This is a genomic window from Streptosporangium sp. NPDC053982, assembly GCF_055585205.1.
Genome location: NZ_JBVJKQ010000002.1, coordinates 199913 through 255076 on the forward strand (window position 1 = coordinate 199913; position 55164 = coordinate 255076).

Genomic DNA, 55164 nt, shown 5'->3' on the forward strand with positions numbered 1-55164 from the left:
CAGGTGATCGGCCCTGATCCGCAGGGCCGTACGGCGCTCTCCGGTGGGAGTGTGGACGACCCGCTCGGTCCCGGACAACCGCTCGTCCACCAGGACGGGAAGGGTCTCCGGGAGCAGCAGCGGGCACACCAGCCCGGCGGCGTAGTCGGTGACGGAGTTCACAGTGAAATCCGTCGCCGGGCGGACCCGGCGGGCCCCCACGATGCCGCCGACGACGCCGGAGGCCGGCGGGGTGCCCACGGCGGAGACGACCGCCACCGGCTCGCGGCCGATGCGGGTCGTGACCTCGAAGACGGTGACCTCCACGCAGGTCTCCGGGCTCACCGACAGCAGGTCCGGAAGTTCCCGGACGGACGTCATCGCCCGGGGAAGGCGTACGATCTCATGGTGGACCTGGTGTGCGAGGAGCCAGCGGTGGATCGCGAGGGCGTCCTTCATGTGTGTGCTCCTTGCCTCGACTGTCTCGACGCACGGCCCCCGACGGTCTCTTACCGACCGTAACCTGGTGATCGCTTCAGGTGTATCCCCGCAGGGAACATGTTCCGTAACCGAAGGACCTACCCGGCTTGTCCCTTTCAAATCTGACCGAGAGCCAGCGGAGCGGCGTGACCGCGTTGTTCCGGAAGATCGCCCCCGTGGCCGACGAACTCGGCGAGCTCTTCGCGGCCGAGGGACACCAGATCGCCCTCGTGGGCGGCTCCGTCCGCGACGTCTTCCTGGACAGGATCGGCAACGACCTCGACTTCACCACGGACGCGCGCCCGGAGACGGTCCTGGCGCTGGTGCGCGACTGGGCCGACTCCGTCTGGACGGTCGGCATCGACTTCGGCACCGTGGGCGTGCGCAAGAACGGCTGGCTGCTGGAGATCACGACCTATCGCAGCGAGTCCTACGACCCCGCCTCCCGCAAGCCCGAGGTGTCCTACGGCGACACGCTGGAGGGTGATCTCGCCCGCCGGGACTTCGCGATCAACGCGATGGCGCTGCGGCTGCCCTCCCGGGAGTTCGTCGATCCGTACGGCGGCCTGGACGACCTGCACGCCCGGGTGCTGCGCACCCCGGGGCCGCCCGAGCGGTCCTTCGACGACGACCCGCTGCGGATGCTGCGGGCCGCCCGGTTCGCCAGCCAGCTCGGCTTCACCGTGGACGACGCGGCGCTCGCCGCGATGCGCGAGATGGCCGGGCGCATCGACATCGTCTCCGCCGAGCGGATCCGCGAGGAGCTCAACAAGCTGATCTGCGGCGACGACCCCCGCCGCGGCCTGGCGATCCTGGTCGACACGGGGCTCGCCGAGCACGTCCTGCCCGAGCTGCCCCGGCTCCGCCTGGAGATCGACGAGCACCATCGGCACAAGGACGTCTACGATCACACGCTGATCGTGCTGGAGCAGGCGATCGACCTGGAGGAGGACGGTCCCGACCGGATCCTGCGCTGGGCCGCGCTGCTGCACGACGTGGGCAAGCCCAAGACCCGCCGCCACGAGCCGGGCGGCCGGGTCTCCTTCCACCACCACGAGGTGGTGGGCGCCCAGCTCGCCAAGCGGCGGATGACCGAGCTGAAGTTCCCCAAGGACGTGGTGGCCGACGTGTCCCGCCTGGTGGAGCTGCACCTGCGCTTCCACGGTTACGGCACCGGCGAGTGGACCGACTCGGCCGTGCGCCGCTACGTCCGCGACGCCGGGCACCTGCTCGACCGCCTGCACAAGCTGACCCGCGCCGACTGCACCACCCGCAACCGCCGCAAGGCCCAGGCCCTGTCGCGGACCTACGACCAGTTGGAGGAGCGCATCGCCCGGCTGGCCGAGGAGGAGGAGCTCGGCAAGATCCGCCCGGAGCTCGACGGCAACGAGATCCAGTCCGTCCTCGGCGTCCCCCCGGGCCCGGTCGTCGGCCGCGCGTACAGGTTCCTCCTGGAGATGCGGCTGGAGTCGGGCGTGGTGGGCAGGGAGGCCGCCACCGAGGCCCTGCTCGCGTGGGCCCGGGAGAACGGGCTGACGCCCCCCGCGGAGTGACCGGTCCCGCCCGCCGCCCCGCGACCGGCGGGACCGGTTCCCCCGCCGTACGGCGGGCCGCCCGGGGTGGATCACACCGGCGGCGGCTCCCCGGGACCGGCCGCGACGGGCGGCCCCGGGGGGGTCACGACGACGACGGCAGCGGCTCGCGCGGGCGGTCCGGCGCGACGACCCGGTAGACCAGCGCGCCCGCCAGGTACCCGGCGCAGATGACCGAGAGCACGACCAGCGACTTCCCGTTGGGCGGCAGCATCACCGCGGCCAGGGCGGCGGCGAGCACGTACGTGCCGTTGAAGAGCATGTCGTAGATCGAGAACGCCCGTCCGAGGTAGAGGTCCTCGACGTCGCGCTGGACGCTCGTGTCCGCGCAGATCTTGATGCTCTGGCCGGTGATGCCCAGCACGAAGCCGCCGACGGCGAAGGCCCACTGGTGGAACGACGCGCAGAGCGCGAACGTCAGCACCCCCGCGGTGGCGAGCATGACCGGCACCCAGGTCTCGATGCCGAAGCGCGCGGTCGCCCACGGCGTGACCAGGATGGCGAGGAAGTAACCCACCCCCGAGGTGGCCAGCACCAGGGTGACCGCGTTCAGCGCGCTCTCGGCGCTCTCGGCGAAGTAGTAGCGCGACAGCAGCACCAGCATCGCCGTGCACATGCCGTACATGAACCGGTGGGTCGCCATCGCCCCCAGGGCGGCGCTCGCGGCGCGGCGGTGGGCGATGTGCCGGACGCCGTCGGCCAGTCCGCGGACGACGTTGCGCACCGCCTCGCGGGCCTGCGGCCGCTCGGGGTCGTCGGCCGGGCCGAGCAGTCCGCGGTCCATGGTCCTGGCGACCAGGCCGCTGACGCAGAAGACGACCGCGGAGAAGGCCAGCAGCACCGCCGTGCCCCGGTCGTCGCCCCCGACGGCCAGCCGCAGTGTGTAGCCCAGGCCCACGCCGAGGAAGGTCACCACCGTTCCGGAGGTGGGGGTGACGGCGTTGGCCACCATCAGCCGGTCGGGCGGGACGACGTGCGGCAGCGCGGCCCCGAGCGCGGCCAGGAAGAACCGGTTGACGCCGAGGACGGCGAGCGCGGCGGCGTAGAAGACCGGCTCGGGAGCGTCCGAGACGACGATGGCCGCGGTCACCAGCAGCAGCGCGCCGCGCACCAGCGGCGAGACCACCAGGATCCGCTGCCGGGACCACCGGTCGATGAACACGCCCACGAAGGGCCCCAGGATCGAGTACGGCAGGAACAGCACGGCCAGACCGGCGGCGACGGCGGCGGCGCTCGTGTTCTTCTCCGGGCTGAAGAAGGCGAATCCGGTCACCGCGAACTGGAAGACCCCGTCGGAGAACTGCGAGACCAGGCGGGTCGCGTACAGCCGCCGGAAGTCCCGGCCTTCCAGGACGACGCGGAGATCGGAGAGGAACGACACGCGATCAGCGTACGCGGGGCCGCCGACGGCGGCATCGGGGAAATCCCTGAGAAGCCTCTCAGCCGCGGGCGGGTCTTCGTGAACCGGTGTTAACCGCGTTACACGGACCTTTCATGAACTAATGCTCATCGGACCCGGCGGACCTGCCCGGTCACGTACCCTCGGTCGGGTGACACGTGATGAACACGTCGTGCTCGTCGACACCGACGGCAACGCGATCGGCACGGCTCCCAAGGCGACGGTGCACGGCTCCGACACCCCGCTGCATCTGGCCTTCTCCAGCTACGTGTTCGACGACCAGGGCCGGGTGCTGCTCACCCGCCGGGCGTCACACAAGATCACATGGCCGGACGCCTGGACCAACAGCTGCTGCGGCCACCCGCTGCCCGGGGAGCCGCTCCCCGCCGCGGTGATCCGCCGGCTCTCCTACGAGCTCGGGCTGGAGGTGGAGCGGGTGGATCTGATCCTGCCCCGCTTCTCCTACCGCGCGGTCATGGACAACGGGATCGTCGAGCGCGAGCTCTGCCCGGTCTACCGCGCCGTCGTCGCCCGCGACGCCGCGCCCAACCCCGAGGAGGTGGGCGAGGTCCGCTGGATGCCGTGGAAGGAGTTCGCGGCCGGGGTGCTCGACGGCAGTCTGGAGATCTCCCCGTGGTGCCGGGAGCAGATCCCCCACCTCGACCGCCTCGGCGCCGACCCGCTGACCTGGCCGGCCGCTGACCCGGCGGAGCTGCCGCCCGCCGCCCGCTGAGCGGTCACGGGAAGAGCCCGGCGCGCTGAGCGGTCACAGGGGGCCCGGCGCGGAAGAAGCCCCCCGCCCCGGTGGGCGGAGGGCTTCGTCATCGGCGGGGCGTCAGCGCTCGACCTCGCCGCGGATGAACTTCTCGACGTACTCGCGAGCCTCGTCGTCGGAGTACTGCTCCGGCGGGGACTTCATGAAGTAGGACGAGGCCGACAGGATCGGGCCGGCGATGCCGCGGTCCATGGCGATCTTGGCGGCCCGTACGGCGTCGATGATGATGCCGGCGGAGTTCGGGGAGTCCCAGACCTCCAGCTTGTACTCCAGGTTCAGCGGGGTGTCGCCGAAGGAGCGGCCCTCCAGCCGGACGTAGGCCCACTTGCGGTCGTCCAGCCACGGCACGTGGTCCGACGGGCCGATGTGCACGTCGGCCTTGCCCATCTCGTGCGGGATCTGCGAGGTGACGGACTGCGTCTTGGAGATCTTCTTGGACTGGAGGCGCTTGCGCTCCAGCATGTTCATGAAGTCCATGTTGCCGCCGAAGTTCAGCTGGTAGGTGCGGAGCAGCTCCACCCCGCGGTCCTCGAACAGCTTGGCCATGACGCGGTGCGTGATGGTGGCGCCGACCTGCGACTTGATGTCGTCGCCGACGATCGGCACGCCCGCCTCGGTGAACTTCCGCGCCCACTCGGGGTCGGAGGCGATGAACACCGGCAGCGCGTTGACGAACGCCACCTTGGCGTCGATGGCGCACTGGGCGTAGAAGCGGTCGGCCTCCTCCGAGCCCACCGGCAGGTAGGAGACGAGGACGTCGACCCGGTTCTCCTTGAGGACCCGCACGACGTCGACCGGGGCCTCGTCGGACTCCTCGATCATCTCGCTGTAGTACTCGCCCAGACCGTCGAAGGTGTGGCCGCGCTGCACGGTCACGCCGAGCGGCGGCACGTCGCAGATCTTGATGGTGTTGTTCTCCGACGCCACGATCGCCTCGGACAGGTCGCGCCCGACCTTCTTGGCGTCGACGTCGAACGCCGCGACGAACTCGACGTCGCCGACGTGGTAGTCGCCGAACTTGACGTGCATCAGGCCCGGCACCCGGGTGCCGGGATCGGCGTCCCTGTAGTAGTGCACGCCCTGCACGAGCGACGAGGCACAGTTGCCAACACCGACAATGGCTACGCGCACCGAACCCATGGCACTCGCTCCCCTTGGTCGTTAGTTCGTCATTTGCCGTCCGGGGCGGAACGCCGTCCCCGGTTATCAGATCCGGGCGCGGGCGCCCGGGGTGTTTCCTCTTGTGGAGCGTCCTCGGCCGAACGCAGGGCCTCCGCCGCCGACGACTCGCGCCGCTCGGTGGCGATCAGCTCGTTCAGCCAGCGCACCTCGCGCTCCACCGACTCCAGCCCGTGACGCTGCAGTTCGAGGGTGTAGCTGTCGAGCCGCTCCCTCGTCCGGGCCAGGGCCGTGCGGACGCCGTCGAGCCGCTCCTCGAGCCGGCTGCGACGGCCCTCGAGGATACGCAGACGCACCTCGGCCTCCGTGTGCCTGAAGAAGGCGAAATGGATGCCGAAGCTCTCATCTTCCCAGGCAGACGGACCGGCCTGGGTCAGCAGCTCCTGGAGCCGCTCCTTGCCCTCTGCGGTCAGCCGGTAGACGATCTTCGATCGCCGTCCGGTGAGCGTTATGGAGCCCTCCGCCGGGGCAGAGGCATCCTCCGCCCCGTCGTCCTCGACGATGAGGCCGTCCGCCAGCAGCTGACGGAGGCAGGGGTACAGCGAGCCGTAGGAGAACGCCCGGAACATCCCGAGCAGGGAGTTCAGGCGTTTGCGCAGCTCGTAGCCGTGGAGTGGAGTCTCGTGCAACGACCCGAGCACGGCGAGCTCCAGCACGCCGCTACGTCCGCTGGCCACCGGGGAACACCACCTCTCGCGTCGATGTATCGCTCCGATACATCAGGAGGATACGTCGGCGCGTCATATCTCCGCAATTAACGACTTTCTCAAGAGGTTGGGAGGAAAGCGTAAAAAGCCGTAGTCTGGCGGCTATGTGGTCACGGCTGATCGTGTCGGGAGACGGGTCCCGCATGGCCTGGACCGCCCGTCGATACGGGAAATCCCGGCCTGTCGCGGCCGAGGTCTGCCAAGGTTGTTCTGGGAGTCACCGGAAGACCTCGATCGTCCTCGGCAACGGAGATCCACCCGAACGGGCCGGCCAGTTGTGGGCCAAGGCGACGAGATCATCCGCCTGCGGGAGGTAACCTCGCCGCGCCTGTACGCCGCCGTAGACCTTGACGACCGAACGAGGACGCGTGAGTTACAGCAGCAGCAATGACCCGGAGCCGGGCGGAGACCGGCGAGGTCCGGACCCTTCGGCTCGCCAGGGGCGGCGCCGCCGCTCCGGCGCGGGGGCCGCTTCTCCTCCGGTTCCCCCGGCTCAACCGTCTCAAACCGGCGACATGGCCGTGAACCGCGGGCCGTCCCAGGCACAGCCGGGGCGGCCTCCGTACGGCTCGGGCCGCAACGACACGGTACGGCTGCCACAGGGCGCGGGGCCCGACCCCCGCGCGCCGTACGGCCCGGCCACCGGCCGCCGCCAGGAGGCGGCCTTCGAGGACACCCAGGCGATGCTCGCCGCGGCGCGGGGCGCCGCCCACACCGGCGGCGTTCCGGGAGCCGAAGGCCGTGACGCGGCTCAGGAGACCCGGGTGCGGGCCGCCGGCCCGGGGAACCGTTCCCTGGACGCCAACGAGACCCAGGTGGCCGGCCGCTTCGCGGCCGAGGGCACGCCGGGCCCCAGGCGCAGGCGGGCACGCGGGCGCGGGGTGTCCGGACCGGGCGGTCCCGAGGGCCCCGGCGGCGGGCACGGTGACGACGGATCCGGCGACGACGGGCCCGGCGACGGCCGGCGTAAGGGCTGGAAGCGGTTCCTGCCGAGCTGGAAGATCCTGGTGGCCGGCTTCGTGGTCGTCGCCGCCGGCGTCTTCGGCATGATCGCGGTCGGCTACGCCAACACGCCCGTCCCGTCGGACGCGGACGCCAAGGCCAGCGTGAACGACCGGGGCAGCGTCTTCTACTACGCCGACGGCAAGACCGTCATCGCCCGCATGGGCGTCAAGCGCACCCCGGTGACGATCGAGAAGATCCCCCTGCACGTCCAGGACGCGGTGATCGCCCTGGAGAACAGGACCTTCCGCACCGACAGCGGCATCGACATCAAGGGCATGGCCCGTTCGCTGTGGAGCACGACGTCCGGCACCCAGCTCCAGGGCGCCTCGACCATCACCCAGCAGATGGCCCGCGGCTACTACGACGGCCTCAGCCAGGAGGTGTCGATCAAGCGGAAGATCAAGGAGATCTTCGTCGCCGTCAAGATCAGCAAGACGCTCGAGAAGGACGAGATCCTCACCCGCTACCTGAACACGATCTACTTCGGCCGCGGCGCCAACGGCATCGAGGCCGCCGCCAAGGCGTTCTTCGGCAGGCACGTCTGGCAGCTCACCCCGCCGCAGGCCGCCTACCTCGCGGGCCGCATCCAGAACCCGAGCCGTTTCGACGTGCTGGAGCAGGAAGGCAACTTCGCCGCCACCAAGGAGCGCTACACCGTCGCGCTGCGGAACATGGCCGAGATGGACCCGGCCAAGTACGGCAAGTACGCCGACGCCCCCTTCGAGAAGCTCAAGTTCGTCAAGGTCAAGACCACCGACATCTACAAGGGCATCCGCGGTTTCATGCTCGACATCGCGCGCCAGGAGCTCGCCCGGCGCGGCATCACCAAGGAGATGCTGGAGACCCAGGGGCTGAAGGTCTACACGACCTTCGACAAGCAGAAGATGGAGGACGCCCAGAAGGTGGTCAAGGCCCGCACCGCCGGGCTCGACCCCACCATCCACGCCAGCATCGCCTCGGTGGACCCCAGGAACGGCCGGGTGGTCGCCTTCTACAGCGGCGACGACTACCTCAAGGTGTACGGCAACCGCGCGTTCACCTCGCCCAAGCAGGCGGCGTCGGCGTTCAAGCCGTACGTCCTCGCGGCGTGGCTGGAGAAGGGCTACTCCCTCGACAGTTATGTTGACGGCGTGTCGAAGATCAAGATGCCGGGCACCACGGAGATCGGCAACTCCCACGCCGCGCCGTACGGGCCGATCAACATGGTCAAGGCCATGGCCGACTCGGTGAACACCGTCTTCGCGCAGATGGGCGAGGAGGTCGGCCTGGATGCCGTCGCCCAGATCGCCAAGGACGCCGGGGTCGGTGAGGAGGCCAAGAAGAACCCGGCCTACCGCGGCCTGAACGCGGTCGACTACGCGATCGAGGAGCAGAAGTACCAGACCACGATCGGTGTCGCCTCGGTCACCCCGGTCGAGCAGGCCGCCGGCTACTCGATCTTCGCCAACGGCGGCAAGCACGCCGACTGGCACACCGTCATCAAGGTGACCGACCTCGACGGGGGGGTGGTGCTGCCCGAGCTGGCCAACCCCCGCGAGGTCATCACCCCCGAGACCGCGGCCGACGTGACCGTCGCGCTGCAGGCCGTCGTCAAGAGCGGCACCGGCACCGCGGCGAACCTCGGCACCCGTCCGGTGGCCGGCAAGACCGGCACGAACAACGCCTACAAGGACGCCTGGTTCGTCGGCTTCACCCCGCGGCTGGTCACCGCGGTCGGCATGTCCAAGGACGTGCCGTACAACAAGCCGATCGGCGCGGCCGGCCGACGCCCGCTCAAGGTCGACAAGTACGGCCAGCCGGTCAGCAAGAAGGCCAAGCCGTCCTGGGCCGAGGAGCCGATGCCGCCGTTCATCGGCGGCGGCGGCACCCCGACCCAGATCTGGCACGACTACATGGCCCTGGCCACCGCCAAGGACCCGGTCGAGCAGTTCCCGACGCGGGTCGACGCCGGTCAGCCGCACAACCTGGTCGACCCCAAGCCGACCCCGACGCCGACGGCGGAGTCGGAGCAGCCAGACGACCCGTTCGACCAGAGCTGGCCGAACGACGGCGACCCGGACAACCCGTCCGTCGACGACGGGGGCTGCCAGCCCGGTGACCTGTCCTGTGACACGCCGCAGGACAGCACCGACGACGCGCCCCTCCCCGACGACGGCGGGGGCGGCGACATCGGCAACGGTCCCGGCAACGGCGGCGGAAACGGCCCCGGCAACGGCAACGGTCCCGGCAACGGGAACGGGAGCGGCGACGTCGGCACCACGAGCCCCGGAGCGGCGATCATGCCGAGTCCCGAGCCGTCCCGCCGGCGGCCCTGATGAAGGCGAACCGGCCCGGGTGGCTCACCACGTCCCGTGAGAGCGGAGAGATCCCGTACCTCCCCCTGACCCTGCTCGCGGGGCTGGGGGCGGCGCTCGCCTACCTGTGGAAGTGGCCGTGCCGCTTCGGCGGGGCATGGAACGACGGCACCCTCCAGTTCACCAACTTCTGTTACACGGACATCTATCCGCTGTGGTGGAACGAGAAGCTCAACGAGGGCAAGGTCCCCTACTTCGACCACCCCGTCGAGTACCCCGTCGGCATCGGCGGGATCATGGAGTTCTTCCGCAGGCTCGTCGGGCCGACGAGTGATCCCCCGACGGCGTTCTACGACCTGACCACGGTCCTGATGGCCGTCTGCCTGATCGGGGGCGTGCTGCTGACGGCGGCGCTCGCCGGGCCGGCCCGGCGCTGGGACGCCGCGTGGTACGCGCTCGCCCCGGCCCTGATCCTCACCGCCTACATCAACTGGGACCTGGCCGCGGGGGTGCTCGCGCTCGGCGGGCTGCTGGCCTGGTCGAAGCGGCGGCACGTGCTCGCCGGAGTCCTGCTCGGGCTGGCCGTCGCCACGAAGTTCTACCCGCTGATGTTCCTCGGTCCGCTGTTCCTGCTGACCTGGCGCACCGGCCGGTGGAAGGAGTTCGCCCAGACCGCCGCCGGCGCGGCCGGAATCTGGCTCGTCGTCAACGTGCCGATCATGCTCCTGGCCTTCGACGGCTGGAAGCGGTTCTACGTCTTCAGCCAGGAGCGCCCCGCCGACTGGGGATCGATCTGGTTCTTCTTCTCCCAGAAGCAGTGGCCGCTGCTGGGCGACCCCGAGCGGGTCGACAGCCTCGGCATCGTCACGCTGGGCCTGCTCTGCCTGGGCATCGCGCTGCTCGCCCTGGCCGCGCCGACCAGGCCCCGGCTGATGCAGCTCTGCTTCCTGGCGCTGGCCGCGTTCATGCTGACCAACAAGGTGTGGTCGCCGCAGTACGTGCTCTGGCTGATCCCCTTCGCGGTGCTGGCCCGGCCGAACTGGAAGCCGCTCGCGCTGTGGATGGCCGCCGAGTGCTGGTACTTCTTCGCGATCTGGCTCTATCTCGTCGCCCTCCAGCCGGGCAACGCCGACCTCGGCATCTCCGGTGACACCTATTTCACCGCGGTGTGGGGTCGGGCGATCACCATCGTGGTCATGATGGCCTTCGTGGTCCGCGACATCCTGCGGCCGGAGAAGGACGTGGTCCGCCGGAGCGGCGTCGACGACCCGTCCGGAGGCGTCTTCGACGAGGCGCCCGACCGTTTCCGCCTCGGCGGCTCCCCCGGCTTCGTGCTCCCGGACAATGACCCCGCGCGCGCCTGAGCCCGGCCCGGAGCCGGTGCCGACCGGCGGCGACGGCGGACCCGAGGAGACCTCCGACGCCGGCGGGCCCGGTGCCGGCGGTCCGGTCGAGACCGCCGTCGCGCGGAGGACCGCGCCGCCGTCGGCGCCGCCCGCGCCGCGCGACGCCCGCACGGAGGCGATGCTGCTCTGGCTGAGCTCCCGGCTGGGAGTCGTCGTCCTCTCCCTCGCCGCGGGGGCCGGGGCCGTGTCGCAGGTGGCGTCCATGCCGTTCCTGGACCGCTGGCGGCACTGGGACGCCCAGCTGCTCATCATCATCGCCGAGCACGGGTACGGCGGCGACCCCGCGGCCAAGCCCGACGCGGGGCTGCCCGCGTTCTTCCCGGGAATGCCGCTGGCGCTGCGGGTGGTACGGCCCCTGGTCGGCGACTGGACGCTCGCGGGGCTGCTGATCTCCCTGGTCGCGGGGGCCGTCGCCGTGGTGGCGCTGGCCCGGCTGGCGGAGTTCGAGGGGCCGCCGGGGACCGGGTGGCGCGCCGTGCTGACGCTGCTGCTGTGGCCGATGTCGGTCTTCCTGTTCGTCGGCTACAGCGAGGCGCTGTTCCTGGCCTTCGCGCTCCCGGCCTGGCTGGCGGCGCGTCAGGGCCGCTGGCCGCTGGCCGCCGCCCTCGCCGCCGGCGCCTCCTGCGTGCGGATCACCGGCCTGTTCCTGGCGCTCGCGCTGGTGGTGGAGTTCTTCACCCACCGCCGGCCGGTACGGCAGGCGGCCTGGCTCGCGGTGCCGTTCGTCCCGCTGGGGCTGTACTCGGCCTACCACTACACCCGCACCGGCGACTGGCTGGCCTGGAAACACGCGCAGGAGGCCGGCTGGGGCCGCCAGCTGGTGTGGCCCTGGCAGTCGCTGTCCACGACGTGGACCTCCGCGATGGGCGACGGGCAGTTCGCGTGGGCGTTCCGGATGGAGATCGCCGGGGCGTTCGTCGGGGTCGGGCTGGTGCTGGTCCTGCTGTACCTGCGCCGATGGAGCGAGTTCGTCTACGTGGGGCTCCAGGTGGGCGCCCTGATCTGCTCCGCCTTCTACCTGTCGATCCCGCGGTCCGCGCTGCTGTGGTGGCCGCTCTTCCTGCTCCTCGCGCGGGTGAGCGCCACGGGGCCGCCCTGGCGACGGTGGACCATCGCCGTATACGCGCTGGTGGCGGGCCCGCTCATGGCGCTCAACACGCTGAGCTTCATGCAGGGCGCCTGGGTGGGCTGAATACCTTTACCCGATTTCGGCGGTGAATAATCCAGAAAAGTTATCCACAGGCTGTGGATTGAATCCGCCGGAGGCCCCGGGGCCGGCGCGGGGCCCTTCGCGGGCCGTTTCCGGGCCCTCCTCCCGCGGCCGCTCCGCGGATCCGCGCCGTGGCGGGGACCCGCGGAGCGGGCCCTAGAGCCTCTTCCTGAGCAGGGCGATGTCCTCGGCCTGGCCGGCGGACGGGGTCTCCACGATGATCGGCGCGTCCGCGCTCCGGCACACCTGGAGGATGAGCTCGGTGTCGATCTGGCCCGCGCCGAGGTTGGCGTGCCGGTCGGCGCCCGACCCGGCGGCGTCCCGCGAGTCGTTGCAGTGGACCAGGTCGATCCGGCCGGTGATCGCCCTGATCCGGTCGACCACGTCGGCCAGGTCCTCCCCGGCGGCGTGGGCGTGACAGGTGTCCAGGCAGAAGCCCACGTCGAAGCCGTCGAGGGCCTCCCAGAGCCGGGCGATGCGGTCCAGCCGCCGCGCCATCGCGTTGCCGCCGCCCGCGGTGTTCTCGATGAGCACGGGGACCTCGTGCTCCTCCAGACGCTCGAACACCTTGCGCCAGTTGTCGAAGCCCTTCTGCGGGTCGTCGCCGGCCGTCACGTGCCCGCCGTGGACGATCAGGCCCTTGGCCCCCAGCTCCGCGGCGGCCGCGAGATGGGCGCTCAGCAGCTTGCGGCTGGGGATGCGGACGCGGTTGTTCACCGTGGCCACATTGATCACGTAGGGGGCGTGGACGTAGACGTCGACCCCCGAGTCCCTGATCTCGCGGGTCTTCTCCTCGACGACCGGGCCCTTCCAGCCCTGCGGGTCACCGAGGAAGAACTGCACGGCCTCGGCGTCGCACGCCCTGGCGTGGGCGAGCGGGTCGTCCGAGGAGACATGGGCTCCGATACGCGGCATGTGTTCGAGCCTAACCGTTTCAGGGCCCCGCGCACGGGCAGTCGGACGGCGCGCCCCACGCGCTCCCGGCGTACCCCCCACACCGGCCCCCGGCGGGCCGACGCAAGGAGTCGAGATGGCTTACCGCAGCAGAGGAATCAGCCTGATCGGGCTGATCTACATCATCATCGGCGTCTACGTGGCCTGGGTCCACGACTACATCACCCCGGCGCTGCTGAAGGACGTCGCCAGGGCACTGCTGGCGATCTTCCTGTGGTTCCTCGTCCTGCTGGGCGTGGACCTGCGGTTCTAGGTTCTGTTCTGTGGACACGGGCCCGCGCGGGTGCGAGCCCGCGCGGGCACGGGCTCGCCACCGTACGGACCGGTGGGCCGGGCGGCCCGTGGGCCCATGAGTCCACGGAGTCACCGGATCACGGGTAGAAGCCGCCGTGGTAGACGCCGAAGGCCAGGCCGACGAACGAGGCGACGATGCCGACGATGTTCAGCGAGCGCTCCGCCGTGGTCGCCGAGATGTACTGGGAGTAGAGCCCGCCGACGAACCCCAGCACGCCCAGCCACGCCGCGAACACGTGGGCTCCGGGGTTGAACCCGCAGGCGAAGGCCACCAGGCCGAAGACCAGCGTGACGACGCTCAGGAGGTTCTCCAGCGGGTGCCGCCGTCCGTCGCTGTTCATCCTCAGCCGGAACCTCTGGCCGCGCACGGGGCGAGACGTCTGCGACATGACCCACCACTTTCCCTGTGTTCTCCCTGTGTTCTTCCTGGTGGGGGGCTTGTGCTTCCTTCTGGTAGGGGGTGCCCGGCGAGGTGGCGGCCCAACCCTTGACACCCTGGTAGGCTTGCACGGCTGCGTCGCGCGGGTGTGTTTCCGCCCGCCCGCCGCCTCCGCCGCCGAAATGGGCGCCGGGGCGAAGACGTCAGCGTCCTCCTGTCACGGCACGGTGTCGTGACCGCGAAAGTCCAGAGGAGGTTGGAAGCCAGCATGCGTCGTTACGAAGTGATGGTCATTCTCGACCCGTCGCTCGATGAGCGCACGGTGGCCCCTTCCCTCGACCAGTTCCTCACTGTCGTCCGCAATGACGGCGGCACGGTGGAGAAGGTCGACGTGTGGGGTCGCCGGCGGCTGTCCTACGACATCGCCAAGAAGCCCGAGGGCATCTACGCCGTGATCGATCTGACCGCGACTCCCGCCACGGTCAAGGAGCTCGACCGGCAGATGAACCTCAACGAGGGCATCCTCCGCACGAAGGTCCTGCGCCCGGACGTGCACTAATCCCCGGCTTTTGTCGGGTGGCAGCCGTACTCTGAGCCGATAACAGCTAAGGCCGCAGGAAAGGCATCGCTAGCCATGGCAGCAGGCGACACTCAGATCACCATCGTCGGCAACCTCGTCGACGACCCGGAGCTGCGCTTCACCCCCACGGGGCAAGCCGTGGCCCGGTTCCGCATCGCGTCCACTCCGCGGTTCCTCGACAGGCAGACCAACGAGTGGAAGGACGGCGAAGGGCTGTTCCTGACCTGCAACGTCTGGCGGCAGGCGGCGGAGAACGTCGCCGAGAGCCTTCAGCGCGGCATGCGGGTCATCGTCCAGGGACGGCTGCGCCAGCGGTCTTACGAGACCAAGGAAGGCGAGAAGCGCACGGTCTACGAGGTCGAGGTCGACGAGGTCGGCCCCTCCCTCCGCAACGCGACCGCCAAGGTCAACAAGACCACCCGGCAGGGTGGTGGCGGTGGCGGCGGCGGTGGCTTCGGCGGCGGTCCGGCCAATGACCCGTGGGCCTCCGCCACGCCGACCGCGCCTCAGGGAGGCGGCGGTGGTTACGGCGGCGGCGGTGGCGGCGGCTTCGGCGGCGGCCAGCAGCAGGGCGGCGGCGGCTTCGGCGGCAACGACTTCAGCGACGAACCGCCTTTCTAGGACCTGCTCCGCGGGTCCCCGCCGCGGCGGGGGTCCACCGGGCAGTTCCACGGCGCCGCCCTCCGGGGCGGCCGGGGACCGCGTCCCACAACCCAGTCCATATCCGCAGCGACCATTCCCGCCTCGCGGCGGGGCTCTGAAAGGAGCACCACGATGGCCAAGCCGGCACTGCGCAAGCCCAAGAAGAAGGTTTGCCTGTTCTGCCACGACAAGATCTCCTACGTCGACTACAAGGACACGGCGCTGCTTCGGAAGTTCATCTCCGACCGCGGCAAGATCCGTGCTCGCCGGGTGACGGGCAACTGCACCCAGCACCAGCGTGACGTGGCGACCGCTATCAAGAACGCTCGTGAGATGGCGCTCCTGCCGTACATGAGCACCGCGCGCTAAGGAGGTCCGGACAGATGAAGCTCATTCTCACCAGTGAGGTCTCGGGCCTCGGCGCCCCCGGCGACATCGTCGAGGTCAAGGGCGGCTACGGCCGCAACTTCCTGCTCCCCCGCGGCTACGCGATCCTGTGGACGCGCGGCGGCGAGAAGCAGATCGCCTCGATCAAGAAGGCTCGCGACGCCCGCGAGATCCGTGACCTGGGCACCGCCCAGGAGGTCGCCGGCCAGCTCAAGGCTCTGCGCGTGGTCCTGACCACGAAGGCCGGTGAGTCGGGTCGCCTGTTCGGCTCGATCACCACCGCCGACGTGGCCGAGGCCGTCAAGGCCGCCGGCGGCCCCCTGCTCGACCGCCGCCGGATCGAGATCGCCCCGGCGATCAAGAGCCTCGGCTCGCACCGGGTCACCGTCAAGCTGCACCCGGAGGTCACCGCCGCCGTCGACGTCGAGGTCGTCGCGGCCTGACCGGTCATGCCTGACCAGGACCCCCTTCCGTCTTCTCGGGAGGGGGTCGCGAAGGGGTCTCTCTCGTCTTCTCGGGAGGGGCCCCTCTCCGTATGTATCCGTATGCCGAGACGGGGACATCGGTGACGCGGAAAATTCATACAATTTCGAAGCTGTTGCTTCGTTCATGGAGGTTTGTCGTGGTCCGTCCCTCGATCCTGTTCGCGCTCGGCGCCCTCGCGGTGGCCGTGACGGCCTGCGCCCCGGCCTCGGACACGACCCAGGCGGCCCCGTCCGGTACGGCGGGCACCCCGGCGGCGGACGCCTGCGCCAAGGAAGGGCTCGCCCTGAAGACTCCGGGCACCCTGACCATCGGCACCGACAAGCCGGCCTACGAGCCGTGGTTCAAGGACGACGCCCCGGCCAACGGCAAGGGCTTCGAGAGCGCGGTGGCCCACGCCATCGCCAAGCGGCTCGGCTTCGAGGGCGGCCAGGTGAAGTGGACGACGGTGAAGTTCGACGCCGCCTTCGCCCCCGGCGCCAAGAAGTTCGACTTCGACGTCAACCAGGTCTCCGTGACCCCCGCCCGTGCCAAGGTCGTCGATTTCAGCAAGGGCTACTACACCGTCAAGCAGGCCGTGGTCGCGCTGGAGGGCTCCCCCATCGCCTCCGCGACGGATCTCGCCGGGCTGCGGGACGCCAAGATCGGCGTTCAGATCGGCACCACCTCGCTGCAGGCGGTCAAGGACGTCATCCGGCCCGCCAAGGAGCCGAACGTCTACAACGAGCAGATCGACGCGGTGAACGCGCTGAAGAACAAGCAGGTCGACGCCGTGGTGGTGGACCTGCCCACCGCGTTCTACGTGACCGCGGCCCAGGTCGAGAACTCCAAGATCGTCGGCCAGTTCGGCTCCGTCTCCGGTACGCCCGAGGTCTTCGGCGCGGTCTTCGAGAAGGGCAGCCCGCTGGTGGGCTGCGTCAACGAGGCCATCGACGACCTCACCGCCTCCGGCGAGCTGGCGAAGATCGAGAGCGAGTGGCTCGGGTCGGCCGCGGGCGCGCCGGAGCTGAAGTGACGGGAAGCGGCGACCGGGACCGAGCGACCCCGGCGGACGGCGGCGCGCGGGTCCGGGGTGACGGCGCCGGACCCCCGGCCGCCGGCGCGCGGACCTCGGGTGACGGGGTGGCCTCCCCGTCCGGTGGCGCCGCGGTCCCGGCCGACGACGGCGCGCAGGCTCCGGCCGGGACCGCGGCGGTCGCGCCGGACTGGGTGAAGAGCGCGCGGCAGGTGGAGCGCGAGCGCCTGCGCAGGCGGCGGACGGCCCGCTCGGGCTCGATCGCGACGGCCTCGACGGTGCTGGTGATCGTCCTGCTGCTGTGGGTCCTCACCGCCTCGCCCGGCTGGCCCAGGGTCCGGGAGACGTTCTTCGACCCCGAGCAGTTCGTCTCGGCGCTGCCGGACGTCCTGAGCGGGTTCCTGCTCAACATCAAGATCTTCCTGATCGCCGAGCCGCTGATCCTGGTGGTGGGGCTGCTGGTCGCGCTGGTCCGCAGCCTCAGGGCGCCGGTCTTCTTCCCTCTGCGGGCCCTGGCGGTCGCCTACACCGACGTGTTCCGCGGCGTGCCCACGATCCTGGTCATCTATCTCGTCGGCTTCGGCCTGCCCGCCCTCGGCCTGCAGGGCACCCCGACGGACCTGGCGACGCTGGGCGTCGTCGCGCTGACCCTGTCGTACGGCGCCTACGTCGCAGAGGTGTTCCGGGCGGGCATCGACTCGGTGCACCCCAGCCAGGTGGCCGCCGCCCGGTCCCTGGGGCTGAGCCACGGCAAGGCGATGCGGTACGTGGTGGTGCCGCAGGCCGTACGACGCGTGGTGCCGCCGCTGCTCAACGACTTCGTCTCGCTGCAGAAGGACACCGCGCTGGTGGCCACGATCGGCCCGCTGGAGGCGCTGCGCCAGGCGCAGATCCACGTCGCGAGCACGTTCAACTACACGCCCTACCTGGCCGCCGCGCTGCTGTTCATCGTGCTGACCATCCCCATGGCCCGCTTCACCGACTATCTGGCGGCCCGCTCGCAGCGGCGGCGGGGCCAGTGAGCGGGCGGCGCGCGGCTCCCGGCCGCCGGACGGACCGTCCGCGGCCCGGCCCGCGGGATGAGGGCCCACCGTACGGCGAGCCGCCGCGCGGAGGGGACGGCCGCCCGCGACCCGCCCGGCGGACGGGGAAGGAGACCTCATGAGCCTGCTGACCATCGACGGCGTCTGGAAGAACTACCACGGCCACAGCGTGCTGCGCGGAATCGACCTGTCGGTCGGGGCGCACGAGGTGGTCTGCCTGATCGGCGCCTCCGGGTCGGGCAAGTCCACGCTGCTGCGCTGCGTGAACCTCCTGGAGACCGTGGACGACGGCACGATCCACCTGGACGGCCAGGAGATCACCGACGTCCGGGCCGACGCCGACGACGTGCGCAGGAGGATCGGCATCGTCTTTCAGGCGTTCAACCTCTTCCCGCACATGACCGTGCTGGACAACATCACCCTGGCCCCGCGCAAGGTGCACGGGACCGGCCGGGAGCAGGCCGAGGAGCAGGCCCGAGAGCTGCTGGGCAGGTTCGGGCTGGCGGACAAGGCCCTGGCCTACCCCGACCGGCTCTCCGGCGGCCAGCAGCAGCGCGTCGCCATCATCCGGGCCCTGGCCACCAGGCCCCGCCTGATGCTGCTGGACGAGGTGACCTCGGCGCTCGACCCGGAGCTGGTCACCGAGGTGCTCGGGATCATCCGGGAGCTCAAGGACACCGGAATGACCATGATCCTGACCACCCACGAGATGGGCTTCTGCCGGGAGATCGCCGACACCGTCTGCTTCCTCGACGGCGGCGTGCTCCTGGAACGCGGCACCCCCGAGCAGGTCTTCACCGACCCCCGGCAGCCCCGCACCCGGGAGTTCCTGCGGAGCGTGCTCGACGCCCGGCGGCTCTGAGTCCCGGCCGGCCCGCCGGGTTCGCTGACCCCGGCGATCGCCGGTCCTCCGGGGCCGCCGGGCCTGTCGGGCCCGGTGGGTCACGCGCCGGTCACCAGCCAGCGGGAGCCGTATGCCCGCGTCCCCAGGGTGACGAGCCGGGCCGCCATCCACACCCCCAGCGCCAGCCACAGCGCCACCAGGCCGCCGCCGGACTCCGCCACCAGCACGGCGGCGGGGAGGTAGGCGAGCGTCGTCAGCACCCCCGCCCAGGCGAGGTAGCGCTGGTCGCCGGCGCCGATCAGCACCCCGTCGAGCACGAACACCACCCCGGCGATCGGCTGCAGGGCCGCCACCACCCACAGGACGGCGAGCAGCTCCCGGGCCGCCTCCGGCGACGCGTCGAACAGCGCGGGCGTGAACGGCCGCAGCGCGGCCACGACGAGGAGGAGGACCACCCCGGAACCCACCCCCCACACCACCATCCGCCAGGTGGCCGCCCGGGTCCCGGCGACGTCCCCGGCGCCCAGCGTGCGGCCGGTGATGGCCTGTCCGGCGATGGCGATCGCGTCCAGGGCGAACGCCAGCAGCGTCCAGATCCTGGAGGCGATCGTGTGGGCGTCGATCTGCGCCTCTCCCATCCGGGTGGCCAGCGCGGTGGCCACGATCAGCACCGCCTGCAGGCACACCGTACGGACGACCAGGGCGACCCCGGCGGAGCCCGCCGACCTGATGCCCGCCAGGTCGGGACGGAACGGCGCCCGGTGCCGTACGAACAGCAGGGCGAGGTACACCGCGGCGGCGAGCGACTGCGCCAGCACCGTGCCCCAGGCCGATCCGGCGATCCCCCAGCCCAGGACCAGGACGAAGACGGCGTTGAGCACCGCGTTGAGCGCGAAGGACCCCACCGACACCAGCAGCGGGGTGACGGTGTCCTGCATGCCGCGCAGCACGCCGGTCCCGGCCAGCACGAGCAGCATGGACGGGACCCCCAGCAGGCTGATCCGCAGGTAGGTCAGGGCCAGCCGGGCCAGCTCGCCCTCGGCGCCGAGCAGGTGGACGAGCCAGGGGGCGAGCGGCCACACCACCGCGATGATCACCAGCCCGGTCCCGGCGGCCAGCCACAGGCCGTCCACCCCCTGCCGGAGCGCCCGCCGGGTGTCGCCCGCCCCGATCTGCCGGGCCACCGACGCCGTCGTGCCGTACGCGAGGAACACGCACAGGCCCACGACGGCGCTCAGCACCGTGCTCGCCACCCCCAGCGCGCCGAGCGCCGGACCGGGCAGGCGGCCGACGACGACCGTGTCGGTCAGCAGGAACAGCGGCTCGGCGACGAGGGCGCCGAACGCCGGTACGGCCAACCGGAGGATCTGCCGGTCGTGCTCGCGGCTCGCGGGGCGGGTAAGAGGCACCCAATCATTGTGCCTCTTACCCATCGATGGTTTCCCGGTCCGCCGGGCCCCAGGTGAGGAGCGTCACGGCGTGTCGCGCCGACTTTCTTTCCTCCACAGGCGGTGGATGAAGTTTTCCCTGGTAGAAGCGGTGTTGTGGATTTCGAGGGAGAGTTATCCACAGCGCTGTCCCCAGGCTGCCCACATGTCTGGGGACGAAGTGCACACCTTATCCACACCTCTGTCGACAGGCCGCGTTGCGATGCGGCGTGGGAAGCGGCGAGACTGTCAGACCGGCCGGGTAACAATAGAGGTGCCGTAAATTTGTTCGAAAGAGGGGGTGCCCGGTGAGCATCGCGGAGCCGCCGGTCTTCGAGTCCGGATTCGAACGCACCCCTCCGAACAACATCGAGGCCGAGCAGTCCGTCCTGGGCGGCATGCTGCTGTCCAAGGACGCCATCGCCGACGTGGTCGAGGTCGTGCGGGCCGACGACTTCTACCGCCCCGCCCACCAGATCATCTACGACATCATCACCGAGCTCTACGGCCGGGGCGACCCCGCCGACGCGGTCACCGTATTCGGTGAGCTGCAGAAACGCGGCGAGGTGGCCCGCGTCGGTGGCGGCGCCTACCTCCACACCCTCACCGCCGTCGTGCCCACCGCCGCGAACGCCGGCTACTACGCCCGGATCGTCCGCGAGCAGGCCATCCTCCGGCGGCTGATCGAGGCCGGCACCCGCATCGTCTCCTTCGGCTACGGCGGGCAGGACGAAGAGGTCGACGAGATCGTCGACCGCGCCCAGGCCGAGATCTACAAGGTCACCGAGCGGCGCACCTCCGAGGACTACGTCCCGCTGGCCGAGATCATGCCGGGCGCCCTCGACGAGCTGGAGGCCATCGGCGGCCGGAACGGCCAGATGGTCGGCGTGCCCACGGGCTTCCAGGACCTCGACGCCCTCACCAACGGCCTGCACCCCGGCCAGATGATCGTGGTCGCCGCCCGGCCCGCGATCGGCAAGTCCACTTTGGGGCTGGATTTCGCCAGATCTGCCGCTATCAAGCACGGTATGACGACTGTCGTCTTTTCTCTGGAAATGTCCAGAAATGAGATTACGATGCGTCTGCTGTCCGCCGAGGCCCGGGTGGCGCTGCACAACATGCGGTCCGGCACGATGACCGACGACGACTGGGCCAAGCTGGCCCGGCGGATGGGTGAGGTGGCCGAGGCGCCGCTGTTCATCGACGACTCGCCCAACATGTCGATGATGGAGATCCGGGCCAAGTGCCGCCGCCTCAAGCAGCGCAACGACCTGCGGTTCGTCATCATCGACTACCTCCAGCTGATGTCCTCGCCGAAGAAGACCGAGAGCCGCCAGAACGAGGTCTCGGAGATCTCCCGGGCGATCAAGCTCCTGGCCAAGGAGCTGGAGGTGCCGGTCATCGCCATCTCGCAGCTCAACCGAGGCCCGGAGCAGAGAACCGACAAGCGGCCGATGGTGAGCGACCTGCGCGAATCCGGAAGTATCGAGCAAGATGCGGACATGGTCATCCTGCTGCACCGGGAGGACGCCTACGAGCGTGAGTCGCCCCGGGCGGGCGAGGCCGACCTGATCGTGGCCAAGCACCGTAACGGCCCCACCGCGACGGTCACCGTGGCGTTCCAGGGCCACTACAGCCGCTTCGTCGACATGGCCCCGCACTGATCCACACGATGCCGTAGGGGCCTGGCCGCCACGGCGACCACGACGCCGGTCGCGCCTCGGCGGCACCCGTGCGGCGGTGCCGGGCTCCCGAGGTCAGGCCCGACGGTCCTGCTCAACGCCGGCCGGACGTGTCGCCGGACTGCCGTGGGACGGCGGCGAGAAGGGCGTCGAGCGCTTGCTGGGACGACCGGAGCCGGGTGATCGCATCCGAGATGCGGCGACGCTCCTGCCGCAGGCTGGTGACCACCCCGGGGCAGGCGGACGGTATGAGCCGTTCGCCTTCGTCGTGAACGCAGTGCAGCAGGCGGGCGATGACCGCGGTGGGCAGGCCGGCGGACAGAAGGACGCGTATACGGCGCACCGTGGCGACGTCCGATTCGGAGTACTCACGGTATCCGTTCGCGAGGCGTAGCGGCCGGAGCAGCCCTTGCTCCTCGTAGTAGCGCAGCAGCCTCCGGCTGGCCCCCGTCCTGTCCGCCAGGGTGCCGATCCGCATGTGACTCCCCCGGGGGTTGACCTTCACATCGATGTGACACCTTAACGTTCCGGTCGTCGGCAATCATCCAGGGAAAGCGGAGGAGCCAACGATGCCGGGAGCAGTGATCATCGGAGCGGGTCCGGGGATCGGCCGTTCGGTCGCATGCCGGTTCGCGCGGGAGGGACTGCCGATCGCCCTCATCGCGCGGACCACCGGAACGCTCACCCATGTGACCGAGGCGGTTTCCTCCTTCGGCGTGCCGACCGTCTCGCTGACCGCCGACAGCACCGACGAGACGGCGTTGCGCGCCGCTCTCGACACGGCGGCCGAGGAGTTCGGCATCCCTGACGTGGTGGTCTACAACGCGGCGATCATCCAGCCGGACCGGGCCGGGGATCTGAGCGGCCGCGACCACCTGGACGCCTGGGCGGTCAACGTGGTCGGAGCAATCACCGCCGCCGCCCACGTCGCACCGGCGATGGCCCGGCGCGGAAGCGGTTCGTTCATCATCACCGGCGGAATGCCCGAGCCGAAGCCGCAGTATGTCAGCCTCTCACTGGGCAAGGCGGGGGTGCGAACCCTGGTGGTCCTGCTCGACCAGGAATACGGACGCTCCGGCGTCCACGTCGCCGGCGTCACCGTGGACGGTCCCGTGGCCCCGGGTACGGCCTTCGACCCCGACGACATCGCCGAGCACTACTGGAGGCTGCACACCCAGCCGCGACACCGATGGCAACGGGAGGTCCTCCACAGCGATCCCGGCGTCATCGGGGACGAAGCCATCGCGGACGGCCCCGCTCCGCTCTCCCGGTGATCGATGCCGGCGGGCATCGCGGTATCGGGGCCCGATCACGGGCCGGGAACGGGTCCGGCGGGTCATGCGCGGCCGGGGCGAGATCCTGCTTTCGCCGGGATGCGGGCCGTACAGCGGGCGCGCACAGCGGTGTCCGTGCGTCAGCGGGCCGCGGCCTCGGCGGCGGGTGACCAGTGCGCCGGATGGGTGAGCGCCGGCGGCAGCTTCGTGGTGGCGTCGCCCCGGGCCGCGTCGAGCTGCGACTGGATGAGGAAGATGCTCCCGGTGAGGTCCGCGCCGCGCAGGTCGGCGCCGCGCAGGTCCGCGCCGATGAGGTCGGCCCCGCGCAGGTCGCCGCCGCGCAGGTCCGCGCCGATGAGGTAGGCGCCCCTGAGACTGGCCCCGCGCAGGTCCGCCCCCCTGAGTCTGGCGCCGATGAGGTCCGCCCCGCGGAGGTCCTTCCCCGGGCCCTTGCCCGCGCCCCTGCCCTGGCTCTTGCCCCGGCCCTTGCTCCGGCTCTTTCCGGCTCCGCCGTCCCGCGCCGGGGCGTCCGCACGGGCCAGTTCGCTCGCGCGCAGCAGCAGGGCGTTGACGTCCCGCCGGTGGGCCTCCAGGTCCAGCTCCAGCAGCGCCTCCGGATCGGTGTGGGTGAGGCGCTCGGTCTCGTCGAGCGCGCGGCCGAGCTCGGCGTGGATCGGGCGGGCAGGGCGCAGGGCGAGCGCCTCCGTGAGGTACCACAGCAGCTCGTGGAGCTGCCGCATGACCGGGAACACCTCGAACATCCGGCCGGCCGTCTCCGGGAACCGCCGCCAGTCGCGTCCGCCGAAGGTGACCTGGGAGATCTTCTGGCCGGCTCCGAAGCAGTCGAAGACGGTGCAGCCGGTGAACCCCCGCTTCCTGAGGTCGCGGTGGATGCCGCAGCGGAAGTCGTCCCGGAGGTTGGGGCAGGCCTTCCCGGCGGGTTTGTCGATGGCGAAGTCGGAGGAGGCGGCGAAGGCCGGGGCGACGCAGCACAGCGCGAAGCACCGCTCGCAGTCGGCGCGCAGGTCCCGGCGGCCGGGCCGGCCCACAGGCGCCGGAGCGCCCGGGCCGCCGGGAGCGTCAGAAGCAGCCGGAGCCCCCGGAGTACCCGGGATGCCCGGGATGCCCGGGGCGGCCTGGACGTCGGGTCGGGGCTCGGCGTGTTCGCGCTGCTCGGACAACGTGGGTGATCTCCTGCCGGGCCGGACGGCCCACCGCGGCGTGCTCGGGTCGGGCCCGGCATCCCGTCCGGGGCGGACGGTGTCCTCGCGGACGGCGGACCCGCGAAAAGGGCGGCCGGTTCCACCGGGCTCACCGGCTGAAGGGTACCCCCGGAGACCGCGCGGCCGTTCATCCGGCCTCCCCGCCCCAGGGCTCCGTCCCGCCTCCCGGTGTGTGCGCCGGGAGGCGGGACGGGACCGGGCGGCGGGACGGCGGGTCAGAGCGCTCACTCACCGGCGGCTACAGGCACCGAGTCCGCCCGAACAGCCGACCCGGCGGCTCCCGTCAGTCGAGCGGCACCAGGCCGGCGTAGCCGGGCGACCAGAGGTCCTCGACGCCGTCGGGCAGCAGCAGGACCCGGTCGGGTTCGAGCGCCTCGACCGCTCCCTCGTCATGGGTGACGAGCACGATGGCCCCGCGGTAGCCGCGGATCGCGCCGAGGATCTCCTGCCGTGAGGCCGGGTCGAGGTTGTTGGTGGGTTCGTCGAGCAGCAGCACGTTGGCGCTGGAGCAGACCAGAGTGGCCAGGGCGAGCCGGGTCCTCTCCCCGCCGGACAGCACTCCCGCCGGCTTGCCGGCGTCGTCGCCGGAGAACAGGAACGAACCGAGGATCCGCCGGGCCTCGCCGTCGGTGAGGTGCGGCGCGGTGCCCGCCAGGTTCTCCCGGACCGAACGCGTGAGGTCCAGCGTTTCGTGCTCCTGGGCGTAGTAGCCCAGGCGGAGCCCGTGCCCGTGGACGACCGCGCCGATGTCGGGCCGCTCGCGTCCCGCCAGGATCCGCAGCAGGGTCGTCTTGCCCGCGCCGTTCAGGCCCAGGACGACCACCCGGCTGCCGCGGTCCACGGCCAGGTCGACGCCGGTGAAGACCTCCAGCGAGCCGTAGGACTTGGACAGGCCGGTCGCGGTGAGGGGGGTCCTGCCGCAGGAGGCCGGTTCGGGCAGCCGGATCCGGGCGACCTTGGCGGCGCGCCGTTCGGGTTCGAGGTCGGAGAGCATGCGGTGGGCCCGGCGGGCCATGTTCTTCGCCGCGCTCGCCGTACCGACGCTGGCGCGCATCCTGTCCGCCTGGGCGAGGAGGGAGCCGGCCTTGCGTTCGGCGTTCACCCGTTCGCGCCTGCGCCGCCGCTCGTCGGTCTCGCGCTGGGTGAGGTACGCGCGCCAGCCGACGTTGTGGACGTCGATGACGGCGCGGTCGGCGTCCAGGTGGAAGACCCGGTTGACGGTCGCCTCCAGCAGTCCGGTGTCATGGCTGATCATGATCAGCCCGCCCCGGTAGGAGGCGAGGAAGTCGCGCAGCCACCCGATCGAGTCGGCGTCGAGGTGGTTGGTGGGTTCGTCGAGGAGCAGCGTGTCGTGGCCGGCGAACAGGACGCGGGCCAGCTCGACCCTTCTGCGCTGCCCGCCGGACAGGGTGCCCAGCGGCTGGGCGAGCACCCGGCCGGGCAGTCCGAGGCCGGACGCCGCCTGGGCGGCCTCGGCCTCCGCGGCGTACCCGCCGCGGGCGAGGAACTCCTCCTCGGCACGGACGTAGGCCCGCATCGCCCTCTCCCGGGCCGTCCGGTCGTCAGAGGCCATCGCGAGCTCGGCGGCGCGCAGCGAGCGGACGACCTCGTCGAGGCCGCGGGCGGACAGGATGCGGTCCCGCGCGGTGACGCCCAGGTCACCCGTCCGGGGGTCCTGGGGGAGGTGCCCGACGGAACCGACGACGGTCACGGCGCCGGTGGCGGGCTGTTCCTCACCGGCGAGGATCCTCGTCAGCGTGGTCTTGCCGGCACCGTTCCGGCCGACCAGGCCGATCCTGTCGCCGGGGGAGACGCGGAAGGAGGCGCCGGAGAGCAGGGTGCGGGCGCCGACGCGGACATGGACATCGCTTACGGTAAGCATGGAGATACGCTCCGGATTCGCTCAAGGACACAGGAAGGACGCGGAACCTGTGTCCGAGCTAGGAGATCCGGGGCGAAGCCATGCCGGTCATCTTAGGAAGGGGCCGGCCGCGGCGTCGAAGGGTTTTCCGTCGCCGGGCGTTCTCCCGGCGCCGTTCCCCGAGGCGGCGCGCCCGCCGGGCCTCCGGCATCCCGCCGTGCGGCCCCTTCCCGCTTCGCCCGGACGGTCTGCGCGATGCCCCGCGTGACCCGATCCGGGCGGCCCCCGTGCGCTCCGCCCCTACGCCCCTACGCCCGGGGCGGCCGACGCCCCGTGGACCACCAGGGCCCAGGCGAGGCAGCCGAAGGCCGCCGTCGACGCCGCCGCACGGACGACGTTCCAGCGCACCCACGCCGCCTCGAACTGCTCGCGCGCCGCCGCGAGGTCACCGGTTCCGGCCGCGGCGAGCCGGTCGTTGAGCGGCACGCTGACCGCGAAGGTGACGGCCAGGACGAGGCCGTACAGCAGGAGGGCGGCCACGATCCAGGGCAGCACGCCCCGGCCGTCCCCGCGCAGGTGCAGCGCCGCCGCCAGCAGGGTCAGCACCAGCGCGCCGCCGAAGGCGAGGGCGAACCAGCCGTTGAGGATGGCCACGTTGATCTGACGCATGGCCTCGACGAAGGTACGGTCGCCGCCGCGGCCCAGGCCGGGCATGACCGCGTAGGCGAAGGCGGCGAACAGGCCGGCCGTGAGGCCCATGGCGAGGGTGGACGCGACCAGGGCGGCGCTTCTGAACAACTCGAACATCACTTTCTCCGTAAGACCGACTGCCTCCAGTGAAGCCGTTCCGGGTGAGACTCTCCATGCTCGGGAAGCGCAGTTCCATATTCACTCGTCTAGCGTGGAGGCATGGACGCACTCGCCGGGCTGCTGGACGGGCCGCGGGCCCACCGGGCCTTCCTGCTGCGCTCGATCCTGGATCCCCCGTGGTCCCTGCGGATCCAGGATGAGGCGCCGCTCACCCTGGTCACCGTGACGCGGGGCCGGGCGTGGATGATCCCCGACGATGGTGAGGCCGTACGGCTGGACGCGGGGGACGTCGCGATAGCGCGCGGGCCCGAGCCCTACACGGTCGCCGACGACCCGGCCACCCCCTGGCAGGTGGTGATCCATCCGGGCCAGCGCTGCACCACCCTGGGCGGCGAGCCGCTGGAGGAGGAGATGGGCCTCGGCGTGCGCACCTGGGGCAACGGCCCCGGCGGATCGACGGTGCTGCTCACCGGCACCTACCAGCTGCGAGGGGAGGTCAGCGGGCGTCTGCTCGCGGCGCTGCCGCCGATGCTGGTCCTCCCGGGGGAGGCCCGCGACCATCCCCTGACCGCGCTGCTCGACCGGGAGATCGCCAAAGACGACCCGGGCCAGGAGGCCGTCCTCGACCGGCTGCTCGACCTGCTCCTCATCACCGTGCTGCGGACGTGGTTCTCCCGGCCCGAGGCGGAGGCCCCGGCCTGGTACCGGGCGCACGCCGACCCGGTGGTCGGCCGCGCGCTGCGGATGATCCACAACGACCCGGCCCACCCCTGGACCGTGGCCGGGCTGGCCGCCGGGACCGGAGTGTCCCGGGCGTCGCTGGCACGCCGCTTCACCGAGCTGGTCGGCGAGCCGCCCATGACGTTCCTCACCGGCTGGCGGCTGGCCCTGGCCGCCGACCTGCTGCGCGAGACCGACGCCACCGTCGGCGCGGTGGCCCGGCAGGTCGGTTACGGCGGTCCGTTCGCTCTCAGTGCCGCCTTCAAGCGCGTGCTCGGCGTCAGCCCGCAGCGGTACCGCGAGGCGGGAGCCCCCGGGACCGGAGAGACCGGAGCCGCGACCGCGGCCGGGCGGCCGGGTGCGTGACGAACCGGGCGGCCGGGTGCGTGACGATCCGACGGCCGGGCGTGTGACGACCGGACGCGTGCGGGCGGGACGGCCGTCCGTGAGGGCGTGAACGGAGAGCCGCCGGAGGTCTCCGGGGAGGGCCGGGCCGCTCAGGGGATCGGGGCCGTCAGGGGATCGTGGCCGTTGGAGGGCCGGGGCCGTCAAGTCGTGGGCCGAGAGTCACATCGCGCAGGTGTGCGCCGCCCGCGAGTCCCACGACCGCGGATCCGAGGTGCCCCAGGAGCGTCAGGGCCGGTCGCCGCGGGGGTCGAGGGGGCGCTCGAAGAAGGTCTCCAGCACCACCACGGTCCGGGTGCCGGTGACGCCGGGCACCTCGTGCAGGTGTCTCAGCACGGCCTGCAGGTCCTCGGTGCTGGAGGTGCGCACCTTCACGAGCAGCGAGGCGGATCCGGCGACGACGTGGGCCTCCTCGATCCAGGGGAGCGCGGCCAGCGCCTCCGCCGTCTCCGTGCCGCCCACCCACGCGTTGGCGTCGATCATCACGAACGCGGCCACGCCCTTGCCCACCGCCGCCGGGTCGACCTCCACCGAGGTCCGTCTGATCACTCCGCGCCGGCGGAGCTTGCGCACGCGCTCGTGGGTGGCGCCGCTGGACAGCCCGACGGCCTCGCCGAGCGCCGCGTAGGACCGGGTGGCGTCGGCCTGGAGCAGGGCGAGGAGTTCGCGGTCGATGTCGTCCACGATGACATCGTAGCGCCGAACCAAAGTCTGTATTTCGTAACTTGACCGAATGGTGTCCTGTGAGATTAGGTTCGCACAGGATGCCATTCGGAGGGTGTGACATGGAAGTGATCGAGGCGCGGTTCGAGGTCCTGGACGACCGGTTCCGGGCGTGCCGGGGCGACGACCGCATCGAGCGGCTCGCCACGGGCTGCCGCTGGGCCGAGGGCCCGGTCTACTTCCCCGCGGGCCGGTACCTGCTCTGGAGCGACATCCCCAACGACCGGATGCTCCGCTGGGACGAGACGACCGGCGCGGTCGGCACGTTCCGGCAGCCCGCCGGTCACGCCAACGGCCACACCGTCGACCGCGAGGGCCGGCTGGTCTCCTGCGAGCAGGGGAACCGCCGGGTCACCAGGACCGAGCACGACGGCTCCGTCACGGTCATCGCCGACCGGTGGCGGGGGCGGAGGCTGAACAGCCCCAACGACGTGGTGGTGCGGTCGGACGGCTCGGTCTGGTTCACCGATCCGTCCTACGGCATCGACAGCGACTACGAGGGGCACCGGGCGGAGAGCGAGATCGGCGCCTGCCACGTCTACCGGGTGGACCCGGTCACAGGGGAGGCCGCGATCGTGGCCGGCGACTTCGTCCGCCCCAACGGCCTGGCGTTCTCCCCCGACGAGTCGGTGCTCTACGTCGTCGACACCAGGGCCGGTCACCTGCGGGCGTTCGAGGTGGGCGAGGACGGCGCGCTCACGGGCGGCGCGGTGCTCGCCACCTGCTCCTCCGGGGTCTTCGACGGCCTCCGCGTGGACACCGGCGGGCGGATCTGGGCCGCGGCCGGGGACGGTGTGCACTGCTTCGACCCGGACGGCACGCTGATCGGGAAGATCCGCTTCCCCGAGGCGGTGTCCAACCTGTGCTTCGGCGGCGCCAAGCGCAACCTGCTGTTCGTCACCGCCACCACCTCGCTCTACTCGATCATGCTGACCGTCAACGGCGCCACCCGGCCCGCGGCCCCGGGTCGCCGCGACCAGGCCGGCGCCGTCCCGGTGCCGTGACCGGGGCGGCACGATCCGGGAGGGCGGCGTGACCGGGGTGGCGACGCCGGTGCCCGCCCGCGTCACTCCCACCGGAACAGCCGTGCCGCCACCGCGCCCGTGACCAGTACGGTCACCGCCATCACCGCCAGGTGCAGCGGCTGCGGCGCGTGACCCGCCCAGGTGTCGCGGATCGCCTGGCCGAACGGAGCCATCGGCAGGAAGTCGCCGATCCGCCGGAGCAGGTCCGGCATCAGCTCGCGGGGGATCCACATGCCCGCCATGAACAGGAGCGGGAACATCAGCAGCGAGCCGATCCCGGGCGCGACCTTCGCGTTGGGCGCGACCGCGGCGATCAGCAGGCCGAGGCCGAACACCGAGGCGGTGCCGAGCACGAACACGACCGCGAACGCCGGGAGGTTCCCGGGCACGGCCACGCCGAGGAACAGGTGACCCAGCGTGATCAGCAGGGCGGTGGCGACGACCGCCACCGCGAGGTTGTTCACCACCTGGGCGACCAGCAGCCGGACCGGGCTGACCGGGGTGGTGGACATGCGGCGCAGCACGCCCCTCTCCCGGTAGGCGACCAGCGTGCCCGGCAGCACCGACAGCGCCATCGTGGCCACCGACAGGATCACCATCATGCCGGGGAGCTGGGTGTCGATGACCCGCTGGCCGCCCATCGCCGGGTCCGGCTCGCCGAAGCCGGGGATGCTGCCCAGCCCCAGCAGGAGCGCCAGCGGGAGCAGGATGGCGAAGATCGGCCCGGCCGGATCGCGGAGGAAGAGCTTGGCCTCGGTGATGATCATCTTGTTCATGCGGAGATCTTCTTTCCGGTCAGTGCGAGGAAGGCGTCGTCGAGGCCGGCCTGATCGACCCGCAGGTCGGCGGGCGTGACACCGGCGGCGGACAGGGCGGAGACGACCGCTGGGAGGAGGTCGCCGGTGCCGGAGACCTCGATCCGGCCTCCCTCGTGCCGAACCCCGGTCACCTCCGGAAGGGCGCGGAGCGCCGCGTCGTCGAACGGGCGGGAGGGCCGGAACCGTACGCGCTGCGGGCTGCCGATCCGCGACACCAGCCCCTCCGGGCTGTCGAGGGCCACCACCTTGCCCGCGTCGATCAGCGCGAGCCGGTCGCAGAGCCGTTCGGCCTCCTCCATGAAGTGGGTGACCAGCACGATCGTCACCCCGTCGGCGCGGACCTGCTCGATGAGCTCCCAGGTGTCGCGGCGGGCCTGCGGGTCCAGACCCGTGGTCAGCTCGTCGAGGATCGCCACGCGGGGCCGGCCGACCAGCGCCAGGGCGATGGACAGCCGCTGCTGCTGGCCGCCGGAGAGCTTGCCGTAGTGGGCGTCCCGCCTGGCGGTGAGCCCGACCCGCTCCAGCAGCTCGTCGGTGTCGGCGGGCGCCGGGTAGAAGGAGGCGTACAGGTCGAGTGCCTCCCACACCTTGATCTTGTCCGGGAGCGCGGAGCTCTGCAGCTGCACGCCCAGGTTCCTCCTGACCTCGGCGCGGTCCAGGCCGCCGAGCACCCGTACGGTGCCGGAGTCGGGGGCGCGCAGGCCCGCCACGCACTCGACGGTGGTGGTCTTGCCCGCGCCGTTGGGGCCGAGGACGCCGAAGATCTCGCCCTCCTCGACGGTGAACGAGACGCCGTCCACCACGTTCCTGCCGCGGTATCCCTTGCGGAGATCGCTGACTTCGATGACCTTCATGACGACGACGTTAGGAATCCGGCGGATCGGGCGGAATCCGGCTGGGCACCCGGTGGGGTGTACCCAGCCACACCCCGCGGAGTGCGGCCGGCTTCATTGGGCGGGCGGCGCCGATCGTCCACACTGTCAGACATGAGACGACACGCGGTGACGTTCGGCCGGGCCCTGGCCCTGGGAGGCATGGCCCTGACGGACGTCCTCCTGCTCGCGGCGGCCCTGGTGACCGCCGTTCTCGCCTCTCTGGGCCTGGTCTTCTTCTTCATGCCCATGGTCGGTCTGGTCAGGCGCCGAGCCATGCTCGCCAGACGTCTGACCGGCACGTGGCTGGGCGTCGTGACGGAACCGCCCTACCTGCCGCCCCCGCCCCCTCCCCGGCCCCAGCCCGACGGCTGGTACCGCTACGAGCGCCAGCTCTACAAGACGCCGCGGTGGCCCGCGTGGCACGAGCGCTGGAAGTGGATGTTCACCGACCCGGCCACCTGGCGGGACCTGGCCTGGCTCTCCCTGAACCCGATCGTCGGCGGAAGCCTGCTGTCGCTGCCTCTCGCCGCGGTCTGGTGCGGTCTGGACCTGCTGGGGCGCTGGACACCCCTGACGGTGCCGTCGGGAGTCGTCGTCGCCGTGGCCGGGGTGGCCGCGGTGCCCTGGCTGCTGCGCCTCTACGGCTGGTGGACCCGCCTGTGCCTCGCGCCCACCGCCAGGTCCGTCCTGGCCGGGCGGGTCCGGCGGCTCGACCAGCTCAGGACGGAGACGGCCGACTCCCAGGCGGCCGAGCTGCGGCGGATCGAGCGCGACCTGCACGACGGCGCACAGGCGCGGCTGGTGGCCATGGGCATGACGCTGGGCGCGGTCGAGGAGCTGATGGACTCGGACCCCGAGGCGGCCAAGGCCCTGCTCGCCAAGACGCGCGAGGCGTCGTCGGTGGCGCTCACCGAGCTGCGCGCCCTGGTCAGGGGCATCCACCCGCCGGTCCTGGCCGAACGCGGCCTCGGCGACGCCGTACGCGCCATGGCGCTGGACAGCCCGCTGAAGGTCACGGTCACCGCGAACCTGAGCAGGCGGTCCCCGGCGCCCGTCGAGTCGGCGATCTACTTCTCGATCAGCGAACTGCTCACCAACGCGGCCCGGCACGGAGGCGCGGACCGCGTGTGGATCGACATCGGCGTCCGGGACGGGTCGCTGCGGGTGACCGTCACCGACGACGGCTCGGGAGGCGCCGACCCCGCCCGGGGCAGCGGCCTGCGCGGGATCGAGCGGCGGCTGGCGGCCTTCGACGGGGTGCTCGCGCTGAACAGCCCGCCCGGCGGCCCGACCACGGCCACCATCGACCTTCCGATCGAGGGGAGCGGGGACGCGCCCGAGGGCGGGCCGGCGCCGAAGGGCTGGCGGCTCGCCGTGCTGGTCCTGGGCTGGGGGCTGGGCTGGCTCCCCCTGTTCCCGCAGGGCCTGGTCGCGATGGGCATGAAGATCTTCGGATCCGACGCGAAGAGCTGGTTCCTGGCCCTCCACCTGCCCGAGCCGTGGCAGTGGCCGATGATCGTCTTCAACATCCTCCTCGGCCTGACCATGTACGGCGCGGCCATGGTGATCACCTCCGCGCACTCCCACCGGCGGCTGATCGAACGGGCCGGCCCGGCCCTAGGGTTGGACGGGTGAGCCTGCGAATCGTCATCGCCGAGGACCTCCACCTGCTGAGGGAGGGCCTTGTCCATCTGCTCCAGGCCCACGGGTTCGAGGTCGTCGCGGCCGTCGAGAGCGGCCCCGAGCTGCTGCGGGCGCTGGTCGCCGAGCGCCCCGACGTCGCCGTGGTGGACGTACGGCTGCCGCCCACGTTCACCGACGAGGGCCTCCAGGCCGCGCTGGCCGCCCGCAGGGAGGTCTCCGGCCTGCCGGTGCTCGTGCTGTCCCAGCACGTCGAGCAGTTGTACGCGCGCGAGCTGCTCGCCGATGGCTCCGGCGGGATCGGCTACCTCCTCAAGGACCGGGTGTTCAACGCCGGGCAGTTCGTCGACGCGGTCCGCCGGGTCGCCGGCGGGGGCACCGCGATGGACCCCGAGGTGATCGCCAAGCTTCTGGCCAGCAACGCCCGGCACGAGCCGCTGGGCGCGCTGACCCCGCGGGAGCGGGAGGTGCTTTCCCTGATGGCCGAGGGGCGCTCCAACGCCGCCATCTCCCAGCGCCTGTACCTCAGCGAGAGCGCGGTCGGCAAGCACACGGCGAGCATCTTCGGCAAGCTCGGCCTCGCCCCGTCGGACGACGACAACCGCAGGGTCCTCGCCGTCCTGGCCTATCTCGACGCGGCCCGGGACCTGTGAAACTTTCGGCCCGTCCCCGGGCGCGGGGCCGGGCCGTCCGGCGGAACGCCGCAGCTCACGGGGCGGTGCGGGGCGGCGCCGGCCCGCCGTACGGCGCCGGCCCGGCCGGAGGGGTGGCGCGCCGGCGACCGATGGCGGTTTGATCGGCCTTTGAAAACGCTTTCCGACACCGTGGTCGTCGAAGCGCTTCCATCCGATCAGCCGCAGGGGTGAAGAATGCACAGACAGCACGGACCATCCCTCCGTCACGCGCTCGCCGCCTGTTCGGTGGCCGGGGTCGCGCTCGCCGCCGGCCTGCAACCGGTCACGGCGCACGCCGCGGCGGGCTGCCGCGTCGACTACGCCGTCACCTCCCAGTGGGGCGGAGGCTTCACGGGCGACGTGAAGGTGACCAACCTCGGCGACCCGGTCAACGGCTGGACGCTGACCTGGAGCTTCTCCGCCGGACAGCAGGTGACGCAGGCGTGGAACGCGACCGTCACCCAGAGCGGCTCCCAGGTGACGGCCAAGGACGCCGGATACAACGCGGCGCTGGCCACCGGCGCCGCCGCGACGTTCGGGTTCAACGGCTCCCTGACCGGTTCGGCCAATCCCGTCCCGGCGGCGTTCGCGCTCAACGGCGTCGCCTGCACCGGCTCCACCGGTCCCACGGCCACCCCCACCGCGACGCCGACCGTGACGCCCACGGCGACGCCGACGGCCACTCCCACGGTGACCCCGACGGCGACCCCCACGACGCCGCCCGCGGGAGCGCGGCAGGTGGAGGACCTCGACCGTGGACTGATCAGCGCCCGGTCGGGCACCGGCAACTTCGTCGCGTGGCGGCTGCTCGGCACCGACCCGGCGAACGTGGCCTTCAACCTCTACCGGGGCGGGACGAAGGTCAACACCACCCCCATCACCGGCTCGACGAACCACTTCGACGCCGGCGCCGCGGCCGACGCGTCGTACACCGTGCGCCCGGTCGTCGACGGCGTCGAGCAGGCGGCCTCCGGAGCGTCCCTCCGCTTCACCGGCGGCGACTACCTCGACGTGCCGATCCAGCCGCCCTCCGGCGGCACCACCCAGGACGGCGTCGCCTACACCTACGCGGCCAACGACGCCAGCGTGGGAGACCTCGACGGCGACGGCCGCTACGAGTTCGTCCTCAAGTGGGACCCGACCAACTCCAAGGACAACTCCCAGTCCGGTTACACCGGAAACGTCTACGTCGACGCCTACCGCCTCGACGGCAGCCGGATGTGGCGGATCGACCTCGGGCGCAACATCCGCGCCGGCGCGCACTACACGCAGTTCCAGGTCTACGACTACGACGGGGACGGCCGCGCCGAGGTCGCGATGAAGACCGCCGACGGCACGGTCGACGGCGCCGGCCGGACGATCGGCAACGCCTCGGCCGACCACCGCAACTCCAGCGGCTACGTCCTGTCCGGCCCCGAGTACCTCACCATGTTCGACGGGCGGAGCGGCGCGGCCCTGTCCACCGTGAACTACGACCCGCCGCGCGGCACGGTCTCGTCGTGGGGGGACTCCTACGGCAACCGCGTCGACCGCTTCCTGGCCGCCACCGCCTACCTGGACGGCTCGCGGCCGTCTCTGATCATGTCGCGCGGCTACTACACCCGCGCCGTCATCGCGGCCTGGGACTTCCGCAACGGCTCGCTGGTCGAGCGGTGGAAGTTCGACAGCGACAGCGCCGGAAGCCAGTACCGCGGCCAGGGCAACCACAACCTCTCGGTCGCCGACGTCGACTCCGACGGCAGGGACGAGATCGTGTTCGGCGCGATGGCGATCGACGACAACGGCCGGGCGCTGTGGAACAACGGCTACGGGCACGGCGACGCGCTGCACGTCGGCGACCTCGACCCCTCCCGGGCCGGGCTGGAGGTCTTCAAGATCTCCGAGGACACGAGCAAGCCCGCCGCGTGGTTCGCCGACGCCGCCACCGGCAGGGCCCTGTGGAGCAACGCCTCCTGCGGCTGCGACAACGGCCGCGGCGTGTCGGCCGACGTGTGGGCGGGCAGCCCCGGCGCCGAGTCCTGGTCGGCGGCCGTGGACGGCGTCTACGACACCAGGGGCCGGAACGTCGGCCGCAAGCCCTCCTCGATGAACTTCCTCGCCTGGTGGGACGCCGACCCGGTCCGTGAACTGCTGGACGGCACGCGCATCGACAAGTACGGCACGAGCGGCGAGAGCCGCCTGCTGACCGCGAGCGGCGTGCACTCCAACAACGGCACCAAGTCCACCCCGTCGCTGTCGGGCGACCTGTTCGGCGACTGGCGGGAGGAGGTCGTCTGGCCGACCACCGACAACAGGGCGCTCCGGATCCACACCACCACCGCGGTCACCGACCGGCGGATCCACACGCTCATGCACGACACCCAGTACCGGGTGGCGATCGCCTGGCAGAACACCGCCTACAACCAGCCGCCGCATCCGAGCTTCTTCATCGGGGACGGCATGGCCACCCCGCCGCGGCCCAACGTGTACGTGCGGTAGACGGACGCCGGACCGGAGGACGCGTCCGGTGAGAGCACCCGGCCCGGTGCTCTCACCGGACATCCGTTCCCGCAAAGGGCATCCGTTCCCCCGAAGACATCCGGCTCCGCCCAGGAGCCGCCCGGCTTCCGGGAAGCACCGGATCGCATGGGCTTCGCGGGAGTTCTGTCGGTCACACCGGCTACCTTCTGATGGATACGGCCCGCGATTCCGCCATGCCGTTCAGGACGAAGGGGTGATCAGGTGAAGTTCCGGGTTAACCGTGATGTCCTGGCCGACGCCGTGGCCTGGTCGGCCAGGGCGCTGCCGAGCCGCCCGACGGTTCCGGTGCTGTCCGGCCTTCTCCTGGAGGCCGGGGACGACCTCGTGCTCTCCGCCTTCGACTACGAGGTCTCCGCCCGGGTGTCGGCCGAGGCCGACGTGGCCGAGCCCGGCCGGGCGCTCGTCCCCGGCAGGGTCCTCGCGGAGATCACCCGCAGTCTGCCCGCCCAGCCGGTGGAGATCGTCACCAGCGGATCCGAGGCGATTCTGACCTGCGGTGACACCGAGTTCGGCCTGCCCACCATGCCGGTGGAGGACTTCCCGGCCCTGCCCCCGACACCGGCGAGGATCGGCGCGATCGGCGGCGGCGTCTTCGCGAGCGCGGTCGGCCAGGTGGCCCCCGCCGCCAGCCGTGACGAGGCGCTCCCCATGCTGACCGGCGTCCGGATCGACATCACCGGCGAGACCGTGACCATGGCGACCACCGACCGCTACCGCATCGCGGCCCGTGAGTTCGACTGGCGACCGGAGCGGCCCGACGTGGCCGCGGCCGCCGTGGTGCCCGCCCGGGCACTCGTCGAGGTGGCGAAGTCGTTGCGCGGGGGCGAGGTGTCGATCGGGCTGGGCGACGGCGTCGCCGGGTTCGAGAGCGTCGACCGCAGCACCACGGTCCGCCTGCTGGACGAGCAGTTCATCGACTACCGGTCCCGGCTGACCGAGGACTGGCCGATCCGGGCCGACGTGCGGGTCGCCCCGTTCGTCGAGGCGATCAGGCGGGTCGGGCTGGTCGCCGAGCGCAACACCGCGATCCGCCTGTCGTTCGACCACGGCCGGGTGTTCCTCCAGGCGGGCGGCGGCGAGATCGGTCGCGGCGCCGAGTCCATGGAGGCCGAGCTGTCCGGTGACCCCATCCAGATCGCCTTCCAGTCGCATTTCCTGCTCGACGGCCTGAACGGGGTCGAGACCGAGTTCGCCCGGATCAGCATGCAGTCCTCCAGCCGCCCGGCGCTCATCACCGAGGTCCCGGGCGACGCCGATCCCGCCTTCCGCTACCTCACGATGTCCCTGCGCGCGGTGTGACACCGCCCGGGGACTTCCCGGCGACGGACCACACACGGATGCGCCCCGCCTCCTCGATGTTCCCCGAAGGGAGAGGAGACGGGGCGCATCCGGTGCGCCGACCGGGCCCGCGGATCAGTTGGACAGTTCCTGGGCCTCGGTCAGGGAGATCAGGATGTGCTCCATGCACGCGTGGCCGGCGCGTTCCGCGGCGGCCACGTCACCGTCCGCGATGGCGCGGGCGATGGCCTCGTGCGGGATGTAGGTGCTGTTGATGGAGGTGCCCGCGGCGGTGATGCTGGCCCGCAGGGCGGCCGAGAAGTCCTCGTAGAGGTCGCTCAGCACCCGGTTGTGGGTCGCCTCGACGACGGCGATGTGGAAGGCGAGGTCGGCCTCGACGAACGCCTCGGGACCGCCGGACTCCCATGCCCGCTCGCGCTCGGCCAGTGCGCTCTGGATGCGGGCGATGTCGGCGTCGGTGCGCCGGGTCGCCGCCAGGCGGGCGGCCTCGACCTCCAGGGCACGCCGTACCTCCAGGATCTCCAGCTGCTCGGCGGCACGCAGCCTCCGCTGCATGGCTCCCGAAAGCTCACTCGTCGCGCGGACGTAGGTGCCGTCACCCTGACGGCACTCCAGCAACCCGGCGTGGGTGAGAGCTCGTACGGCCTCGCGTACGGTGTTGCGTCCGACCCCGAGCTGTTCGGCGAGCACGGTCTCGGTAGGGATTTTCGCGTGCATCTGCCAGGAGTTCGATGTGATCTGCTCCTTGAGCTGATCGATCACCTGGTCGACGAGGGACGCACGCTGCGCCGTACGCAGACTCACAGTCCGCCTCCTCCGGGGAAACCAATCATCCTATGAGTCAATGACTGGTAGACCCTAATTATTCCGGAGGCGTGAATACAAATCCAGGTTCGGCGGAGCGCCGATCTCTACCGGGCCAGAGCGGAGTCGACCGTCACCCCCACCATCGCGCTGCGCACTCCGGCGGCTTCCAGAGCCTTACGATACGCGTTAGAGCGTTCCTCGTCCGCGCCGACTCGTCCGTACAGGTCGCCCAGCTCACGCCATGCCCGTGCCGCCTCCCTGTCGGGTGCGGAACCCGCCGGGCGCGGCTCGTCGAGCAGCTGGCCGGCCCGGTGCAGGATGACCGGCACGTCGCGGTCGCCGTGGGCGAGCGCGATCTCCGCGAGAAGGAGCTGCGCGGTCGCCGCGACGGGACAGGCCTGTCCGTCCAGCATGGCGAGAACGGACGCGGCCAGCCGGGCGGCGTCCTCGGGGGCGTCGCCGGTGAACCGTACCCGGGCGAGGGCGACGAGGCTCCGGGCGTGCTCGTGGACGGCTCCGGGGAACGCGGCGAAGACGCGACCGGCGGAGGTCACCAGCTCCCGGGCCTGCTCCAGCGACTCCTCACCGGTGGACGCGGCCAGCCGCGCCCAGCTCGTCGCGACGCCGGCGAGCCGGAACGCCATCCGGGCCGGACGGCCGGTCGCGATGGCGTCGTCGGCCAGGTGCACGGCCAGGGCGGAGTCCTCGCCCTCGGCCGCGACGAGGCTCGCCCGCCACAGCGCGTGGATCTCGGCGGTGCGGTTGGCCACGACGGGCACGCCGTTGTCCGTCAGCACCCTGCGGATGTAGTCCATGCCCGGCGAGCGCGGCTGCCGGGGGTTCTCGGTCTCCATGAGGGACGCGGCGAGATCGACGGCGACCTCGCCCTGCGTCAGCGCGAGCCTCTCCACCTGGACGAGCGCCTGGGCGGCCAGGTCACGGGCGCGCAGGATGTCTCCGGCGCGCTGGTAGCAGCGGCTCAGCGCCACGGTGAGGGGCAGGTCCGCCAGACGCTCGGGATGGGCCGCCGCCTCACGGCGCAGCCACTCGAACGCCTCCACGGCCGGCCCGAGCCTTCCCCGGGCCTCCAGGGCCCGCGCGCGGCCGAACCGCGCGTGCGCGCCCAGCAGGACGTTCTCCTCGCCGGCCACCTTGACGATCTCGCCGAACCGCTCGGCGGCCACGGACGGGTCGCCGTGGAGCAGTTCCAGCTCGGCGTGGCGCAGCCCGAGTTCGGTGTCGATGCGCTGACGCGGTTCGATGCCGTGCAGCAGGAACTCGGTGGTGCAGCCCAGGCGTTCGGCGAGGAGGCGCGCGACCACCGGGGTCGGCGTGCGCTTGCCGGACTCGATGAGAGAGACGTAACTGTCGGAGAGGTCAGGCCCGGCCAGCTGGGCCTGAGACATGCGCCTACTGAGCCGCAGTCCGCGGACGCGGTCACCGATGGTTCCCTGACTCGGCATCTGATCTCTCAGGGCGGGGGATGGTCAATGTTCCCGCCATGATTGCACGAAGCAGTCGAATAAGGTAACCCCGCGTGAAAAATATCGGGTGGACTCTTCTCTAACGTGCCTCCGCAAAGGACGAAGAGGCACTAATCATCGTCGTTGCCTCCGGGGAAGAGCATCTGGCACACCTCGAGGTAGAGCGTCTCGGGGTAGGGGATGTAGTTGACCCTCGACAGGGCCTGGTCCTGGCCGGCCGACTCCAGGACGAACTCGCCGTACCCCATCATGCGGCCGAGCAGCGACCGCTGGAAGCTCATGTCGGTGACCTTGCCCAGCGGCATCATGTCGACCTTGCGGGTGATCAGGCCCGTGGTGAGCAGCATCCGTTTGGACGTGACGACGAAGTAGTCGACCGACCACTCCGCCACCTTCCAGACGAAGCGGATCAGCAGCAGGAGCCAGGCCCACCACACGACGACGAGGGCGGCGCCGCCGCCCTGGTCGCCGAACCACTTGCTCAGCAGTCCGGCGAGGATCAGGCCGCCGAAGACCTCGGCGACGGGGCGGAGCAGCACGGCCGGGTGACGCCGCACCATGATGACCTGGTGTTCGTGGGGGAGCAGGTAGCGGTTGACCGACGAGGGAGCTGAGTCCCCGTGGGTCACGAGCCTCATGAGAGATGGGAGACGAACTGGGCCAGAGAGTCGGCCGCGTTGTACACAGTGTCCATTGCGCTCCTCACCGTGCTGGCGGCGTCACCTGGTCGGGTGAACAGGAAGAACGCCACAAAAGCAATACCGCCGTACGTAAGAACCTTCTTGACCTGCACTTCGGCCTCCTGCTACCGCTGACCCACTGCACCCGCCGTATACATTACCCACGCCATTCGCCGGGTAAAGCGCTTCGGTCCATTACGTCTGGCCACGTTCCACGGACCTGGCGAACCGGACAGAATGGCTTTTCTCGGTCACCCGCGCTCGCTCGCGACGAGCGCGAGGACCTCGAGATGTTTGCGGGCGATCCGCTCCACCATTCCAGGATGGACGTGGCCGGTCACCTCCAGCGCGCCGTAGTGCGCCGCCTCCACGCAGCGGGTCACCGTGGCGGCCGGATGGATCCCGGAGAACTCGGCCCGCAGCGTGGCGCTGACGCCCTCGTACGGGTCGGGCTCCGCGCCCGGCGTGATTCGCTCGCTCATGGTTCTCCCTGGTGTGCGCCCGCGGCCCTCGCGGACCGGAGTGCGCAAGAGCCGCTTTCGCTACTCTGAGTACCCAGAGAGTAACATTACGGAGTCGAAAGCTGCAGAACGTCCCTTCTATCGGAAGGGAAGTTTTCTCAGACGACCCCGTAAAGACGGTCACCGGCGTCGCCGAGGCCCGGGACGATGTAGCCGTTCTCGTTCAGCCGCTCGTCCACCGCCGCGGTGACCAGGCGGATCGGCCGGCCGCTGCCCGCGAACGCCCGGTCCATGTGGGCGATGCCCTCCGGGGCCGCCAGCAGGCACAGCGCGGTCACGTCGTCCGCGCCGCGCTCGAAGAGGAACTCGATGGCCGCGGCCAGGGTGCCGCCGGTGGCGAGCATGGGATCGACCACGTAGACCTGGCGGCCGGACAGGTCGTCCGGCAGGCGGGTGGCGTAGGTCTCGGCCTTCAGCGTCGACTCGTTGCGGATCATCCCGAGGAAGCCCACCTCGGCCGTCGGCAGCAGCCTCGTCATGCCGTCCAGCATGCCCAGGCCCGCCCGCAGGATCGGCACCACCAGCGGGTACGGCTGAGCCAGCCGTACCCCCTCGGCCGGCGCGACCGGGGTCCGCACGGTCACGTCGGTCACGCGGACGTGCCGGGTGGCCTCGTAGGCGAGGAGGGTCACGAGCTCGTCGGCGAGGCGACGGAATGTGGGTGAATCCGTCTCCGCGTTCCGCAGCACGGTCAGTTTGTGTGCCACCAGCGGGTGGTCGACGACCAGGGTCTCCATGGAGGCCAACGGTATCCGGTATGCCGAGGTGAGGGATAACGGCAGGGTCCGTACGTGATGTGACCCACTTTCACTTTGAGTTTGATCACGATTTGGTAGGAGAGACGTACGCTCGCAGGCTGGTTCTGAAAGCATTGACTTCCGGAGAGAACGCATCGGTGGGGATGGCCATGTCAGATCAAGAGGCGCTCGACTTCGCCATCGTCGTCTACCGCGAGGACGACGTCTGGGAGGCGGAGGTCCTCCCCACCGCCCTCACCTCCGACCTGGACGGCCTGATCTACGCCCTGCGCCAGCAGCCGAGCATGAGCGGCACGATTGGTCTGGTCGCCGTTGGGGATGAGTTCTTCGTGGCGCTAAGGGTGTTCGGCGAGCGGGTGGACGTCTTCCTGTCCGACATCGCCGCCTCCTGGGACTTCCCCCTCGCCGAGCAGGTGCTGGAGTACCTCGACGTTCCGGTGCCGGACGAGGAGGAGCTCGACGCGATCCTCCAGGACGAGGACACCGCCCTTCCCGCCGGGGACCTCTCGATCTTCGCGGATCTGGGCCTCGACGAGATGGAGCTCGGCATCCTCTCCGGCGACGTCGACCTGCTTCCCGAGGACGTGCTGTCCAGCATCGCCGCGCGGCTGGGTTTCTCCGAGCCGTTCGAACGCGCCATCGACTCGATGTTCGGCTGACCTTGGGAGATCGGCCATGTCCTCCAGCCCATCAGCAAGCAGCGTGTTCTCGGCGGCCTTCGTCCGCACCCCCGGCGGGTGGAAGGGCGCGGAGGTCGATCTAGGCTCCGCCGAGACGGCGGACGACCTCGGCGACGCCGTCGCCGAGCATCTGGGACTCGACGGCGACGAACTGGTCCTGCTGTGCGTGGAGGTGGAGGACGAATGGTTCGGGATCGTCCGCTACGACGGTGACGGGGAGCCCCGCACCTTCCTCTCCGACGAGCAGGCCGGTGTCTCGGCGAGGCTCGGGGAGCTCTTCAGCGAGCTGGCCGGGGTCGCGCCGGCCAAGGAGACGGCCGAGATCGGGGTACGGCCCGCCGGCGACTTCGAGCTGCTGGACGACCTCGGCGTCACCTCCGAGGAGCTGATCGAGCTCAGCGTGGAGGAGGGCGTCCTCCCCGCGGACACGCTCTCCGTCATCGCCGAGCGGCTCTCGTTCGCCGACGAGCTCGACAGGCTGCGATGACCGTGACGGCCGTACGGCCGCCGTCGTCGTGACGGGTGGCGGGCGGGGTCCCGGGGCGGGCGGGCCGGGAGACGGAGCCGCGGGCGGACGGGAGACCGGGCCGGAGTCCGACGGGCCCGCCGAGCCCGGCGGGTCCGGCGTATCCGGTGCGGAGGCCGGTCACGTCCCCGTGATGCGGCTCGCCCTCGACGAGGCGGCGCGGGCCGGCGCCCGCGGCGAGGTGCCGGTCGGCGCGGTCGTCGTGGACGCCGGGGGCGCCGTTCTGGCCCGGGCGGGCAACGACCGCGAGTCCCTGGCCGATCCCACCGCCCACGCCGAGATCCTCGCGCTGAGGGGCGCCGCGCGGGCGCGCGGCGGGTGGCGGCTGGACGGCTGCACGCTGGTGGTGACCCTGGAGCCCTGCACGATGTGCGCCGGGGCCGCCGTGCTGGCGCGGGTCGACCGCGTCGTGTACGGCGCCGCCGACGCCAAGGGCGGCGCCGTGGGCTCGCTCTGGGACGTCGTCAGGGACCGCCGCCTCAACCACCGGCCCGAGGTGGTGAGGGGCGTTCTGGCCGACGAATGCGCCGGGGTCCTCACCGATTTCTTCTCCGTCAGACGGATGCGCGAGCAATAGCGGTTATCCGGTAAGCTGCTCCGCGGTGGAGTCGCCTAGTGGCCGAGGGCGCACGCCTCGAAAGCGTGTGATGGGGCAACTCATCCGTGGGTTCAAATCCCACCTCCACCGCCACAGCGAAGGGCTCCCGGCCGTCGGCCGGGAGCCCTTCGGTTTTCCGCTCCCCCGCCCCTCCGGACCTCTCCGGCGGGCGGGCTCAGTCGTCCGGCAGCTCCAGCACCCTGGCGTGCAGGACCGAGCGCTGGTGAAGGGCCGACCGCAGCGCGCGGTGCAGGCCGTCCTCCAGGTAGAGATCACCGTGCCACTGCACCACGTGCGGGAACAGGTCGCCGTAGAAGGTGGAGTCCTTGGCGAGCAGGGAGTGCAGATCCAGCACCGCCTTCGTGGTGATCAGGGTGTCGAGCCGGATCTGCCGTGGCGGTATCTGCGCCCACTCGCGGTGCGAGAGGCCGTGGTCCGGGTAGGGCCGTCCGTCGCCGATCATCTTGAAGATCACACTATGTAGTTTATGAGAGTATCGGGCGTCATGCCCGCCGGATGCCCATCCGGCGGTTCGTTTCGCAGGTCACGAGGCCTTTCAGATGTCGCCCGCGAAGGTGTCGCACTTGTTGGGGTCGCCGCTCTCGTAACCGGTGGTGAACCACTTGACACGCTGCGCCGACGTCCCGTGGGTGAACCCCTCGGGGTCGATCCGGCCCTGGGTGCGCTTCTGGATGCTGTCGTCGCCGACGGCCGAGGCCGCGCTGATCGCCTCTTCGATGTCGGTCTGGCTGAACGGCTTGGCGAACAGGCCGGTCTCGTAGGCGTTCTTGGCCCAGGCTCCGGAGTAGCAGTCGGCCTGAAGCTCCAGCCGGACCGAGCCGCTCTCCGGTCCCTGCCGGTCTCCCTCCGCCTTGGCGTTGGTGCCGAGGAGGTTCTGTACGTGGTGGCCGTACTCGTGGCCGACGACGTAGGCCTGGGCGAACGGGCCGCCCTTGGCGCCGAACCGGCTCTGGAGCTCGTCGAAGAAGCTCAGATCGAGGTAGACCCGCTTGTCGGAGGGGCAGTAGAACGGGCCGACCGAGGCGTCGGCCGCGCCGCAGCCCGTGTTGACCTGGCCGGAGAACATCACCGTCTTGGCCGGCGTGTAGTTCTGCACGACCCCGGGCCAGTAGTCCTGGATGCTGTTGACCACGCCGACGATCCGGCACTGCTCCTTCTGGTCGGCGTCCTGGCCGGTCTTGCACTCGGAGGCGAGGTTGGAGCTGGGGTTCACGGGTGCCGGGTCCTCGCCGCCGGTGATGTTCCCGGGGTTGACGCCGAATATCAGAGCCACGATGAGCGCGATGATCCCGGCCGCGCCGCCGCCGACGGCGAGTCCGCCACCGGGGAAGCCGCCCCTGCCGCCGCTCTCCACCTGTGAGGAGTCGAGCTTGGCGTCATCTCTGAAGTCCATCGCCGATGTCCCTTCGATCCGCTGGGGAACCTCCCACTGCCCCGGGAAGGGCCGGACATTCCGGTGGAACCGGATGACGACGGGGAGGTCACGGCGTCGCGGCGTCCTCCCCGGCTCCCGCCGCGCTCTCCGGTTCCACCCCTGCCGCGCCTTGCCGCTCCTCTCCCGCCGCGCCCTGCGGTTCCTCTGCGGCCCGGTGCTCCGCGTGGGAGAGCCACTCCAGATACCAGTCGGCGAACATCATGCGCCCGCCGTCCCCGCCGCCGAGGGGTACGACCCCCATCCCGACGGCCCGGACGTCCTCCCACACGGTGCCGCGCTCGGGACCGGTCACCACGAGGAGGGTGTGGTAGCCACATCCCCGGTCGCCCACGCGGAGCGTGCCCGCGACCAGAGCCTCGTCGAGCTCGTCGAACTCGTCGTCCCAGGCTCCGAAGGCGCGGCGGTATCCCTCCTCGTCCGGGTAGGCGTCCCGGGAGGGCTCCCGCTCGTCGTATTCGTCCAGCGCCCGCTGCGCGTGGTCCGGCCGGAAGGGACGCCGCAGACGTCCGGCGAACGCGGCCCGGCTCTCCTCCGGAGGGAGGACCGGCGGGAACAGCCCGTAGTCGGGACCCGCACCGCCCGCGCCGACCTCCAGCAGGAAACCGCGGTACTCCCCGGGCAGACTCGTGCCCAGGGCCGTCTCGATCTCCGCCACCTCGCCCCCGGTGAGCGGGGGCGACAGCTCGAAGCCGTGGCCGTGGCCCTTGAAGAAGGCGCCGAACACCCGGCGCGCTCCCGGGGCGGCGCGCAGGGCGAGCACCCGCTCGCGCACCCCGGCCCACATCGTCGTCACCGGAGGAAAACTACCTCCGAGGGGGCCGAAGAGCCCTCCGGAGAGGCCGACTGAGACCCGAACCGAGACCCGGAAGCAGAAGAAGCCCGCTCCGAGATGGAGCGGGCTTCCCTGTCGTGGCTGGTGAGCCGTGGCGGAGGATAGGAGATTCGAACTCCTGAGGGGTTGCCCCCAACACGCTTTCCAAGCGTGCGCCCTAGGCCAACTAGGCGAATCCTCCGTGGAGAAGCTTACCGAACTTTCGGAGTGCGATGAACGGATATTCGGTGCTCCGAACACTCCGATCAGACGTTAGACTGTCCTCGGACCCCTCGCGCGGCGTCATCCTGTGAACCTCCCCAGGGCCGGAAGGCAGCAAGGATAAGCAGGCTCTGGCGGGTGTGCGAGGGGTTCTCTTCGTTTCAGGACCTCTCGCAGGCGGGATCGTCGCATGAGTCTTGCGCTTTACCGCAAGTACCGGCCCGGGACCTTCGCCGAGGTCAAGGGCCAGGAGCACGTCACAGAGCCGCTGCGGCAGGCGCTGCGGAGCGGCCGGATCAGCCACGCCTACCTGTTCAGCGGGCCCAGGGGCTGCGGCAAGACCTCCAGCGCCCGGATCCTGGCCCGCTCGCTGAACTGCGAGCAGGGGCCGACGCCCGATCCCTGCGGAAAGTGCGAGTCCTGCGTCGCGCTGGCCCCCACCGGTCCCGGACACCTCGACGTCATCGAGATCGACGCCGCCTCGCACGGTGGCGTGGACGACGCCCGCGACCTGCGTGAGCGGGCCTTCTTCGCGCCGGTGTCGGCACGCTTCAAGATCTACATCATCGACGAGGCGCACATGGTGACCCGCGAGGGTTTCAACGCGCTGCTAAAGCTCGTCGAGGAGCCCCCGCCGCACCTGAAGTTCGTCTTCGCGACGACCGAGCCCGAGAAGGTCATCGGGACGATCAAGTCCCGGACCCACCACTACCCCTTCCGGCTGATCCCGCCCGCCGCGCTGCGCGCGCTCATGGAGGAGATCCTCACCGCCGAGAAGGTCCCGTTCGAGCCGGCCGCGCTGCCGCTGGTGATCCGGGCGGGCGCCGGCTCGGCCCGTGACTCGCTGTCCATCCTCGACCAGCTCTTCGCCGGGTCCGACGAATCGGGCATCACCTACGCGCGCGCCGTCTCCCTGCTGGGCTACACCGACGGCGGCCTGCTCGACGACGTGGTCGCCGCCTTCGCCGCCCGCGACGGCGCCCGGGTCTTCCAGACGGTCGGCCGGGTGGTCGAGGGGGGCCACGACCCCCGCAGGTTCGCGATGGACCTGCTGGAGCGCTTCCGCGACCTGGTGATCCTGGCCAACGTGCCCGAGGCGGCCGAGAGCGGGCTGCTCGACCGGCCCGCCGACGAGCTCGACCGGCTCCGCGAGCAGGCCGCCTCGATGGGTCCGGCCGAGCTGACCCGCGCCGCCGAGATCTTCAACGCGGGCCTGACCGAGATGCGCGGCGCGGCCTCGCCCCGGCTGATGCTGGAACTGATGTGCGCCCGGACGCTTCTGCCCGGGACCGGCCGTGACGAGGCGGCGCTGCTGACCCGCCTGGAACGGCTGGAGCGCGGCGGCCTCACGGCGGCTCCCGCCGTCCCCGCCGTCGGCGTCCCGCCCGTGCGGGCGGTCGCCTCCCCAGCGGTCGCCTCCTCGGGGGACGCGTCGCCGGCGGCTCCGGCCGCGGCGGGCCTCTCCGCGGCGGCCCAGGCCGTGCCGTCCGCGCAGTCCCCGGTCCCACCGCCCGCACAGGCTCCGGCGCCCTCCGCCGGTACGGCTCCCGCCCCGGCGCAGCGGCCCCGCGCGGACGAGGACTGGCCCGCCGTGAACCGGCCGGGCGTCCCGGCGGCGGAATCCCAGGCCCCCGCGGCGCCCACGGCCCAGGCCCCCTCGACGGCTCCGGCCGCCCCGGCCGCCGACGCGGTGACCGGTACGGGGGCCGCGGCGGTGCAGCAGGCGTGGCCGCAGGTGCTCGCCGCCCTGAAGCGGCGCAGCATCGTCGTCTGGGCGAACGTGAACACCAACGCCCAGGTCGTGGGGGTCGAGGGGAAGCTCGTCACGCTCGGGTTCGCCCAGGTCGGCGCGATGCGCAACTTCACCGGCGGCGGCAAGGACGTCGTCGTCGCGGCGGCCCTCCAGGACGTCCTGGGCGGCTCCTGGAAGGTCGAGGCCGTCGTGGTGGGCGGCGGCCCGCCCGGCGGCGCCCGCCCCCCGGCGGGCCCGCCGCCCCAGCCGGTCCAGCCCGCCCCGCAGCCGGCCCGGCCGGGCCAGGACCCCGCCCCGGGGCCCGCTTCGGGGCCGGCTCCGGGATCCGCCCCGGGTTCCGCGCAGGGACCGGTTCCGGGGGCCGGCTCCGCGCAGGTCCCGGCGGCCCGGCAGGCCCCTCCCGCGCGCCGGTCCTCCCCGCCCGCCGACGACTCGTGGCCGGACGCGCCGCTTCCCGACGACCCCGGCTCACCGCCCTCCCCGGCCCCCGGTCTCGCCGCCGCCCGCTCGGCCGCGAGGGCGGCGGCGCAGACGGGCCCGAGAGCCGGCGGCGCCAGGCCCGCCTGGCCGGACAAGGTGCCGGGGCGCGGCCCCGCGCCGGACGGCGACGAGGTCGACCCGCTGAACGACGCGGACGCCGACGTCGACGCGCTGACCGGCATGGCGCTCATCCAGCGTGAGCTGGGCGGTCAGATCATCGAGGAGATCGACCACACCTGACGCGCGGCCGACGCGCGACGCCGCGCCGTACGGAAGCCGTACAGGGCCGTACGGGCAGGGCTGTACGGAGCCGGCGCGGGGAAGATGCGCGGGGTTATTGAACAAATGCAATGTGTGACGGGCCCGGGTCCGGTTAAATTTCCGTCAACACGTCGCCGTACGCGGCCGATCCGGTGCGTGTCATGTCGGGTCCCGGACGTCTGGAGGGGGGCCGGGACCCGACAGTGGTTTAGCCGCCTCCCCTGGGGAACACGTGCCCGGGCCAGTGCAACAGCCGGTCCGGACCCCGTAGGCTCGTGACGACTGACGTCACGGACGAGGAGCACACGACGGTGAACCCAGGGGATGTAAACCTGCAGCAACTGCTGGAGCAGGCGCAGCTCATGCAGCAGCAGCTCGTCAGCGCCCAGCAGGAGCTGAACGACGCCCAGGTGGAGGGCTCGGCGGGCGGCGGGCTCGTCGTGGCCACGGTCAACGGCAGCGGCGAACTGCTCGAACTGAAGATCAGCGCGGAGGCCGTCGACGCCGGCGACCGCCAGGAGACGGCCGACACGATCGCCGATCTGGTCATCGCCGCCATCCGGGACGCCGTGCGCTCGGCGGCCGACCTCCAGCAGGAGAAGCTCGGGCCGCTCGCGCAGGGCCTCGGCGGCGGGGGCGGCCTCGGCCAGCTTCCCGGATTCTGAAGCCATGTACGAAGGGGTCCTCCAGAACCTGATCGACGAGCTCGGCATGCTGCCGGGCGTCGGTCCCAAGAGCGCGCAGCGGATCGCGTTCCATCTGCTGGCAGCGGAGCCCGCCGACGTCAAGCGGCTCGCCCACGCCCTGCTGGAGGTCAAGGACAAGGTCCGCTTCTGCCGTGTCTGCGGCAACGTCGCCGCCGAGGAGGAGTGCCGGATCTGCCGTGACGCCCGGCGCGACACCCACGTCATCTGCGTCGTGGAGGAGTCCAAGGACGTGGTGGCCATCGAGAAGACCCGTGAGTTCCGTGGCCGCTACCACGTGCTCGGCGGGGCGATCAGCCCGATCGACGGGATCGGCCCCGACGATCTGCGCATCCGGGAACTGATGACGCGCCTGGCCGACGGCCGGGTGACGGAGCTGATCATCGCCACCGACCCCAACCTGGAGGGGGAGGCGACGGCGACGTACCTCGCCCGTCTGGTGAAGCCGATGGGTCTGAAAGTCACACGACTCGCCAGCGGCCTGCCCGTGGGCGGTGACCTCGAGTACGCCGACGAGGTCACCCTGGGCCGCGCGTTCGAAGGAAGAAGGCTGCTGGATGTCTGACGCATGGGCCGCTCTGGCCGACCGGATCGCCGTCCACGCGCGTGACTACATCGACGGGCTGACCCGGCTGGCGGGCGGCGAGGGCGGCGACGCCATCCTGCCGCTGCTGCTGGTGGAGGTGGCCCAGGTCAGTTCGGCCGGGGCCCAGCTCGGCGCCTGCCAGGACGTGATCCTGTCAGGAAACTGGGAGCCGCACCTGAGTGAGGACCCCGACGTCGACGGCGTCCGCACCGACCTCGCCGAGCGCCTGGGCCCGGTCGACGACTACGCCGAGGTCTTCGACCCCTACAAGGACACCTCGGTGACGCCCTACCGGCTGTCGGACGACCTGACCGCGGTGGCCGCCGATCTCATCCACGGGCTCCGGCACTACCAGGCGGGCCGTCCGCTGGAGGCGCTGTGGTGGTGGCAGTACTCCTACTTCAACACGTGGGGCAACCACGCGGGCGCCGCCCTGCGGGCACTCCAGGCGCTCGTCGCGCACACGCGCCTCGACGTGGCGGAGGAGCGTACCACGGTCTGACCGTCCCACATGGTGGTCAGGCCCGAGAGAGCTCGACGGGGCGCAAGTAGACTGTGGACTCCACAGCCCCAGATTGCTTCGGAGAGATCTCGTGGCGCTCGTTGTACAGAAATACGGTGGTTCGTCCGTCGCCGACGCGTCCTGCATCAAGCGGGTCGCGCAGCGGATCGTCGCGACGAAAAAAGCCGGCAACGACGTCGTGGTGATCGTCTCGGCGATGGGCGACACCACCGACGAACTGCTGGACCTCGCCCAGCAGGTCTCGCCGCTGCCCCCGGGCCGCGAGCTCGACATGCTCCTCACCTCCGGTGAGCGCATCTCGATGGCGCTGCTGGCGATGGCGATCGCCAACCTCGGCCACGAGGCCCGGTCCTTCACCGGCTCCCAGGCCGGTGTCATCACCGACTCCTCCCACGGCCGCGCGCGCATCATCGACGTGACGCCCGGCCGGATCCAGGAGGCCCTCGGCGACGGCCAGATCGCGATCGTGGCGGGATTCCAGGGAGTCTCCCAGGACACCAAGGACATCACCACGCTCGGCCGGGGCGGTTCCGACACGACCGCCGTCGCCCTCGCCGCCGCGCTGGAAGCCGACGTCTGCGAGATCTACACCGACGTGGACGGCGTCTTCACCGCCGACCCGCGCATCGTCCCGGCCGCCCGTAAGATCCCCAGGATCTCCTATGACGAGATGATGGAGATGGCGGCCTGCGGGGCGAAGATCCTGCACCTCCGCTGCGTGGAGTACGCGCGCCGGTTCGACCTGCCGATCCACGTCAGAAGCTCGTTCAGCACCAAGGAAGGCACGTGGGTCGTCTCCGACCCCGACAGTGAGGGAACAGAGATGGAGCAGCCGATAATCTCCGGCGTCGCGCACGACCGGAGCGAGGCCAAGATCACCGTTGTCGGGGTGCCCGACAAGGTCGGCGAGGCTGCCACGATCTTCAAGACGCTGGCGGACGCTGAGATCAACATCGACATGATCGTGCAGAACGTGTCGGCGGCGGCGACCGGCCGTACGGACATCTCCTTCACGCTGCCCACGACCGACAGCTCCACGGCGCTGACCGCACTGAAGAAGATCCAGGACCGCATCGGGTTCGAGTCGCTGCTCTTCGACGACCAGATCGGCAAGGTGTCGCTGATCGGCGCGGGCATGCGCTCGCACCCCGGCGTCACCGCGACGTTCTTCGCCGCCATCGCCGACGCGGGGGTGAACATCGGGATGATCTCCACTTCGGAGATCCGCATCTCGGTGGTCGTCGGGCAGGACGAGGTCGACGCGGCGGTCACCGCCGCGCACCACGCGTTCAACCTCGACGCCGACCAGGTCGAGGCAGTGGTCTACGGAGGTACCGGACGATGAGCCGCAAGCCGACCCTCGCCCTGATCGGCGCGACCGGTGCCGTGGGCACCGTCATGCGCGACATCATCTCCCAGCGGGAGGACGTCTACGGCGAGATCAAGCTCGTCGCGTCCGCCCGGTCTGCCGGGAAGGTCCTCCGGGTCCGCGGTGAGGACGTGGTCGTCAGGGAGCTGGCCCCCGAGGTCTTCGACGGCGTCGACATCGCGATCTTCGACGTGCCGGACGAGGTCTCCGCGATGTGGGTGCCGGTCGCAGCCGAGCGCGGCGCGATCGTCATCGACAAGTCCGGGACCTTCCGGATGGACCCCCAGGTGCCGCTGGTCGTGCCGGAGGTGAACCCCGAGGCCGCGCGGGAGCGGCCGCTGGGCGTCATCTCCACCCCCAACTGCACCACGCTGTCGATGATGGCCGCGATGGGCGCGCTGCACGCCGAGTACGGCCTGCGCGAGCTGGTGGTCGCCTCCTACCAGGCGGTCTCCGGCGCGGGCGTGGCGGGCTCGGCGCGCCTCTACGACGAGGTCGAGGCCCTGGCCGGCGACCGGACGGTCGGGCAGACCGCCGGCGACGTGCGCAAGGCCCTGCAGAACGCGCTGGGCGAGGCCGAGTCGCCGTTCCCGGCCCCGGTGGCGTTCAACGTCGTGCCGTGGGCGGGCTCGCTCAAGGACGGCGGCTGGGCCTCCGAGGAGCTCAAGCTCCGCAACGAGTCCCGGAAGATCCTCGGGATCGACGACCTGAAGGTCTCGGCGACCTGCGTGCGGGTGCCGGTGATCACGACCCACTCGCTGGCCGTGCACGCGACCTTCGAGCGCGAGATCACCGTCGCCGACGCCCACCGGATCCTGGAGGCCGCGCCCACCGTGGTCGTCATGGACGACCCGGCCAACGGCGTCTTCCCGACCCCGGCCGACGTCGTCGGCACCGACCCGACCTATGTCGGCCGGATCCGCCAGGCGCTCGACTTCCCGAACACCCTCGACCTGTTCGTCTGCGGGGACAACCTCCGCAAGGGTGCGGCCCTGAACGCCGCGGAGATCGCCGAGCTGGTCGCGGCCGAGTTCGCCTGACCCTGCAGACCCGTCGGACCGGTCCGGCCCGTTCGGATCCGGCCGGTCCGGTCGTCACCGCCTCCCGTCGTACGGCGCGCCGTACGGCGGGAGGCGGTCCGCCGTACGGCAGAAGGCGGCCTGACCTGCGGCGGGTGTCCGTCGCTCGCCGATCACGATGTCAGGGCCCGCGGGGCCGGGGTGTCGTGGCGGTCGTCGCATGGCGGTGTCCACGGGCCGCGGCGGTCGCGGTGTCCGGGGTGCGGGTCCTGTGCTTTCATGCGTCCCGGGCGCCGGAGAAGGCGTCACGGTGTCCCGGTGTCGAAGAACAGGATGTCCCAGTGGTCCAGCTCGCGGGCGTAGAGGGCGTTCGGTGCCCGGTAGAGCGGAGCGCCGTCGTCGCGGATGCCGTCGAACGGATAGTGCCGGGTGATGTAGTCGTTGACGCATGAGTTCGGCTGGATGTCCAGCTTGTAGCCCTTGGCGTGGCTGTAGCGGCCGGGGGCGTGGCCGACCTCGGTGCCGCCGGTGATGACGATCGGGCATCCGCTCGCCCGTCTTAGCGCGATCACGGAGGTGACGGTGGTCCTCCGTACGGTGTCCAGCGAGGTGCAGTGCCCCACCGTGCGGTCCACGCATCCCCCGGTGGACTTCCAGGACAGGCCCGAGCGTTTCAGCCGGTGCGCGGCCTGGGCCTGGGTGAGACGTACGGGCAGCACGCGCGTGGTCTTCGCGCTCGTGGTCCTGACGCTCGCCGCCTCCGTGCGCGCGGCCGGTTTCGCCTCGGCCGCGGTCTTCGCCACGGGAGCGCGCCCGGAAGCCGTGGCCGGTTTCGCCTCCGTCGCGGTCTTCGCCCCGGTCTTCGCCCCGGTCTTCGCCCCGGTCTTCGCCCCGGTCTTCGCTACGGGTTTCGCCACGGGAGCGGCCTCGGTGCCGGTGGCCGGCTTCGCCGCCGCGGGTTTCACCGCCGCCGCGGTTTTCGCCGCCGGGACATTCCTGACGCCCGTGGTCGATTCCGCCTCGGCCGTGGTCTTCATCGCCGTGGCCTTCGTCGCCGCGCTCCTCGCCTCGGTTGCGGGCTTCACCGCCGGGGCGCCCTTCGTGCCAGGGGCGGTCCTCTCCGCGAGGGCGGTCTTCCTCGGGGCGATGACCCCCCTCACGGGGGCCGTCCTCGCGCTCCCGGTGCCCTGCCTCGCGGGAACGGCCTTCGTGCCCTCGGCGGTCTTCGTGCTTTCGGCGGTCTTCCGCGCAGAGACGGCCTTCCGCGCAGAGACGGTCCGGCGCGCCGAGACGGCTTTCGCGCCCGCGGCGACCTTCGCTCGTCCGGCGGCCCTCGTCGCCCTCGCGGTCTTCGTCACCGCCCGCACAGCCGCCCTGGTGCTCGCGGTCCTGGCGCCCCGCACCCTCGGGGACCTCGGGTCGGCGGCCAGATCGTCCGACGTCGATTCCATGTCCGCGGTCGATCCCGTGTCCGCGGCTGTTCCGGTGTCCGCGGTCGACCCTGTTTCCGCGACCGACCCTGTTTCCGCGGCCGACTCGGCGCCGGCGGTCCACGCGCCCGCCGCCGACCCGGCACCCGCCGCCGACCCGGCACCCGCCACCGCCCCCATGCCCGCCACCGCCCCCATGCCCGCGCCCGCCGACGCTCCGGCATCCGCCATCGGCCGGTCGGCGGTCAGCGGTCCCGTGAGGACGGGCGGTATCGCGGCGGTCAGCGGGCTCAGGAGGGCGGGTGACCCCGCGGTGATCAGCGGACCCGTCGCCGTCAGCGAATCCGCCACCGTGGGCGAACCTGACATCATGAGCGGGTGTGCCGCCGTGACAGGGCCCGCGTCCATCAGCGGGTCCGCGGCCACGAGACCGGCCGGGCGTGTGACGGCTCCGGCGGCGCTTCCCGCGGTCACCGTGGTGAGCGCCGCGGGCAGAACCAGAAATGCTCCGGACGCGAGCCAGGAGGCGCCACGTCTACGGGGAGGTGCTCCCATTCTTCATCCCTTGTCGCGGGAGCCCTTCCGCCAAGGGGTTCAATCCCACGATCGAACTGGTACGACTCCTCAGAAAGTCTCGAATTTGCCCTTTAATGGTGATCATCGTGCGGCTCGATGACCTGACCCGTTCGCCCGCCGGGTCGTGGATCAACAACGGGGTCACGGGGTCGTACAGTGACGAACGTGGCTGAGCCGACCCAGAGAAGCCGAGGATCAGACAAGACCCGTGAAGTCATCGTCGAGACGGCCCTGCGGCTGTTTCGCGAACGGGGATACGAGGCCACGACGATGAGGGCCATCGCCGCCGAAGCCGG

56 protein-coding genes, 2 tRNA genes and 1 other RNA gene (2 of these 59 only partly in view) are annotated in these 55164 nt (G+C 71.3%); 34 read left to right on the forward strand and 25 right to left on the reverse strand.

All coding sequences use genetic code 11. From position 1 onward, the window contains the following. A protein-coding gene (locus ACZ6W9_RS03720; protein ID WP_362932490.1) for an aminoacyl-tRNA deacylase crosses the window boundary here: on the reverse strand, positions 1–438 show its 5' portion. 84 nt of this gene lie to the left of the window's left edge; 438 of the gene's 522 nt are visible here — the first part of the coding sequence; its start codon is at positions 436–438; the stop codon falls past the left edge of the window. Between the two features lie 128 nt (positions 439–566). Here ACZ6W9_RS03720 and ACZ6W9_RS03725 point away from each other — a divergent pair, with 128 nt between their 5' ends. Beyond that, complete coding sequence (locus ACZ6W9_RS03725) at positions 567–2012, forward strand: CCA tRNA nucleotidyltransferase (protein ID WP_389961515.1); 1446 nt, start codon at positions 567–569, stop codon at positions 2010–2012. Positions 2013–2136: 124 nt separating this feature from the next. Here ACZ6W9_RS03725 and ACZ6W9_RS03730 read toward each other — a convergent pair whose 3' ends face one another. Beyond that, the gene (locus ACZ6W9_RS03730) at positions 2137–3432 is read right to left on the reverse strand and encodes an MFS transporter (protein WP_470116675.1); all 1296 of its coding nucleotides are present in this window, start codon (positions 3430–3432) and stop codon (positions 2137–2139) included. A 169-nt stretch (positions 3433–3601) separates the two neighbouring features. Between ACZ6W9_RS03730 and idi the strand changes: the two genes are divergently transcribed. Further along, the gene (idi, locus tag ACZ6W9_RS03735) at positions 3602–4183 is read left to right on the forward strand and encodes an isopentenyl-diphosphate Delta-isomerase (protein ID WP_362932496.1); all 582 of its coding nucleotides are present in this window, start codon (positions 3602–3604) and stop codon (positions 4181–4183) included. Between the two features lie 102 nt (positions 4184–4285). On the opposite strand, the gene ACZ6W9_RS03740 is transcribed toward idi, so the two are convergent. Both ACZ6W9_RS03740 and ACZ6W9_RS03745 read right to left on the reverse strand, forming a co-directional pair. Then, positions 4286–5365 (reverse strand): inositol-3-phosphate synthase, encoded by a 1080-nt coding sequence (locus ACZ6W9_RS03740; protein ID WP_389961511.1) that lies wholly within the window; start codon positions 5363–5365, stop codon positions 4286–4288. A gap of 29 nt (positions 5366–5394) precedes the next feature. Beyond that, on the reverse strand, positions 5395–6081 hold the full coding sequence (locus ACZ6W9_RS03745; protein WP_389961509.1) for a PadR family transcriptional regulator: 687 nt from the start codon (positions 6079–6081) through the stop codon (positions 5395–5397). Positions 6082–6626: 545 nt separating this feature from the next. On the opposite strand from ACZ6W9_RS03745, the gene ACZ6W9_RS03750 reads away from it, so the two are divergent. The 3 genes from ACZ6W9_RS03750 to ACZ6W9_RS03760 are packed head-to-tail and all read left to right on the forward strand — an operon-like array spanning position 6627 to position 12008. Then, entirely contained in the window at positions 6627–9431 is a 2805-nt protein-coding gene (locus tag ACZ6W9_RS03750) for a transglycosylase domain-containing protein (RefSeq protein WP_470116676.1), read from the forward strand. Next, entirely contained in the window at positions 9431–10774 is a 1344-nt protein-coding gene (locus ACZ6W9_RS03755; protein ID WP_470116677.1) for a glycosyltransferase family 87 protein, read from the forward strand. The genes ACZ6W9_RS03750 and ACZ6W9_RS03755 overlap by 1 nt, the downstream gene beginning before the upstream one ends. Continuing rightward, entirely contained in the window at positions 10755–12008 is a 1254-nt protein-coding gene (locus ACZ6W9_RS03760) for a mannosyltransferase family protein (protein ID WP_470116678.1), read from the forward strand. The genes ACZ6W9_RS03755 and ACZ6W9_RS03760 overlap by 20 nt, the downstream gene beginning before the upstream one ends. A 174-nt stretch (positions 12009–12182) precedes the next feature. Here ACZ6W9_RS03760 and ACZ6W9_RS03765 read toward each other — a convergent pair whose 3' ends face one another. Further along, positions 12183–12941 (reverse strand): deoxyribonuclease IV, encoded by a 759-nt coding sequence (locus ACZ6W9_RS03765; protein WP_362932508.1) that lies wholly within the window; start codon positions 12939–12941, stop codon positions 12183–12185. Positions 12942–13056: 115 nt separating this feature from the next. Here ACZ6W9_RS03765 and ACZ6W9_RS03770 point away from each other — a divergent pair, with 115 nt between their 5' ends. Continuing rightward, positions 13057–13233: a hypothetical protein gene (locus ACZ6W9_RS03770; protein ID WP_362932510.1), complete on the forward strand. Its 177-nt coding sequence runs from the start codon at positions 13057–13059 to the stop codon at positions 13231–13233. 118 nt (positions 13234–13351) lie between these two features. Here ACZ6W9_RS03770 and ACZ6W9_RS03775 read toward each other — a convergent pair whose 3' ends face one another. Continuing rightward, a complete protein-coding gene (locus ACZ6W9_RS03775) occupies positions 13352–13663 on the reverse strand; it encodes a hypothetical protein (RefSeq protein WP_389961501.1) in 312 nt (103 codons plus the stop codon). 258 nt (positions 13664–13921) lie between these two features. Between ACZ6W9_RS03775 and rpsF the strand changes: the two genes are divergently transcribed. The 7 genes from rpsF (at position 13922) to ACZ6W9_RS03810 (ending at position 18665) form a co-directional block, all read left to right on the forward strand. Then, positions 13922–14212 (forward strand): 30S ribosomal protein S6, encoded by a 291-nt coding sequence (gene rpsF / locus ACZ6W9_RS03780; RefSeq protein ID WP_189246906.1) that lies wholly within the window; start codon positions 13922–13924, stop codon positions 14210–14212. Between the two features lie 75 nt (positions 14213–14287). Then, on the forward strand, positions 14288–14854 hold the full coding sequence (locus ACZ6W9_RS03785; protein WP_389961498.1) for a single-stranded DNA-binding protein: 567 nt from the start codon (positions 14288–14290) through the stop codon (positions 14852–14854). Positions 14855–15007: 153 nt separating this feature from the next. Next, positions 15008–15244 (forward strand): 30S ribosomal protein S18, encoded by a 237-nt coding sequence (gene rpsR, locus ACZ6W9_RS03790; protein ID WP_012895699.1) that lies wholly within the window; start codon positions 15008–15010, stop codon positions 15242–15244. A gap of 14 nt (positions 15245–15258) precedes the next feature. After that, on the forward strand, positions 15259–15705 hold the full coding sequence (gene rplI, locus ACZ6W9_RS03795; protein ID WP_362932516.1) for a 50S ribosomal protein L9: 447 nt from the start codon (positions 15259–15261) through the stop codon (positions 15703–15705). 179 nt (positions 15706–15884) lie between these two features. After that, entirely contained in the window at positions 15885–16760 is an 876-nt protein-coding gene (locus ACZ6W9_RS03800; RefSeq protein ID WP_389961495.1) for an ABC transporter substrate-binding protein, read from the forward strand. Between the two features lie 107 nt (positions 16761–16867). Beyond that, entirely contained in the window at positions 16868–17782 is a 915-nt protein-coding gene (locus ACZ6W9_RS03805; protein ID WP_389961493.1) for an amino acid ABC transporter permease, read from the forward strand. Between the two features lie 139 nt (positions 17783–17921). Further along, positions 17922–18665 (forward strand): amino acid ABC transporter ATP-binding protein, encoded by a 744-nt coding sequence (locus tag ACZ6W9_RS03810; RefSeq protein ID WP_362932522.1) that lies wholly within the window; start codon positions 17922–17924, stop codon positions 18663–18665. Positions 18666–18745: 80 nt separating this feature from the next. On the opposite strand, the gene ACZ6W9_RS03815 is transcribed toward ACZ6W9_RS03810, so the two are convergent. After that, positions 18746–20056 carry an MATE family efflux transporter gene (locus tag ACZ6W9_RS03815; RefSeq protein ID WP_389961491.1) on the reverse strand — a complete coding sequence of 437 codons (1311 nt, stop codon included), beginning with the start codon at positions 20054–20056 and terminating at the stop codon, positions 18746–18748. Between the two features lie 326 nt (positions 20057–20382). Between ACZ6W9_RS03815 and dnaB the strand changes: the two genes are divergently transcribed. After that, positions 20383–21738 (forward strand): replicative DNA helicase, encoded by a 1356-nt coding sequence (gene dnaB / locus ACZ6W9_RS03820; protein WP_362932526.1) that lies wholly within the window; start codon positions 20383–20385, stop codon positions 21736–21738. A gap of 112 nt (positions 21739–21850) precedes the next feature. Here the strand turns inward: dnaB and ACZ6W9_RS03825 are convergent, their stop codons facing one another. Continuing rightward, entirely contained in the window at positions 21851–22234 is a 384-nt protein-coding gene (locus ACZ6W9_RS03825; RefSeq protein ID WP_389961488.1) for a MerR family transcriptional regulator, read from the reverse strand. 91 nt (positions 22235–22325) lie between these two features. Here ACZ6W9_RS03825 and ACZ6W9_RS03830 point away from each other — a divergent pair, with 91 nt between their 5' ends. Next, complete coding sequence (locus ACZ6W9_RS03830) at positions 22326–23030, forward strand: SDR family NAD(P)-dependent oxidoreductase (RefSeq protein ID WP_389961486.1); 705 nt, start codon at positions 22326–22328, stop codon at positions 23028–23030. Positions 23031–23170: 140 nt separating this feature from the next. Here ACZ6W9_RS03830 and ACZ6W9_RS03835 read toward each other — a convergent pair whose 3' ends face one another. The 3 genes from ACZ6W9_RS03835 to ACZ6W9_RS03845 all read right to left on the reverse strand — a co-directional run bounded on the left by ACZ6W9_RS03835 (position 23171) and on the right by ACZ6W9_RS03845 (position 26921). Further along, complete coding sequence (locus tag ACZ6W9_RS03835; protein WP_389961848.1) at positions 23171–24055, reverse strand: pentapeptide repeat-containing protein; 885 nt, start codon at positions 24053–24055, stop codon at positions 23171–23173. 481 nt (positions 24056–24536) lie between these two features. Beyond that, complete coding sequence (locus ACZ6W9_RS03840; protein ID WP_389961484.1) at positions 24537–26135, reverse strand: ABC-F family ATP-binding cassette domain-containing protein; 1599 nt, start codon at positions 26133–26135, stop codon at positions 24537–24539. A gap of 279 nt (positions 26136–26414) precedes the next feature. Then, positions 26415–26921: an anthrone oxygenase family protein gene (locus ACZ6W9_RS03845; RefSeq protein WP_470116679.1), complete on the reverse strand. Its 507-nt coding sequence runs from the start codon at positions 26919–26921 to the stop codon at positions 26415–26417. Positions 26922–27023: 102 nt separating this feature from the next. On the opposite strand from ACZ6W9_RS03845, the gene ACZ6W9_RS03850 reads away from it, so the two are divergent. Continuing rightward, entirely contained in the window at positions 27024–28010 is a 987-nt protein-coding gene (locus tag ACZ6W9_RS03850) for an AraC family transcriptional regulator (RefSeq protein WP_389961480.1), read from the forward strand. A 267-nt stretch (positions 28011–28277) separates the two neighbouring features. On the opposite strand, the gene ACZ6W9_RS03855 is transcribed toward ACZ6W9_RS03850, so the two are convergent. Next, on the reverse strand, positions 28278–28733 hold the full coding sequence (locus tag ACZ6W9_RS03855) for an Lrp/AsnC family transcriptional regulator (protein WP_389961478.1): 456 nt from the start codon (positions 28731–28733) through the stop codon (positions 28278–28280). Positions 28734–28834: 101 nt separating this feature from the next. Between ACZ6W9_RS03855 and ACZ6W9_RS03860 the strand changes: the two genes are divergently transcribed. Next, on the forward strand, positions 28835–29776 hold the full coding sequence (locus ACZ6W9_RS03860; protein WP_470116680.1) for an SMP-30/gluconolactonase/LRE family protein: 942 nt from the start codon (positions 28835–28837) through the stop codon (positions 29774–29776). A gap of 62 nt (positions 29777–29838) precedes the next feature. On the opposite strand, the gene ACZ6W9_RS03865 is transcribed toward ACZ6W9_RS03860, so the two are convergent. Then, the gene (locus ACZ6W9_RS03865; RefSeq protein ID WP_389961474.1) at positions 29839–30573 is read right to left on the reverse strand and encodes an ABC transporter permease; all 735 of its coding nucleotides are present in this window, start codon (positions 30571–30573) and stop codon (positions 29839–29841) included. Next, positions 30570–31469 (reverse strand): ABC transporter ATP-binding protein, encoded by a 900-nt coding sequence (locus ACZ6W9_RS03870; protein ID WP_389961472.1) that lies wholly within the window; start codon positions 31467–31469, stop codon positions 30570–30572. Before ACZ6W9_RS03870 ends, ACZ6W9_RS03865 begins: the two co-directional genes overlap by 4 nt. 132 nt (positions 31470–31601) lie before the next feature. Between ACZ6W9_RS03870 and ACZ6W9_RS03875 the strand changes: the two genes are divergently transcribed. The 4 genes from ACZ6W9_RS03875 (at position 31602) to dnaN (ending at position 37624) form a co-directional block, all read left to right on the forward strand. Then, the gene (locus tag ACZ6W9_RS03875) at positions 31602–33125 is read left to right on the forward strand and encodes a sensor histidine kinase (protein WP_470116681.1); all 1524 of its coding nucleotides are present in this window, start codon (positions 31602–31604) and stop codon (positions 33123–33125) included. Positions 33126–33127: 2 nt separating this feature from the next. Further along, positions 33128–33784, forward strand: coding sequence for a response regulator transcription factor (locus tag ACZ6W9_RS03880; protein ID WP_389961846.1), 657 nt, complete (start codon positions 33128–33130; stop codon positions 33782–33784). A 216-nt stretch (positions 33785–34000) separates the two neighbouring features. Beyond that, positions 34001–36283 (forward strand): rhamnogalacturonan lyase family protein, encoded by a 2283-nt coding sequence (locus tag ACZ6W9_RS03885; RefSeq protein ID WP_389961468.1) that lies wholly within the window; start codon positions 34001–34003, stop codon positions 36281–36283. Between the two features lie 243 nt (positions 36284–36526). Then, complete coding sequence (gene dnaN, locus ACZ6W9_RS03890; RefSeq protein WP_362932555.1) at positions 36527–37624, forward strand: DNA polymerase III subunit beta; 1098 nt, start codon at positions 36527–36529, stop codon at positions 37622–37624. A 114-nt stretch (positions 37625–37738) separates the two neighbouring features. Here dnaN and ACZ6W9_RS03895 read toward each other — a convergent pair whose 3' ends face one another. The 6 genes from ACZ6W9_RS03895 to upp form a co-directional block, all read right to left on the reverse strand. Continuing rightward, entirely contained in the window at positions 37739–38428 is a 690-nt protein-coding gene (locus tag ACZ6W9_RS03895; protein WP_362932557.1) for a FadR/GntR family transcriptional regulator, read from the reverse strand. Positions 38429–38535: 107 nt separating this feature from the next. Further along, positions 38536–39894 (reverse strand): helix-turn-helix transcriptional regulator, encoded by a 1359-nt coding sequence (locus tag ACZ6W9_RS03900; RefSeq protein WP_362932559.1) that lies wholly within the window; start codon positions 39892–39894, stop codon positions 38536–38538. Positions 39895–40025: 131 nt separating this feature from the next. Next, positions 40026–40553 (reverse strand): PH domain-containing protein, encoded by a 528-nt coding sequence (locus tag ACZ6W9_RS03905; RefSeq protein ID WP_389961463.1) that lies wholly within the window; start codon positions 40551–40553, stop codon positions 40026–40028. Then, positions 40550–40708: a hypothetical protein gene (locus tag ACZ6W9_RS03910; RefSeq protein WP_179821737.1), complete on the reverse strand. Its 159-nt coding sequence runs from the start codon at positions 40706–40708 to the stop codon at positions 40550–40552. The genes ACZ6W9_RS03905 and ACZ6W9_RS03910 overlap by 4 nt, the downstream gene beginning before the upstream one ends. 138 nt (positions 40709–40846) lie before the next feature. Continuing rightward, positions 40847–41077, reverse strand: a complete 231-nt coding sequence (locus ACZ6W9_RS03915; RefSeq protein WP_362932563.1) for a hypothetical protein — start codon at positions 41075–41077, stop codon at positions 40847–40849. 137 nt (positions 41078–41214) lie between these two features. After that, positions 41215–41853: a uracil phosphoribosyltransferase gene (gene upp / locus ACZ6W9_RS03920; protein WP_362932565.1), complete on the reverse strand. Its 639-nt coding sequence runs from the start codon at positions 41851–41853 to the stop codon at positions 41215–41217. Positions 41854–42023: 170 nt separating this feature from the next. On the opposite strand from upp, the gene ACZ6W9_RS03925 reads away from it, so the two are divergent. From ACZ6W9_RS03925 to ACZ6W9_RS03940, 4 genes are all read left to right on the forward strand, one after another. After that, a complete protein-coding gene (locus ACZ6W9_RS03925; protein ID WP_179821743.1) occupies positions 42024–42533 on the forward strand; it encodes a tRNA adenosine deaminase-associated protein in 510 nt (169 codons plus the stop codon). 16 nt (positions 42534–42549) lie between these two features. Then, positions 42550–43041, forward strand: coding sequence for a tRNA adenosine deaminase-associated protein (locus ACZ6W9_RS03930; RefSeq protein ID WP_389961460.1), 492 nt, complete (start codon positions 42550–42552; stop codon positions 43039–43041). 172 nt (positions 43042–43213) lie between these two features. Next, complete coding sequence (gene tadA, locus ACZ6W9_RS03935) at positions 43214–43657, forward strand: tRNA adenosine(34) deaminase TadA (protein ID WP_362932569.1); 444 nt, start codon at positions 43214–43216, stop codon at positions 43655–43657. Between the two features lie 24 nt (positions 43658–43681). Then, positions 43682–43771: transfer RNA gene (locus tag ACZ6W9_RS03940), tRNA-Ser, on the forward strand. Positions 43772–43853: 82 nt separating this feature from the next. Here ACZ6W9_RS03940 and ACZ6W9_RS03945 read toward each other — a convergent pair. The 4 genes from ACZ6W9_RS03945 to ACZ6W9_RS03960 form a co-directional block, all read right to left on the reverse strand. Continuing rightward, a complete protein-coding gene (locus ACZ6W9_RS03945) occupies positions 43854–44153 on the reverse strand; it encodes a type II toxin-antitoxin system VapB family antitoxin (protein ID WP_362932571.1) in 300 nt (99 codons plus the stop codon). Between the two features lie 81 nt (positions 44154–44234). Beyond that, positions 44235–45092 (reverse strand): KPN_02809 family neutral zinc metallopeptidase, encoded by an 858-nt coding sequence (gene ypfJ, locus ACZ6W9_RS03950; protein WP_362932573.1) that lies wholly within the window; start codon positions 45090–45092, stop codon positions 44235–44237. Between the two features lie 88 nt (positions 45093–45180). Continuing rightward, positions 45181–45927 carry an SMI1/KNR4 family protein gene (locus tag ACZ6W9_RS03955; RefSeq protein WP_470116682.1) on the reverse strand — a complete coding sequence of 249 codons (747 nt, stop codon included), beginning with the start codon at positions 45925–45927 and terminating at the stop codon, positions 45181–45183. Positions 45928–46058: 131 nt separating this feature from the next. Beyond that, a tRNA-Ser gene (locus ACZ6W9_RS03960) sits at positions 46059–46147 on the reverse strand. Positions 46148–46229: 82 nt separating this feature from the next. On the opposite strand from ACZ6W9_RS03960, the gene ffs reads away from it, so the two are divergent. From ffs to ACZ6W9_RS03995, 7 genes are all read left to right on the forward strand, one after another. Further along, an RNA gene (ffs, locus tag ACZ6W9_RS03965) (signal recognition particle sRNA small type) lies at positions 46230–46325 on the forward strand. A gap of 32 nt (positions 46326–46357) precedes the next feature. Further along, positions 46358–48640 (forward strand): DNA polymerase III subunit gamma and tau, encoded by a 2283-nt coding sequence (locus ACZ6W9_RS03970; protein ID WP_470116683.1) that lies wholly within the window; start codon positions 46358–46360, stop codon positions 48638–48640. Between the two features lie 332 nt (positions 48641–48972). Further along, positions 48973–49326 carry a YbaB/EbfC family nucleoid-associated protein gene (locus ACZ6W9_RS03975; RefSeq protein ID WP_362932823.1) on the forward strand — a complete coding sequence of 118 codons (354 nt, stop codon included), beginning with the start codon at positions 48973–48975 and terminating at the stop codon, positions 49324–49326. Positions 49327–49330: 4 nt separating this feature from the next. Next, positions 49331–49930: a recombination mediator RecR gene (gene recR, locus ACZ6W9_RS03980; protein WP_362932581.1), complete on the forward strand. Its 600-nt coding sequence runs from the start codon at positions 49331–49333 to the stop codon at positions 49928–49930. Beyond that, positions 49923–50453, forward strand: a complete 531-nt coding sequence (locus tag ACZ6W9_RS03985) for a DUF5063 domain-containing protein (protein WP_362932583.1) — start codon at positions 49923–49925, stop codon at positions 50451–50453. Before recR ends, ACZ6W9_RS03985 begins: the two co-directional genes overlap by 8 nt. 91 nt (positions 50454–50544) lie before the next feature. After that, entirely contained in the window at positions 50545–51819 is a 1275-nt protein-coding gene (locus ACZ6W9_RS03990; RefSeq protein ID WP_362932585.1) for an aspartate kinase, read from the forward strand. Continuing rightward, the gene (locus ACZ6W9_RS03995; protein ID WP_389961445.1) at positions 51816–52883 is read left to right on the forward strand and encodes an aspartate-semialdehyde dehydrogenase; all 1068 of its coding nucleotides are present in this window, start codon (positions 51816–51818) and stop codon (positions 52881–52883) included. The genes ACZ6W9_RS03990 and ACZ6W9_RS03995 overlap by 4 nt, the downstream gene beginning before the upstream one ends. 284 nt (positions 52884–53167) lie before the next feature. On the opposite strand, the gene ACZ6W9_RS04000 is transcribed toward ACZ6W9_RS03995, so the two are convergent. Next, positions 53168–53581, reverse strand: coding sequence for a hypothetical protein (locus tag ACZ6W9_RS04000; protein WP_389961443.1), 414 nt, complete (start codon positions 53579–53581; stop codon positions 53168–53170). A gap of 4 nt (positions 53582–53585) precedes the next feature. Here ACZ6W9_RS04000 and ACZ6W9_RS04005 point away from each other — a divergent pair, with 4 nt between their 5' ends. Together ACZ6W9_RS04005 and ACZ6W9_RS04010 are read left to right on the forward strand one after the other, a co-directional pair. Continuing rightward, entirely contained in the window at positions 53586–54968 is a 1383-nt protein-coding gene (locus ACZ6W9_RS04005) for a hypothetical protein (RefSeq protein ID WP_470116684.1), read from the forward strand. A 65-nt stretch (positions 54969–55033) separates the two neighbouring features. Further along, on the forward strand, positions 55034–55164 hold the 5' portion of the coding sequence (locus ACZ6W9_RS04010) for a TetR/AcrR family transcriptional regulator (protein WP_389961439.1). The gene runs 544 nt beyond the window's last position; 131 of the gene's 675 nt are visible here — the first part of the coding sequence; its start codon is at positions 55034–55036; the stop codon falls past the right edge of the window.

What these genes read in the sequence shown, in the direction of transcription:
- ACZ6W9_RS03985 (WP_362932583.1), top strand. Translation starts at nt 49,923, where the DNA reads ATGTCTGACGCATGGGCCGCTCTGGCCGACCGGATCGCCGTCCACGCG.
- ACZ6W9_RS03865 (WP_389961474.1), bottom strand. Translation starts at nt 30,573, where the DNA reads ATGAACAAGATGATCATCACCGAGGCCAAGCTCTTCCTCCGCGATCCG.
- ACZ6W9_RS03970 (WP_470116683.1), top strand. Translation starts at nt 46,358, where the DNA reads ATGAGTCTTGCGCTTTACCGCAAGTACCGGCCCGGGACCTTCGCCGAG.
- ACZ6W9_RS03810 (WP_362932522.1), top strand. Translation starts at nt 17,922, where the DNA reads ATGAGCCTGCTGACCATCGACGGCGTCTGGAAGAACTACCACGGCCAC.
- ACZ6W9_RS03860 (WP_470116680.1), top strand. Translation starts at nt 28,835, where the DNA reads ATGGAAGTGATCGAGGCGCGGTTCGAGGTCCTGGACGACCGGTTCCGG.
- ACZ6W9_RS03930 (WP_389961460.1), top strand. Translation starts at nt 42,550, where the DNA reads ATGTCCTCCAGCCCATCAGCAAGCAGCGTGTTCTCGGCGGCCTTCGTC.
- ypfJ (WP_362932573.1), bottom strand. Translation starts at nt 45,092, where the DNA reads ATGGACTTCAGAGATGACGCCAAGCTCGACTCCTCACAGGTGGAGAGC.
- ACZ6W9_RS03785 (WP_389961498.1), top strand. Translation starts at nt 14,288, where the DNA reads ATGGCAGCAGGCGACACTCAGATCACCATCGTCGGCAACCTCGTCGAC.
- ACZ6W9_RS03740 (WP_389961511.1), bottom strand. Translation starts at nt 5,365, where the DNA reads ATGGGTTCGGTGCGCGTAGCCATTGTCGGTGTTGGCAACTGTGCCTCG.
- ACZ6W9_RS03925 (WP_179821743.1), top strand. Translation starts at nt 42,024, where the DNA reads ATGTCAGATCAAGAGGCGCTCGACTTCGCCATCGTCGTCTACCGCGAG.
- ACZ6W9_RS03765 (WP_362932508.1), bottom strand. Translation starts at nt 12,941, where the DNA reads ATGCCGCGTATCGGAGCCCATGTCTCCTCGGACGACCCGCTCGCCCAC.
- ACZ6W9_RS03915 (WP_362932563.1), bottom strand. Translation starts at nt 41,077, where the DNA reads ATGAGCGAGCGAATCACGCCGGGCGCGGAGCCCGACCCGTACGAGGGC.
- ACZ6W9_RS03850 (WP_389961480.1), top strand. Translation starts at nt 27,024, where the DNA reads ATGGACGCACTCGCCGGGCTGCTGGACGGGCCGCGGGCCCACCGGGCC.
- recR (WP_362932581.1), top strand. Translation starts at nt 49,331, where the DNA reads ATGTACGAAGGGGTCCTCCAGAACCTGATCGACGAGCTCGGCATGCTG.
- ACZ6W9_RS03760 (WP_470116678.1), top strand. Translation starts at nt 10,755, where the DNA reads ATGACCCCGCGCGCGCCTGAGCCCGGCCCGGAGCCGGTGCCGACCGGC.
- tadA (WP_362932569.1), top strand. Translation starts at nt 43,214, where the DNA reads ATGCGGCTCGCCCTCGACGAGGCGGCGCGGGCCGGCGCCCGCGGCGAG.
- ACZ6W9_RS03770 (WP_362932510.1), top strand. Translation starts at nt 13,057, where the DNA reads ATGGCTTACCGCAGCAGAGGAATCAGCCTGATCGGGCTGATCTACATC.
- ACZ6W9_RS03755 (WP_470116677.1), top strand. Translation starts at nt 9,431, where the DNA reads ATGAAGGCGAACCGGCCCGGGTGGCTCACCACGTCCCGTGAGAGCGGA.
- upp (WP_362932565.1), bottom strand. Translation starts at nt 41,853, where the DNA reads ATGGAGACCCTGGTCGTCGACCACCCGCTGGTGGCACACAAACTGACC.
- rpsF (WP_189246906.1), top strand. Translation starts at nt 13,922, where the DNA reads ATGCGTCGTTACGAAGTGATGGTCATTCTCGACCCGTCGCTCGATGAG.
- ACZ6W9_RS03875 (WP_470116681.1), top strand. Translation starts at nt 31,602, where the DNA reads ATGAGACGACACGCGGTGACGTTCGGCCGGGCCCTGGCCCTGGGAGGC.
- ACZ6W9_RS03870 (WP_389961472.1), bottom strand. Translation starts at nt 31,469, where the DNA reads ATGAAGGTCATCGAAGTCAGCGATCTCCGCAAGGGATACCGCGGCAGG.
- ACZ6W9_RS03830 (WP_389961486.1), top strand. Translation starts at nt 22,326, where the DNA reads ATGCCGGGAGCAGTGATCATCGGAGCGGGTCCGGGGATCGGCCGTTCG.
- ACZ6W9_RS03885 (WP_389961468.1), top strand. Translation starts at nt 34,001, where the DNA reads ATGCACAGACAGCACGGACCATCCCTCCGTCACGCGCTCGCCGCCTGT.
- ACZ6W9_RS03840 (WP_389961484.1), bottom strand. Translation starts at nt 26,135, where the DNA reads ATGCTTACCGTAAGCGATGTCCATGTCCGCGTCGGCGCCCGCACCCTG.
- rpsR (WP_012895699.1), top strand. Translation starts at nt 15,008, where the DNA reads ATGGCCAAGCCGGCACTGCGCAAGCCCAAGAAGAAGGTTTGCCTGTTC.
- ACZ6W9_RS03905 (WP_389961463.1), bottom strand. Translation starts at nt 40,553, where the DNA reads ATGAGGCTCGTGACCCACGGGGACTCAGCTCCCTCGTCGGTCAACCGC.
- ACZ6W9_RS03900 (WP_362932559.1), bottom strand. Translation starts at nt 39,894, where the DNA reads ATGCCGAGTCAGGGAACCATCGGTGACCGCGTCCGCGGACTGCGGCTC.
- rplI (WP_362932516.1), top strand. Translation starts at nt 15,259, where the DNA reads ATGAAGCTCATTCTCACCAGTGAGGTCTCGGGCCTCGGCGCCCCCGGC.
- ACZ6W9_RS03775 (WP_389961501.1), bottom strand. Translation starts at nt 13,663, where the DNA reads ATGTCGCAGACGTCTCGCCCCGTGCGCGGCCAGAGGTTCCGGCTGAGG.
- ACZ6W9_RS03995 (WP_389961445.1), top strand. Translation starts at nt 51,816, where the DNA reads ATGAGCCGCAAGCCGACCCTCGCCCTGATCGGCGCGACCGGTGCCGTG.
- ACZ6W9_RS03845 (WP_470116679.1), bottom strand. Translation starts at nt 26,921, where the DNA reads ATGTTCGAGTTGTTCAGAAGCGCCGCCCTGGTCGCGTCCACCCTCGCC.
- ACZ6W9_RS03825 (WP_389961488.1), bottom strand. Translation starts at nt 22,234, where the DNA reads ATGCGGATCGGCACCCTGGCGGACAGGACGGGGGCCAGCCGGAGGCTG.
- ACZ6W9_RS03750 (WP_470116676.1), top strand. Translation starts at nt 6,627, where the DNA reads ATGGCCGTGAACCGCGGGCCGTCCCAGGCACAGCCGGGGCGGCCTCCG.